The organism is Microbacterium sp. Bi98, from assembly GCF_918698045.1.
Classification (GTDB): Bacteria; Actinomycetota; Actinomycetes; order Actinomycetales; family Microbacteriaceae; genus Microbacterium.
Map to the genome: position 1 here is coordinate 57,672 of NZ_CAKKLK010000004.1, position 57,671 is coordinate 115,342.

The 57,671-nt window shown below is 67.0% G+C and carries 56 protein-coding genes, 1 tRNA gene and 2 pseudogenes (2 of these 59 cut by a window edge); 39 read left to right on the top strand and 20 right to left on the bottom strand.

Annotated elements, in window-relative coordinates; all coding sequences use genetic code 11:
- From gmk to LQZ85_RS08640, 22 genes are all read left to right on the top strand, one after another.
- On the top strand, positions 1-853 hold the 3' portion of the coding sequence (gene gmk / locus LQZ85_RS08535) for a guanylate kinase (RefSeq protein ID WP_056278768.1). Its footprint begins 56 nt before the window's first position; 853 of the gene's 909 nt are visible here — the last part of the coding sequence; its start codon lies beyond the left edge, outside the window; it ends in the stop codon at positions 851-853.
- A gap of 65 nt (positions 854-918) precedes the next feature.
- Positions 919-1,176 carry a DNA-directed RNA polymerase subunit omega gene (gene rpoZ / locus LQZ85_RS08540; protein ID WP_042536631.1) on the top strand — a complete coding sequence of 86 codons (258 nt, stop codon included), beginning with the start codon at positions 919-921 and terminating at the stop codon, positions 1,174-1,176.
- 93 nt (positions 1,177-1,269) lie between these two features.
- Entirely contained in the window at positions 1,270-2,463 is a 1,194-nt protein-coding gene (gene metK, locus LQZ85_RS08545) for a methionine adenosyltransferase (protein ID WP_053096114.1), read from the top strand.
- Positions 2,464-2,470: 7 nt separating this feature from the next.
- Positions 2,471-4,453: a hypothetical protein gene (locus LQZ85_RS08550; RefSeq protein WP_056278767.1), complete on the top strand. Its 1,983-nt coding sequence runs from the start codon at positions 2,471-2,473 to the stop codon at positions 4,451-4,453.
- A gap of 66 nt (positions 4,454-4,519) precedes the next feature.
- Entirely contained in the window at positions 4,520-5,440 is a 921-nt protein-coding gene (gene fmt, locus LQZ85_RS08555; RefSeq protein WP_056278766.1) for a methionyl-tRNA formyltransferase, read from the top strand.
- Positions 5,437-6,984: a transcription antitermination factor NusB gene (locus tag LQZ85_RS08560; RefSeq protein ID WP_230100792.1), complete on the top strand. Its 1,548-nt coding sequence runs from the start codon at positions 5,437-5,439 to the stop codon at positions 6,982-6,984. The genes fmt and LQZ85_RS08560 overlap by 4 nt, the downstream gene beginning before the upstream one ends.
- Before the next feature lie 3 nt (positions 6,985-6,987).
- On the top strand, positions 6,988-7,668 hold the full coding sequence (gene rpe, locus LQZ85_RS08565; RefSeq protein WP_053096108.1) for a ribulose-phosphate 3-epimerase: 681 nt from the start codon (positions 6,988-6,990) through the stop codon (positions 7,666-7,668).
- On the top strand, positions 7,665-7,928 hold the full coding sequence (locus LQZ85_RS08570; protein WP_017202142.1) for a phosphoribosyl-ATP diphosphatase: 264 nt from the start codon (positions 7,665-7,667) through the stop codon (positions 7,926-7,928). Before rpe ends, LQZ85_RS08570 begins: the two co-directional genes overlap by 4 nt.
- Before the next feature lie 38 nt (positions 7,929-7,966).
- The gene (hisG, locus tag LQZ85_RS08575) at positions 7,967-8,809 is read left to right on the top strand and encodes an ATP phosphoribosyltransferase (protein WP_053096106.1); all 843 of its coding nucleotides are present in this window, start codon (positions 7,967-7,969) and stop codon (positions 8,807-8,809) included.
- Positions 8,809-9,570: an imidazole glycerol phosphate synthase subunit HisF gene (gene hisF, locus LQZ85_RS08580; RefSeq protein WP_053096104.1), complete on the top strand. Its 762-nt coding sequence runs from the start codon at positions 8,809-8,811 to the stop codon at positions 9,568-9,570. The genes hisG and hisF overlap by 1 nt, the downstream gene beginning before the upstream one ends.
- Entirely contained in the window at positions 9,567-9,926 is a 360-nt protein-coding gene (gene hisI / locus LQZ85_RS08585) for a phosphoribosyl-AMP cyclohydrolase (RefSeq protein WP_056278765.1), read from the top strand. The genes hisF and hisI overlap by 4 nt, the downstream gene beginning before the upstream one ends.
- Positions 9,923-10,513, top strand: a complete 591-nt coding sequence (locus LQZ85_RS08590; protein ID WP_053096100.1) for a Trp biosynthesis-associated membrane protein — start codon at positions 9,923-9,925, stop codon at positions 10,511-10,513. The genes hisI and LQZ85_RS08590 overlap by 4 nt, the downstream gene beginning before the upstream one ends.
- Positions 10,514-10,561: 48 nt before the next feature.
- Positions 10,562-10,807 carry an HGxxPAAW family protein gene (locus tag LQZ85_RS08595; protein ID WP_053096098.1) on the top strand — a complete coding sequence of 82 codons (246 nt, stop codon included), beginning with the start codon at positions 10,562-10,564 and terminating at the stop codon, positions 10,805-10,807.
- 2 nt (positions 10,808-10,809) lie between these two features.
- On the top strand, positions 10,810-11,580 hold the full coding sequence (trpC, locus tag LQZ85_RS08600) for an indole-3-glycerol phosphate synthase TrpC (protein WP_053099114.1): 771 nt from the start codon (positions 10,810-10,812) through the stop codon (positions 11,578-11,580).
- Positions 11,580-12,848: a tryptophan synthase subunit beta gene (gene trpB / locus LQZ85_RS08605; protein ID WP_053096096.1), complete on the top strand. Its 1,269-nt coding sequence runs from the start codon at positions 11,580-11,582 to the stop codon at positions 12,846-12,848. The genes trpC and trpB overlap by 1 nt, the downstream gene beginning before the upstream one ends.
- On the top strand, positions 12,845-13,648 hold the full coding sequence (trpA, locus tag LQZ85_RS08610; protein ID WP_056278764.1) for a tryptophan synthase subunit alpha: 804 nt from the start codon (positions 12,845-12,847) through the stop codon (positions 13,646-13,648). Before trpB ends, trpA begins: the two co-directional genes overlap by 4 nt.
- A gap of 10 nt (positions 13,649-13,658) precedes the next feature.
- Positions 13,659-14,687 (top strand): prolipoprotein diacylglyceryl transferase, encoded by a 1,029-nt coding sequence (lgt, locus tag LQZ85_RS08615; RefSeq protein ID WP_053096092.1) that lies wholly within the window; start codon positions 13,659-13,661, stop codon positions 14,685-14,687.
- A gap of 135 nt (positions 14,688-14,822) precedes the next feature.
- Entirely contained in the window at positions 14,823-19,346 is a 4,524-nt protein-coding gene (gene gltB, locus LQZ85_RS08620) for a glutamate synthase large subunit (protein ID WP_157538235.1), read from the top strand.
- Positions 19,339-20,805 carry a glutamate synthase subunit beta gene (locus LQZ85_RS08625; RefSeq protein ID WP_053096090.1) on the top strand — a complete coding sequence of 489 codons (1,467 nt, stop codon included), beginning with the start codon at positions 19,339-19,341 and terminating at the stop codon, positions 20,803-20,805. The genes gltB and LQZ85_RS08625 overlap by 8 nt, the downstream gene beginning before the upstream one ends.
- Before the next feature lie 55 nt (positions 20,806-20,860).
- A complete protein-coding gene (gene pyk / locus LQZ85_RS08630; RefSeq protein ID WP_053096089.1) occupies positions 20,861-22,312 on the top strand; it encodes a pyruvate kinase in 1,452 nt (483 codons plus the stop codon).
- A gap of 136 nt (positions 22,313-22,448) precedes the next feature.
- On the top strand, positions 22,449-23,108 hold the full coding sequence (locus tag LQZ85_RS08635) for an alpha/beta hydrolase (protein WP_230100793.1): 660 nt from the start codon (positions 22,449-22,451) through the stop codon (positions 23,106-23,108).
- A gap of 73 nt (positions 23,109-23,181) precedes the next feature.
- Positions 23,182-23,724, top strand: coding sequence for a hypothetical protein (locus LQZ85_RS08640; RefSeq protein ID WP_157538189.1), 543 nt, complete (start codon positions 23,182-23,184; stop codon positions 23,722-23,724).
- Between the two features lie 16 nt (positions 23,725-23,740).
- On the opposite strand, the gene LQZ85_RS08645 is transcribed toward LQZ85_RS08640, so the two are convergent.
- Positions 23,741-23,823 (bottom strand) — tRNA-Leu (locus LQZ85_RS08645).
- 101 nt (positions 23,824-23,924) lie between these two features.
- Between LQZ85_RS08645 and LQZ85_RS08650 the strand changes: the two genes are divergently transcribed.
- A complete protein-coding gene (locus LQZ85_RS08650) occupies positions 23,925-24,545 on the top strand; it encodes a response regulator (RefSeq protein WP_042536652.1) in 621 nt (206 codons plus the stop codon).
- A 3-nt stretch (positions 24,546-24,548) separates the two neighbouring features.
- On the top strand, positions 24,549-25,112 hold the full coding sequence (locus LQZ85_RS08655) for a GNAT family N-acetyltransferase (protein ID WP_056278761.1): 564 nt from the start codon (positions 24,549-24,551) through the stop codon (positions 25,110-25,112).
- On the opposite strand, the gene LQZ85_RS08660 is transcribed toward LQZ85_RS08655, so the two are convergent.
- On the bottom strand, positions 25,087-25,515 hold the full coding sequence (locus LQZ85_RS08660; protein ID WP_056278760.1) for a hotdog fold thioesterase: 429 nt from the start codon (positions 25,513-25,515) through the stop codon (positions 25,087-25,089). The two genes, LQZ85_RS08655 and LQZ85_RS08660, sit on opposite strands and share 26 nt — an antisense overlap.
- Positions 25,516-25,560: 45 nt before the next feature.
- On the opposite strand from LQZ85_RS08660, the gene polA reads away from it, so the two are divergent.
- The 6 genes from polA (at position 25,561) to LQZ85_RS08690 (ending at position 34,004) form a co-directional block, all read left to right on the top strand.
- A complete protein-coding gene (gene polA, locus LQZ85_RS08665) occupies positions 25,561-28,194 on the top strand; it encodes a DNA polymerase I (RefSeq protein ID WP_056278759.1) in 2,634 nt (877 codons plus the stop codon).
- Between the two features lie 102 nt (positions 28,195-28,296).
- Positions 28,297-29,973 carry a DUF885 domain-containing protein gene (locus LQZ85_RS08670; protein ID WP_053096084.1) on the top strand — a complete coding sequence of 559 codons (1,677 nt, stop codon included), beginning with the start codon at positions 28,297-28,299 and terminating at the stop codon, positions 29,971-29,973.
- A gap of 53 nt (positions 29,974-30,026) precedes the next feature.
- Complete coding sequence (locus tag LQZ85_RS08675; protein ID WP_056278758.1) at positions 30,027-31,061, top strand: LLM class flavin-dependent oxidoreductase; 1,035 nt, start codon at positions 30,027-30,029, stop codon at positions 31,059-31,061.
- Positions 31,062-31,103: 42 nt separating this feature from the next.
- Positions 31,104-32,456, top strand: a complete 1,353-nt coding sequence (locus LQZ85_RS08680) for an MFS transporter (RefSeq protein ID WP_056278757.1) — start codon at positions 31,104-31,106, stop codon at positions 32,454-32,456.
- 37 nt (positions 32,457-32,493) lie between these two features.
- Positions 32,494-33,252 (top strand): SGNH/GDSL hydrolase family protein, encoded by a 759-nt coding sequence (locus LQZ85_RS08685; protein WP_056278756.1) that lies wholly within the window; start codon positions 32,494-32,496, stop codon positions 33,250-33,252.
- A complete protein-coding gene (locus LQZ85_RS08690; RefSeq protein ID WP_230100794.1) occupies positions 33,249-34,004 on the top strand; it encodes a formylglycine-generating enzyme family protein in 756 nt (251 codons plus the stop codon). Before LQZ85_RS08685 ends, LQZ85_RS08690 begins: the two co-directional genes overlap by 4 nt.
- A 16-nt stretch (positions 34,005-34,020) precedes the next feature.
- On the opposite strand, the gene LQZ85_RS08695 is transcribed toward LQZ85_RS08690, so the two are convergent.
- Positions 34,021-34,170, bottom strand: a complete 150-nt coding sequence (locus LQZ85_RS08695; protein ID WP_157538187.1) for a hypothetical protein — start codon at positions 34,168-34,170, stop codon at positions 34,021-34,023.
- A gap of 79 nt (positions 34,171-34,249) precedes the next feature.
- Positions 34,250-35,575 carry an MFS transporter gene (locus LQZ85_RS08700; RefSeq protein ID WP_053096080.1) on the bottom strand — a complete coding sequence of 442 codons (1,326 nt, stop codon included), beginning with the start codon at positions 35,573-35,575 and terminating at the stop codon, positions 34,250-34,252.
- 96 nt (positions 35,576-35,671) lie between these two features.
- Between LQZ85_RS08700 and LQZ85_RS08705 the strand changes: the two genes are divergently transcribed.
- The 5 genes from LQZ85_RS08705 to LQZ85_RS08725 all read left to right on the top strand — a co-directional run bounded on the left by LQZ85_RS08705 (position 35,672) and on the right by LQZ85_RS08725 (position 39,358).
- Entirely contained in the window at positions 35,672-36,040 is a 369-nt protein-coding gene (locus LQZ85_RS08705; RefSeq protein WP_056278755.1) for a VOC family protein, read from the top strand.
- Positions 36,041-36,055: 15 nt separating this feature from the next.
- Positions 36,056-36,601, top strand: a complete 546-nt coding sequence (locus tag LQZ85_RS08710) for a GNAT family N-acetyltransferase (RefSeq protein ID WP_230100795.1) — start codon at positions 36,056-36,058, stop codon at positions 36,599-36,601.
- A gap of 27 nt (positions 36,602-36,628) precedes the next feature.
- Positions 36,629-36,961 carry a metalloregulator ArsR/SmtB family transcription factor gene (locus LQZ85_RS08715; protein WP_056278754.1) on the top strand — a complete coding sequence of 111 codons (333 nt, stop codon included), beginning with the start codon at positions 36,629-36,631 and terminating at the stop codon, positions 36,959-36,961.
- 34 nt (positions 36,962-36,995) lie between these two features.
- Positions 36,996-38,105 carry a GNAT family N-acetyltransferase gene (locus tag LQZ85_RS08720; protein WP_230100796.1) on the top strand — a complete coding sequence of 370 codons (1,110 nt, stop codon included), beginning with the start codon at positions 36,996-36,998 and terminating at the stop codon, positions 38,103-38,105.
- Positions 38,106-38,488: 383 nt separating this feature from the next.
- Entirely contained in the window at positions 38,489-39,358 is an 870-nt protein-coding gene (locus tag LQZ85_RS08725) for an HNH endonuclease (RefSeq protein WP_157538185.1), read from the top strand.
- Between the two features lie 839 nt (positions 39,359-40,197).
- Here the strand turns inward: LQZ85_RS08725 and LQZ85_RS08730 are convergent.
- From LQZ85_RS08730 to LQZ85_RS08740, 3 genes and pseudogenes are all read right to left on the bottom strand, one after another.
- Positions 40,198-41,068: pseudogene (locus LQZ85_RS08730) on the bottom strand (bile acid:sodium symporter); the annotation flags it as partial.
- A gap of 52 nt (positions 41,069-41,120) precedes the next feature.
- The gene (locus LQZ85_RS08735; protein WP_056278753.1) at positions 41,121-41,516 is read right to left on the bottom strand and encodes a protein-tyrosine-phosphatase; all 396 of its coding nucleotides are present in this window, start codon (positions 41,514-41,516) and stop codon (positions 41,121-41,123) included.
- A 20-nt stretch (positions 41,517-41,536) separates the two neighbouring features.
- Entirely contained in the window at positions 41,537-42,211 is a 675-nt protein-coding gene (locus LQZ85_RS08740) for a helix-turn-helix domain-containing protein (RefSeq protein WP_056278752.1), read from the bottom strand.
- 48 nt (positions 42,212-42,259) lie between these two features.
- Between LQZ85_RS08740 and LQZ85_RS08745 the strand changes: the two genes are divergently transcribed.
- Both LQZ85_RS08745 and LQZ85_RS08750 read left to right on the top strand, forming a co-directional pair.
- Entirely contained in the window at positions 42,260-43,012 is a 753-nt protein-coding gene (locus tag LQZ85_RS08745; protein WP_056278751.1) for an MIP/aquaporin family protein, read from the top strand.
- 11 nt (positions 43,013-43,023) lie between these two features.
- Complete coding sequence (locus LQZ85_RS08750; RefSeq protein ID WP_056278750.1) at positions 43,024-44,406, top strand: FAD-dependent oxidoreductase; 1,383 nt, start codon at positions 43,024-43,026, stop codon at positions 44,404-44,406.
- A gap of 193 nt (positions 44,407-44,599) precedes the next feature.
- Here the strand turns inward: LQZ85_RS08750 and LQZ85_RS08755 are convergent, their stop codons facing one another.
- From LQZ85_RS08755 to LQZ85_RS08785, 7 genes and pseudogenes are all read right to left on the bottom strand, one after another.
- Positions 44,600-44,911, bottom strand: a complete 312-nt coding sequence (locus LQZ85_RS08755) for a hypothetical protein (protein WP_056278749.1) — start codon at positions 44,909-44,911, stop codon at positions 44,600-44,602.
- Positions 44,912-44,938: 27 nt separating this feature from the next.
- Positions 44,939-45,742 (bottom strand): F510_1955 family glycosylhydrolase, encoded by an 804-nt coding sequence (locus LQZ85_RS08760; RefSeq protein ID WP_230100797.1) that lies wholly within the window; start codon positions 45,740-45,742, stop codon positions 44,939-44,941.
- A gap of 158 nt (positions 45,743-45,900) precedes the next feature.
- On the bottom strand, positions 45,901-46,500 hold the full coding sequence (locus LQZ85_RS08765) for a DUF305 domain-containing protein (protein WP_056278748.1): 600 nt from the start codon (positions 46,498-46,500) through the stop codon (positions 45,901-45,903).
- Positions 46,501-46,585: 85 nt separating this feature from the next.
- Positions 46,586-46,987, bottom strand: coding sequence for a DUF6153 family protein (locus LQZ85_RS08770; protein WP_157538183.1), 402 nt, complete (start codon positions 46,985-46,987; stop codon positions 46,586-46,588).
- 116 nt (positions 46,988-47,103) lie between these two features.
- A complete protein-coding gene (locus LQZ85_RS08775) occupies positions 47,104-49,131 on the bottom strand; it encodes a heavy metal translocating P-type ATPase (protein WP_230100828.1) in 2,028 nt (675 codons plus the stop codon).
- A gap of 139 nt (positions 49,132-49,270) precedes the next feature.
- On the bottom strand, positions 49,271-49,477 hold the full coding sequence (locus LQZ85_RS08780) for a heavy metal-associated domain-containing protein (protein WP_268778166.1): 207 nt from the start codon (positions 49,475-49,477) through the stop codon (positions 49,271-49,273).
- Between the two features lie 3 nt (positions 49,478-49,480).
- Positions 49,481-49,690, bottom strand: a pseudogene (locus LQZ85_RS08785) (metal-sensitive transcriptional regulator); the annotation flags it as partial.
- Between the two features lie 161 nt (positions 49,691-49,851).
- Here LQZ85_RS08785 and LQZ85_RS08790 point away from each other — a divergent pair.
- Both LQZ85_RS08790 and LQZ85_RS08795 read left to right on the top strand, forming a co-directional pair.
- A complete protein-coding gene (locus tag LQZ85_RS08790; protein ID WP_082586587.1) occupies positions 49,852-50,418 on the top strand; it encodes a TlpA disulfide reductase family protein in 567 nt (188 codons plus the stop codon).
- A complete protein-coding gene (locus LQZ85_RS08795) occupies positions 50,415-51,176 on the top strand; it encodes a cytochrome c biogenesis protein CcdA (protein ID WP_017201929.1) in 762 nt (253 codons plus the stop codon). The genes LQZ85_RS08790 and LQZ85_RS08795 overlap by 4 nt, the downstream gene beginning before the upstream one ends.
- Before the next feature lie 98 nt (positions 51,177-51,274).
- Here LQZ85_RS08795 and LQZ85_RS08800 read toward each other — a convergent pair whose 3' ends face one another.
- The 6 genes from LQZ85_RS08800 to LQZ85_RS08825 all read right to left on the bottom strand — a co-directional run.
- Positions 51,275-52,630 (bottom strand): M23 family metallopeptidase, encoded by a 1,356-nt coding sequence (locus LQZ85_RS08800; RefSeq protein ID WP_026049678.1) that lies wholly within the window; start codon positions 52,628-52,630, stop codon positions 51,275-51,277.
- 193 nt (positions 52,631-52,823) lie between these two features.
- Positions 52,824-53,507 carry a copper resistance CopC family protein gene (locus LQZ85_RS08805; RefSeq protein WP_026049677.1) on the bottom strand — a complete coding sequence of 228 codons (684 nt, stop codon included), beginning with the start codon at positions 53,505-53,507 and terminating at the stop codon, positions 52,824-52,826.
- Entirely contained in the window at positions 53,504-55,273 is a 1,770-nt protein-coding gene (locus tag LQZ85_RS08810; protein WP_052492866.1) for a cytochrome c oxidase assembly protein, read from the bottom strand. Before LQZ85_RS08810 ends, LQZ85_RS08805 begins: the two co-directional genes overlap by 4 nt.
- A gap of 125 nt (positions 55,274-55,398) precedes the next feature.
- Complete coding sequence (locus tag LQZ85_RS08815) at positions 55,399-55,914, bottom strand: DUF3515 family protein (RefSeq protein ID WP_042538292.1); 516 nt, start codon at positions 55,912-55,914, stop codon at positions 55,399-55,401.
- Complete coding sequence (gene lnt, locus LQZ85_RS08820) at positions 55,899-57,362, bottom strand: apolipoprotein N-acyltransferase (protein WP_230100798.1); 1,464 nt, start codon at positions 57,360-57,362, stop codon at positions 55,899-55,901. Before lnt ends, LQZ85_RS08815 begins: the two co-directional genes overlap by 16 nt.
- A 124-nt stretch (positions 57,363-57,486) precedes the next feature.
- Positions 57,487-57,671: the 3' end of a cytochrome c oxidase assembly protein gene (locus tag LQZ85_RS08825; protein WP_042538291.1), read on the bottom strand. The gene runs 766 nt beyond the window's last position; the window shows 185 of its 951 coding nt (coding positions 767-951); its start codon lies beyond the right edge, outside the window; its stop codon occupies positions 57,487-57,489.

A 57,671-nucleotide genomic window follows, 5' to 3' on the forward strand; every position in this document is an offset into this window, starting at 1 on the left:
GGTCGAACGGCGCCGCGCCCGCGCATCGCTCAAACGCGATCTGACCACGCGTGTCGTCACACCGCAGGCCGTGCTCGAGCGGGCGACCGCAGACCCGGACTCGGTCGAGGGGTCCATGCGCATCACGGACTTCCTGCTCGCTCTCCCCGCGATCGGCGCGGGCAAGCGCGACCGCATCCTGGCAGAGCTGCACATCTCGCCGGTCAAGCGACTGGGAGGGCTCGGCGTCCGCCAGCGGGTGGCGCTCTCGCAGTGGCTCGACGTGCGCTTCCCGCTGCTCGAGCCGCGTGGCGCACGAAGCCGTCTGCTCGTGCTCGCCGGGCCCACGGCAGTCGGCAAGGGCACCGTCGCCGCCCACATCCGTGAGCACAACCCCGAGATCCATCTGTCGGTCTCGGCGACGACGCGCGCACCGCGACCTGGCGAGATCGATGGCGTGCACTACTACTTCGTCGACGATGCGGAGTTCGACCGTCTGATCGCGGACGACGAACTCCTGGAGTACGCCGTCGTCCACAACAAGTCGCGCTACGGCACGCCGCGGGCTCCGATCGACGCCGCTCTCGCTGCAGGCAAGACCGTGCTGCTCGAGATCGACCTGCAGGGCGCACGCCAGGTGCGCAAGGCGGAGCCTGCTGCCACGCTCATCTTCCTGCTGCCTCCGACCTGGGACGAACTCGTCCAGCGGCTGGTCGGACGAGGCACGGAGGGCGCGGAGGAACGCGCTCGCAGACTGCGCACCGCGAAGGTCGAATTGGCGGCGCAGAACGAGTTCGACCACCTCATCGTGAACGAGGACGTCGCCGCTGCGGCCGCGGAGGTCGTAGAATTGTCTTCGAGCTCTGCGCGCTGAGCGTCTTCGCGCGCCCGCATCACCGTCTTCGCGACGATCCCGTCGCCTGATCAGGAGGTCCCACCATGGCCGGACACCACACCAACGGAATCATCGATCCCCCCATCGACAACCTGCTCGACCGGGTCGACTCGAAGTACGAGCTCGTGATCTACGCCGCCAAGCGCGCCCGTCAGATCAACGACTACTACTCCGACCTCCACGAGGGCAACCTGTTCGACAACGTCGGGCCGCTCGTCGACTCGTCCGTCGAGGACAAGCCGCTGACCATCGCTCTGCACGAGATCAACGAGGACAAGCTCCGCCTCCGTCACGCCGAGTGACGTCCGATGACCGCACCGCCGACTGATGTCGGCGGTGCGGTCCATCATGGGAGCCACCCCCTTCCTGCTGTCCGATTCCGTTCTGGAGCCCTGATGAGCGCGCTGCGTCTGTTCACGTCCGAGTCCGTCACCGAGGGGCACCCCGACAAGATCTGCGACCAGATCTCGGACAGCATCCTCGACGGACTCATCGCGAAAGACCCCGGCTCCCGGGTGGCCGTCGAGACGCTGGTGACCACCGGTCTCGTCCACGTCGCCGGCGAGATCCGCACCGAGGCGTACGTCGACATCCCGACGATCGTCCGCCAGGTGGTCAACGGCATCGGCTACACCTCGAGCGAGACCGGCTTCGACGGAGACTCCTGCGGTGTGAGCATCTCGGTGGGAGAGCAGTCGACCGACATCGCCCACGGCGTCGACAACGCTCAGGAGCACCGCGACGGCGGCTCCATCGATCCTCTCGACGGCCTCGGCGCTGGCGACCAGGGCATCATGTTCGGCTTCGCGACGAACGAGACCCCGCAGCTCATGCCCATGGCTGCGTGGACCGCGCATCGCATCGCGGAGCGGCTCAGCGAGGTCCGACGATCGGGTGCGCTGCCGTTCCTGCGCCCGGACGGCAAGACCCAGGTCACTCTCGGATATGAGGGCTTCACCCCCAAGACCGTGGATGCCGTCGTGCTGTCGACCCAGCACCACCCCGACATCTCGCAGGACGACCTCAAGGCTCAGGTGCGCGAGCACGTGATCGATCCGATCCTGGCCTCCACGGGGCTCGATCTCGGCGACCTCACGTACTACATCAACCCCGCCGGTCCGTTCGTGACGGGCGGCCCCAAGGGCGATGCCGGACTCACCGGACGCAAGATCATCATCGACACCTACGGCGGAGCGGCGCGACATGGTGGCGGTGCCTTCAGCGGCAAGGATCCGTCGAAGGTCGACCGCTCCGGCGCCTATGCCACGCGCTGGGTGGCCAAGAACGCGGTCGCCGCAGGACTCGCCGACCGTCTCGAGGTCCAGGTCGCCTACGCGATCGGGGTCGCTCGTCCGGTCGGGCTCTACGTCGAGACATTCGGCACGGGCAAGGTGTCCGACGAGGTGATCACGCGCGCCATCGACGAGGTCTTCGATCTGCGTCCCCAGGCGATCATCGAGCAGCTCGACCTCCTGCGCCCGATCTACGCGCAGACCGCCGCCTACGGGCACTTCGGACGGGAGCTGCCGGAGTTCACGTGGGAGCGCACCGACCGCGCGGAAGAGCTGCGGCGCGCTGCAGGACTCTGAGGGCCGCATGCCTGATGGCGTCCCTTCTCCTCTGACATCGCAGAGTCGGAGGATCGCGCGCGTGCTCTTGGACTCGCCGCTTCCACAGTTGGATCGTCTCTTCGACTACGCCGTGCCTGCGGAGCTCGGAGACGTCCCTCTGGGCGTGCGCGTGCGTGTGCCCCTGCGTACCGCCGGTCGTGTCATCGACGGCTACGTCGTCGAACTCGACACCGAACACGATGGCGACAGGCCACTGTCCGAGGTCGACAGCGTCGTATCCCCTGTGGCGGTGCTTCCGGAGCGTCTCTACCGCCTCGCGCGCCGCGCCGCCGATCGCGCTGCGGGCTCCGCCTCCGACGTCCTGCGGCTCGTCATCCCGAAGCGCCAGGTGCGGGTGGAGAAGGCCTGGAGCGACGACTCCCCGGAGCTCGCCCCATCAGACGAAGCACTCTCCGCCGCATCCGAGCTGATCGCGTCCTACGACTCGCTCGCCGATGTGCTCGATGCGGGCGGCCGGGCCGCGGTCGAGGCGATCCCCGTGCGCCATCATGACGATCCCGGGTGGGCGGCTCTTCTCGCGTCCGCAGCGGCGCGGACGCTGGCAGCGGGCCGCTCCAGTGTTCTCGTCGTGCCTGACCACCGCGACCTCGATCAGCTGCTCGCCGCTCTCGGCTCGTATGTCCCTGACCAGGCCGTCGTGCGCTTCGACTCGCGCCAGACGAACCCCGATCGGTACCGCGCGTTCCTCCGCTCGCTCGAGGACGCGCCGTGCATCGTGGTGGGCAATCGTTCTGCGGTGTACGCGCCGGTTCGTGCGGGCGTCGTCGCTGTGTGGGACGACGGCGATCCTCTCCTCGGCGAGCCGCTCGCGCCGTACATCAACGCACGGGACGCTGCTCTCCTCCGTCAGGAGCAGGAGCGATCCGCACTGCTGTTCGTCGGCCACACCCGCACCACCGACGTCGAACGCCTCGTCGCCCACGGATGGCTGCAGGATGTCCGGGCCGCGCGTCGGGTGCTGCCGCGCGTGATCCTCAGCACACCCCAGGAGATGGATGCTCCGACTGCACAGCGGATGCCGTCGTCCGCGTTCCTCTCCGCACGCAATGCCGCAGCCGAGGGACCGGTGCTGGTGCAGGTGTCTCGACCGGGGTTCGCCCCGTCGCTGGTCTGCGCCGAATGCCGGGCGCCTGCACGGTGCGCCCACTGCGGCGGACCGCTCGGAGCCAAGCACCGTGGTGCCGTGCCGGTGTGCGCCTGGTGCGGCAGGGGAGCCCGAGCGTGGGCGTGCCCGACGTGCGCGTCGACCAAGCTGCGCCTCGCGTCCTCGGGCAGCGAGCGGACGGCGGATGAGCTGGGCAAGGCGTTCCCCGGAATCCGGGTCATCGTGGCAGACAGCGCTCATCCGGTCGAGCGCGTCGCCGACAAGCCGGCCCTCGTCGTCGCGACACGGGGGGCCGAGCCGCTGGCGGAGGGCGGATACCGTGCCGTGGTCCTGCTCGACGGACCGAGGATGCTCCAGGCTCCCGACCTGCGGATCGGCGAGTCCTGTCTGCGCTGGTGGTCGAACGCGGCTGCACTCGCGGCTCCCGGTGCTCCCATCCATCTGGTCGGCGTCGACGGAGCGATCGCGCGAGCGCTTGCCACCTGGAGCCAGTCCGCCTATGCGAGGACCGAGCTCTCCGAACGTGCGCCGTTGCACATGCCGCCGGCTGCGAGGGTCGCGCTGGTCGAGGGGTCGACGGCATCCGTGGCGAGAGCGCTGGCGTCGCTGCAGGAGCTCGCTCTGCCCTCCGACGCGGTACTCGGCCCGGTGCCGATCGAGTCTGATGACTACCCGCCGCGTGTCAGGGCCCTGATCCGGTTCGACTACAGCGCGGGTGCCAGGGTCGCCACCACGTTGCGGGCCGCGGTCGTCGCCGAAGCGGTCAGCAACCGGCGGGGCAAGGGCAAGTCGACTCGGAGCGCCCTCACGGTTCGACTCGATATCCTCGATCCGGAACTCTGAACGCGAAGAACCACCTCGCGCTCCGATTTCACCCGATCCACCCCCGCATCCCTCCGGAGCACCTTCATGCGTCTCGTCTTCGCCGGCACACCGTCGGCAGCCGTCCCCACACTCCGCCGCCTCGCGGCCGAGCACGACATCGCTGCGGTCGTCACCCGCCCGGACGCGCCGCTGGGCCGCAAGCGGGTGCTCACGCCGTCGCCTGTCGCTCACGCCGCCGACGAGCTCGGACTGCCGGTCATCAAGGCGGCTCGCCTCGACGACGACGCGACGGCCGCCATCACCGCGCTCGATGTCGAGCTCGGTGTGATCGTGGCGTACGGCGGACTCGTTCGCGAGCCGCTGCTCTCCACACCGTCGAAGGGCTGGATCAATCTGCATTTCTCGCTCCTCCCGCAGTGGCGCGGTGCCGCACCCGTGCAGCGCGCACTGATCAACGGCGATGCGCAGATGGGTGCCAGTGTGTTCCAGCTCGTTCCCGCGCTCGATGCCGGTGATGTCTTCGCGACGCGGGTCGTCGCGGTCGCTCCCGAGGCGACGGCGGATGCCGCACTCGACGCACTCGCTCTCGATGGCGCCGAACTGACGGCGGAAGTGGTCGCGGCCATCGCCGACGGCACTGCGCGCGCTGTGCCCCAGGAGGGGGAGGCGTCGCTGGCCCCGAAGCTGACTCTCGACGATGGTCTGCTCGATTGGACCCGCCCGCTCAGCGAGGTGTTCGCGCGGTTCCGTGGAGTCACCCCCGAACCGGGCGCCCACACGACCGTCGACGGGATCCGCCTCAAGGTGCTGGAGGCCACTCCCTCGGAAAGCGACATCGCCCTCGCGCCGGGCGCGTTCACCGCGACCAAGTCCGCTCTCCTCATCGGAACGGCCTCGGCCCCGCTCGCGGTCACGCGTGTGCAGCCCTCGGGCAAGGGCGCGATGAGCGCGGTCGACTGGTGGCGCGGGCAGCGCGACACCGAGAACCTGCGAGCCGGCGCATGAGCGGGCGGCAGGACGACGGCGCACGTCGCGAGCCGCGTCGCGGCGAGTCCGGCCGCGGATCCCGTTCGGGACCGAGCACGCCGCGCGATCAGCGTCCACGTGACGGCCAGGCTCGGGGCGGGAAGCGCGACGGACAGTCCCGCGGCGCGCAGCGCACGGTGCAGCCTGCGCGGCGCGTGGCCTACGACGTGCTGCGGGCGGTGTCGGAATCGGATGCCTACGCGAACCTGATCCTTCCGGCCGCGATCGCGGACGCAGGACTCACTCCACAGGACGCCGCTCTCGCCACAGAACTCGCCTACGGCACACTGCGACGCCGCGGAACGTATGACGCGATCATCGCCGCGGCCGCCGACAGGCCTGTCGAGCAGATCGACGCCGGTGTGCTCGACGCGCTGAGACTCGCGACCCATCAGCTGCTCGCGACCCGCGTCGCGTCGCACGCGGCCGTCAACGAGTCGGTGAACATCGTCGCCGCCACCCAGGGCCGCGGTGCATCCAGCTTCGCGAACGCCGTGCTGAGGCGAATCTCCCGCGAGACGCCGGGGGAGTGGGAGCAGCGCATCGAGTCCTCCGCGCGGTCGGACGACGAACGGCTGGCGCTGCGCTCCGCTCACCCCGTCTGGATCATCCGTGCCCTGCGTCGCGCGTTGGCCGCTGAAGGTCGCGTCGAGGAGCTCGACGACCTCCTCGACGCCGACAACGCCTCGCCGGAGGTCACTCTCGTCGCTCTGCCCGGCCTCGCCGAGCCCGGGGAGCCACGTCGACCGTATGCGCCGACGGCCTACGGATCTCCGGGCGGCGACCCGCACCACGTGATCGCCTCCTCGGGCGGCACGGTGCGTGTGCAGGATGAAGGGTCGCAGCTCGTCGCACTGGCTCTCGCCGAAGCTGCGCCGATCCGTTCCGGCGAACGCTGGCTCGACCTGTGCGCAGGCCCCGGCGGCAAGACGGCGCTGCTCGCGGCGGTCGCGCGACAGCACGATGTGTCGCTGGAGGCGAACGAGGTGGTGCCCACCCGTGCGCGACTCGTCCGCAACGCCCTGCGCACCGTGCCCGCCGATGTCGTGGTTCATGAAGAGGACGGCCGCACGTTCGGCACCTCCCACGCGGGCCAGTTCGATCGCATCCTCGTCGATGCGCCGTGCACGGGACTCGGGGCTCTGCGGCGGCGGCCCGAGGCGAGATGGCGCAAGACCCCCGGTGATGTCGCCGAGCTGGTGCCGCTGCAGGTCGAACTGCTCTCGGCGGCCCTCGACGCGCTGGCGCCCGGCGGCATCGTCGCGTACGCGACCTGCTCGCCGCATCTCGCCGAGACGACGGGCGTCGTCCAGGAGGTGCTCCGTGGCCGCACCGACATCACCGAGCTCGATGCGCGTGCGGTCCTCGAGGGTGTCGTGACCTCACCGATCGATCTCGGCAGCGACGGCACCGGGCGGGTCCAGCTGTGGCCACACCGGCACGGGACCGATGCGATGTTCCTCGCGCTCCTCCGACGAGCCGACACCGATCAGCGCGACGCCAGCGCCGAGCAAGGAGACTAGAGAGTGGACCTGCCCCGCGCACCGCGCATCAACCCCAGCATCCTGGCCGCCGACTTCGTGAACATGCAGCGTGATCTCGCCAAGATCGCCACTGCCGACTTCGCGCATGTCGACGTCATGGACAACCACTTCGTCCCGAACCTCACGTTCGGGCCGCAGATGGTCGAGCGGATCCAGGCGACCAGCCCGATCCCGCTCGACGTGCACCTGATGATCACCGACCCCGAGCGGTGGGCTCCCGCGTATGCGGAGCTCGGTGCCGCGAGCGTCACGTTCCACCTCGAGGCCGCCGCCGATCCGATCTCGCTGGCCCGCACTCTGCGCAGCATCGGGGCGAGGGCCGGAGTGGCGATCAAGCCGGACACCCCCGCGGACGGTCTCTACAGCGTGCTCGAGGAGTTCGACCAGATCCTCGTGATGACCGTCGAACCAGGGTTCGGCGGGCAGGGATTCATGCCCGAGACGATGCCGAAGCTGCGCGCTCTCGCCGACGAGGCGAAGCGGCGAGGGTCGAACGTCTGGCTGCAGGTCGACGGCGGGATCTCCGATGCGACGATCGAGGCGGCGGCCGCCGCCGGCGCAGACACCTTCGTCGCAGGATCCGCGGTCTACGGCGCCGACGACGTCGAGGCGGCCGTCACCCGGCTCAGAGACCGCGCCAGAGCCGCTAGCCTGGAATCGTGAAGACTTTCGACGAGCTGTTCGCCGAGCTCAGCGTCAAGGCCGAGACCCGCCCCGAGGGATCAGGCACGGTTGCAGAGCTCGACGGCGGCGTGCACACGATCGGCAAGAAGATCGTCGAGGAGGCTGCCGAGGTCTGGATGGCGTCCGAGTACGAGTCCGACGAGGCCGCTGCAGAGGAGATCTCGCAGCTGCTGTACCACGTGCAGGTGATGATGCTCGCGAAGGGCCTGAGCCTGCAGGACGTCTACCGACATCTGTGAAGCGCTCCGCCCCACTCGCTTCGATCTGAAGGCATCCCATGCTGCGCATTGCTGTTCCCAACAAGGGCTCTCTCTCCGAGACGGCCGCCGACATGCTTGCGGAGGCCGGCTACGCCGGTCGCCGTGACCCCAAGACGCTCCACGTCGTCGACAGCGACAACGACGTCGAGTTCTTCTACCTCCGTCCGAAGGACATCGCGACGTACGTCGGCTCCGGCGCCATCGATGTCGGCATCACGGGTCGCGACCTGCTTCTCGACGCCCGCATGCCCGGCGCGCGCGAGATCGAGGCGCTCGGCTTCGCCGGCTCGACCTTCCGCTTCGCCGCGCCCTCGGGGCGCTACACCGAGGTGTCCGAGCTCGACGGTCTGCGCATCGCGACGTCGTATCCGGGTCTCGTCGACGCGTTCCTCGATGAGCGCGGAATCGCGGTCGACCTCGTGCCGCTCGACGGTGCGGTGGAGTCCGCCGTGCGCCTCGGTGTGGCCGACGCCGTGGCTGACGTCGTCGAGACGGGCACGACACTGCGTCAAGCGGGGCTCGACGTCTTCGGTCCCGTGATCCTGCAGTCCGAGGCCGTGCTGATCGCCGGTCCGCAGGATGCCGAGGGATCCGAGACGCTTCTCCGCCGTCTCCGCGGCGTCATGGTGGCCCGCCGGTTCGTGATGATCGATTACGACCTGCCGCTCGCTCTGCTCGACGACGCCGTGAAGATCGCCGGCGGCATCGAGTCTCCCACCGTCTCGCCCCTGCGCGACCCCGAGTGGGTCGCGGTGCGGGTCATGGTGGCCCGCGCGCGGGTCAACCCCGTGATGGATGCGCTCTACGCTCTCGGTGCCCGAGCGATCCTCGTCACGGCGATCCACAACGCGAGGCTCTGATGGCGCTCGCGAGTCGCGTCATCCCCTGCCTCGACGTCGCCGCCGGCCGCGTCGTCAAGGGAGTCAACTTCGAGAACCTGCGCGACATGGGCGACCCGGTCGAACTTGCCCGCCACTACGCGGCGCAGGGCGCCGATGAGATCACCTTCCTCGACGTGACCGCGACGGTCGATGCACGCGCGACGACCTACGACGTCGTCCAGCGCACCGCCGAGCAGGTGTTCGTGCCGCTGACGGTCGGCGGGGGAGTCCGCAGCGTCGACGACGTGTCCCGCCTGCTGTCCGTCGGAGCCGACAAGGTCGGTGTGAACTCCGCTGCGATCGCGCGCCCCGAGCTGATCGGCGAGATCGCCGACCGCTTCGGGGCGCAGGTGCTCGTGCTGTCGCTCGATGTCAAGCGGGCCGACACGACCGCATCCGGCTTCGTGGTCACCACCCACGGCGGACGCACGCAGACCACCCTCGACGCACTCGACTGGGCGCGAGAGGCCGCTGAACGCGGCGCGGGCGAGCTGCTCGTCAACTCGATCGATGCCGACGGCACGCGAGACGGCTTCGATCTCGAGCTGGTGAAGCTGATGCGCGAGGCCGCCTCGGTGCCCGTGATCGCGTCGGGCGGAGCAGGCAAGGCCGCAGACTTCGCTCCGGCGATCAAGGCCGGGGCGGATGCGGTTCTGGCAGCCAGCGTGTTCCACACCGGCGCGCTCACGGTCGGCGACGTGAAGGATGCACTGCGTGCGGAAGGAGTGCTCGTCCGATGAGCGACGTCGAAGAGCGCATCGCGCAGGTCGCCTTCAATGACGACGGTCTCGCACCGGTGATCGTGCAGCAGTGGGACACTGCAGAGGTCCTGATGCTCGCCTGGGTGGATGCCGAGGCGCTGCGACGTACTCTCACCACCGGACGTGCGGTCTACTGGTCTCGATCCCGCCGGGAGTACTGGCGCAAGGGCGACACCTCGGGCAACATCCAGGTGGTGCACGAGGCGCGGCTCGACTGCGACGGCGATGCGATCCTGCTTCGTGTCGACCAGACGGGACCGGCCTGTCACACGGGCACGCGCACCTGCTTCGACACGACCGACCTGCAGGCCGTCGAGGGGGGCTCCGCAGAATGACGCTCGCACGCAGAGGCCGGTCGATCGCCGTCTCGGGGTTCCTCCTCTCCGGTGCGATCGGCATCATCTCGTCGACGCAGACCTGGCTGACCGTCGCGCGCACCGATGCGGGAGAGGCGATCCTCGTGCCGGGGGCGTCCGCGCTGCCCTTGCTCGCGCCTCTCAGCCTCGCCGTGCTGGCGCTCGGCATCGCGCTCTCGATCGTCGGTCCCGTGCTCCGGCTGATCTTCGGCGTGCTCGCCACCGCTGCCGCGCTCTTCCTCGGGTGGACGACGCTCCAGTTGGTGCTGACCGAGCCGCTGAGCGCCGTGGGCCCCACCGTCACCGAGACGACCGGTCTCGCCGGGAGCTCGGCGATCACGGACGTGGTCGCCGGCATCGAGCTCTCCGCCTGGCCCGTCATGACGCTCATCGGCTGGGTCATCCTGCTCGCGGCATCCCTCGTCGTGCTCGTCACGTGGCGCCGCTGGAAGCGCGGCGGCCGCCGCTACCGCACCGATGCCGCACATGTGGACGCGACCGCCGGCCCCGTGGACGCGATCGATTCGTGGGACGACCTGTCTCGCGGAACCGACCCGACGCGATGACCCCGATAGACTTGACCCGAACCAGCACGTCGTCCCCCGGAGGAGACCATGACCAACCCGATCGCTGACCCCGGCCACGGACACTCGCCTGCCGCATGGACGGGCGTCATCATCATGCTCGCCGGCTTCACGATCGGCACGCTGGCGTTCTGCCTCGCCGAGTTCAGCCCCGTCTGGGTCGCCCTGATCTGGGTCGGCGCGGCCATCATCCCGATCGGCGCGCTCGTGGGCTGGCTGCTCGCGAGGGCCGGCTACGGCGTGAAGGGCCCCAAGTACTCGCCGAAGGCGCACTAATGGTGCTCGCCGACCTCACGGCCGGCGCAGTCGCAGACGCTGAGCGTCGCGCTCTCACCAGGCCACTGGCCGAGGTGGAACGCGATGCTCTCGCACGCCCCGCCGCCAAGGACGCCCTGGCGTTCCTCGCTCCCGCCGAGCGCGTGAAGATCATCGCCGAGGTGAAGCGCGCGAGCCCGTCGCGTGGCGCCCTGGCCGAGATCCCGGATCCCGCTTTCCAGGCGTCGCTGTACGAGACGGGCGGCGCGTCGGCGATCAGCGTCCTGACCGAGGAACGCCGGTTCGGCGGCAGCCTCGCCGATCTCGAAGCCGTCACCGCGCGCGTGTCCCTTCCCGTGCTGCGCAAGGACTTCATCGCGAATCGATATCAGGTCCTCGAAGCACGAGCCGCCGGTGCCGATCTCGTGCTGCTGATCGTCGCGGGGCTCGAGCCGCATGTGCTCCGTGAGCTCTTCGGCTTCATCACCGAGCTCGGCATGACGCCGCTCGTCGAGACGCACTCGGCCGACGAGCTCGAGGTCGCGATCGATCTCGGGGCATCGCTGATCGGCGTCAATGCGCGCGACCTGAAGACCCTCGAGCTCGACCGCGATCTCTTCGGCCGTCTCGTCGACCGGATCCCTGAGACCGCGGTCAAGATCGCGGAATCCGCGGTCCTCACACCTGAAGACGTCAGGCACTACCGCTCAGCGGGCGCTGACGTCGTCCTGATCGGGGAGGCGCTCGTCACGGGCGACCCGGTCGCCACACTCAAGAGCTTCCTGGAGGCGTGATGAGCCTGCGAGACCAGCACGGTCCACTGTTCGGCGACTACGGCGGACGCTACATGCCCGAGTCGCTGATCGCCGCGATCGACGAGCTCTCGGCGGCATACGCCGACGCGATCGTCGATCCGGTCTTCCGCGACGAGCTGGCGTCTCTGCTCAGCTCCTACGCCGGGCGCCCGTCGCCGCTCACCGAGGTCGCCCGGTTCGCCGAGCACGCCGGCGGAGCGCGAGTGTTCCTCAAGCGCGAGGACCTCAACCACACCGGCTCGCACAAGATCAACAACGTGCTGGGGCAGGCGCTGCTGACGAAGCGCCTCGGCAAGACCCGCGTGATCGCCGAGACGGGGGCAGGCCAGCACGGCGTCGCCACGGCTACCGCTGCCGCTCTCTTCGGCCTCGACTGCACCATCTACATGGGCGAGGTCGACACCGAGCGCCAGGCGCTCAACGTCGCGCGGATGCGACTGCTCGGCGCCGAGGTGATCGCGGTCACCTCCGGATCGCGCACGCTGAAGGACGCGATCAACGACGCGTACCGCGACTGGGTGGCGAGCGTCGAGACGACCAACTACATCTTCGGCACCGCGGCGGGGCCGCACCCGTTCCCCGCGATGGTTCGGGACTTCCAGAAGATCATCGGCGAAGAGGCTCGCCAGCAGCTGCTCGACGAGGTCGGCCGACTGCCTGACGCGGTCATCGCGTGCGTCGGAGGCGGCTCGAACGCGATCGGAATGTTCGATGCGTTCCTCGACGACGCCGGCGTGAAGCTCTACGGAGTCGAGGCGGCCGGCGACGGCGTCGACACACCTCGCCACGCGGCCTCCATCGAGCGTGGGCGTCCCGGCATCCTGCACGGCGCGAAGACCTACGTCCTCCAGGACGAAGACGGCCAGACGGTCGAGTCGCACTCGATCTCCGCAGGTCTCGACTACCCGGGCGTGGGCCCGGAGCACTCCTGGCTCGCCGACATCGGTCGCGCCGAGTACATCCCGGCGACCGACGACGAGGCCATGCAGGCGCTGCGCCTGCTGAGCCGCACCGAAGGCATCATCCCCGCCATCGAGTCCGCCCACGCCCTCGCGGGCGCCCTGCGCCTCGGACGTGAGATGGGTCCGGACGCCGTGCTCGCGATCTGCCTGTCGGGTCGCGGCGACAAGGACATGGACACCGCAGCCCGCTACTTCGACCTCTACGACGCCGAGGCGCTCGCGCACGATGTCGCCGACGAGAGCGACGCCGAAGCAGCCGCGTCGAAGGGGGAGCCGGAGCTGTGAGCCGCGTCGAACAGGCGATCGCCGCCGCCCATGACGCGGGCCGCAGCGCCTTCGTCGGATACCTCCCCGTCGGCTACCCCGACCTCGAGACGAGCATCCGCGCCGCCATCGCCCTCGCCGAGAACGGCGTCGACATCATCGAGCTCGGACCGCCCTACAGCGACCCGGTGATGGACGGCGCCGTGATCCAGGAGGCGACCACCGCGGCTCTCGCGAACGGCTTCAAGATGAAGGACCTCTTCACGGCCGTGCGCGCGATCACCGACGCCACCGATGTGCCCGTCCTGGTCATGACGTACTGGAATCCGGTGTTCCAGTACGGCGTCGATCGCTATGCGGACGACCTGCTGGCCGCGGGGGGAGCGGGCCTGATCACGCCCGACATCACCCCTGACGTGGCAGGGGAGTGGATCGCAGCGAGCAAGCGCACGGGCCTCGACCGCGTCTTCCTCGCCGCGCCCACCTCGACCGACGAGCGCCTCGACCTCGTCGTGAAGTCGTCCACCGGCTTCGTCTACACCGTCTCGACCATGGGCATCACCGGTGAGCGCACCGAGCTCGACCGCGCTGCGCGCACCCTGGTCGGACGCCTTCGCGAGCACGGCGACATCCGCGCCTGCGTCGGGATCGGCATCTCGACCGCCGAGCAGATCGCCGGAGTCTCCGAATACGCGGACGGCGCCATCGTCGGCACCGCACTCGTCCGCGCCCTCCGCGACGGCGGCATCCCCGCCCTCGCAGAGGTCACCCGAAACCTGGCGGTCGGCACGTCGTCGGCACGCCCCGTACACGAGAACTAGAATCGCACTCATGTCCCTCGCGCTCCACAGCACCTTCAGCGGCGTGCTCGCCAGCATCCCGAGCCCCACGGTCTCCTACATCGACCTCGGCCCGCTCCGGATCCACTTCTACGCGCTCTGCATCATCGCCGGCATCATCGCGGCGGTACTGCTCACCAACCACCGCCTCACCAAGCGCGGTGCAGAGCCGTGGGTCGTGATCGACATCTCGATCCTCGCCGTTCCGCTGGCCATCATCGGCGCGCGCATCTTCCACGTCCTGACCCACCCGAACTTCTACTTCGGCGAGGGCAGGAACACCTGGAATCCCTTCGAACCCGGATCCGTCTGGGCCATCTGGGAGGGCGGCATCGCCATCTTCGGCGCCCTCATCGGCGGCGCAGTGGGCGCGTACCTCGGATGCCGGTGGACCGGCATCCGCTTCTGGACCTTCGCCGACGCACTGGCACCCGGGCTCCTGCTCGCACAGGCCATGGGCCGTTTCGGCAACTGGTTCAACAACGAGCTCTACGGTCTGCCCACCGACCTGCCGTGGGGCCTCGAGATCCCCTCCGACAACTCCGCGTTCCCTCCCGGCCTTCCCGAGGGCACGCTCTTCCACCCCACGTTCCTGTACGAGGTGATCTGGAACGGTCTCGGCGTGATCGTGCTGCTCTGGCTGAGCCGCAAGGCGACCGCGTTCCAGTGGGGAAAGCTCTTCGCCATCTACCTCATCTGGTACAGCGCCGGACGTGTGGTCTGGGAGTCGATCCGCATCGATCCGAGCGAGATCATCCTGGGTCTCCGCAGCAACGTGTGGGCCGCCATCATCGGCATCATCGTGGGCATCGCGATCCTCATCGTCCAGTCTCGCCGCCACCCCGGTCTCGAGCCGTCGCCGTACCAGCCCGGCCGCGGCCGGAAGGACCTCGACGCTGATGTAGAATCGCAGAACAATCCCTCCGATTTCGTGGACGTGAGTGAGCCTCCGTCCGAAGAAGTCGCCGCAGGAGCCAGCGCCACAAGCACCGCTCCCACGGACTCGGAAGGCGCTCGATAGCCCACCGGTCCGTGCGGACCCCATCGCATCCACCCGGCCAATGACGCCCCCGGGTCATCCGAAGATCTGAGGACGGTACTGGTGTATTTTCAGCCTCCCTACGGCGCTTCCGGCGCTTACCCCCCGAAGCAGGGCATGTACAACCCGGCGTTCGAGAAGGACGCCTGCGGCCTCGCCATGGTCGCGACCCTCCGCGGCGAGGCGGGCCACGACATCATCGCGCTCGCGCTCGAAGCGCTGCGCAACCTGGAGCACCGCGGGGCGATCGGCTCGGATGCCGGCACCGGAGACGGCGCGGGCATCCTTACGCAGATGCCGGACGCGTTCCTGCGCGCCGTCACCGACTTCGAACTGCCCCCGGTCGGCGAGTACGCCGCGGGCCTGGCATTCCTGCCGCGCGATTCCAGCGAGCGCCGCCAGCAGAAGGCCGGCATCGAGAAGATCGCCCGCTCGGAGGGACTCCGCGTCCTCGGCTGGCGCGAGGTTCCGACGGTCAACGACAACCTCGGAAAGCTCGCCGACGAGGCGCGTCCCGCCTTCGAGCAGCTCTTCGTGAGCGCCGGGGGAGCGACGCACTCGGACGCCCCGCTCACCGGCATCGCCCTCGACCGCGTCGCATACCGACTGCGCAAGCGCGCCGGTCACGAGCTCGGCGCCTACTTCGTGACGCTGTCCGCCCGCACTCTCGGCTACAAGGGCATGGTCACGACGCTGCAGCTCGAGCCGTTCTACCCCGACCTGCAGGACGAGCGCTTCATGTCCGAGCTCGCGGTCGTGCACTCCCGCTACTCCACGAACACGTTCCCCTCCTGGCCGCTCGCTCAGCCGTTGCGCATGCTCGCGCACAACGGCGAGATCAACACGGTCGGCGGCAACCGCAACTGGATGCGGGCTCGCCAGTCGCAGCTCGAATCCGAGCTGCTGGGCGACGTCGCGCCGCTGCTGCCGATCTGCACCGACGGTGCCAGCGACTCCGCGTCGTTCGACGAGGTGCTCGAGCTGCTCACCCTCACCGGTCGCAGCCTGCCGCACGCCATCATGATGATGGTCCCCGAGGCATACGAGAAGCAGTCCGACATCTCTCCGGAGCTTCGTTCGTTCTACGAGTACCACTCGAACCAGATGGAGCCCTGGGACGGCCCCGCGGCGCTCATCTTCACCGACGGCACCGTCGTCGGCGCGACCCTCGACCGCAACGGGCTCCGCCCCGGGCGCTGGACCGAGACGACCGACGGCCTCATCGTCATCGGCTCGGAGACCGGTGTGCTCACCTTCGAACCCGAGCGGATCAAGCGTCGCGGACGCCTGCAGCCCGGCAAGATGTTCCTCGTCGACACGTCGCAGCGACGCATCATCGAAGACGAGGAGATCAAGCACGATCTCGCGACCATGCACCCGTGGCAGGAATGGCTGGATGCCGGTTCCGTGCGGCTCGCGGACCTCCCCGAGCGTGAGCACATCGTGCACCCGCCCGCATCGATCACCCGCCGTCAACGCACCTTCGGCTACACGGAGGAGGAGGTGCGCATCCTGCTGACCCCGATGGGCCAGAACGGTGTCGAGCCTCTCGGCGCGATGGGATCCGACACTCCGATCGCGGTCCTCAGCAAGCGTCCCCGCCTGCTCTTCGACTACTTCACTCAGCAGTTCGCGCAGGTGACCAACCCGCCGCTCGACTCGATCCGCGAAGAGGTCGTGACGAGTCTGAAGCTCGGTCTCGGCCCCGAGAGCAATCTGCTCACCTGGGGTCCCGACCACACCCGCACGGTGTCGCTCGACTTCCCGGTGATCGACAACGACGAGCTCGCGAAGATCCGTCACATCGACAAGGCTCTTCCCGATCGCTCCAGCGTGACGATCAGGGGCCTGTACCACTTCGACGCCGGCTCTAACACGCTCGAGAAGCGTCTGACCGAGATGTGCGACGAGGTCGATGAGGCCATCGAGAGCGGTGCCGAGTTCATCATCCTGTCGGATCGCGACTCGAACAAGGATCTGACCCCGATCCCTTCGCTCCTCATGGTCTCGGCCATCCATCACCACCTGATCCGTCGTGAGAACCGCATGAAGGTCGGTCTGATCGTGGAGGCGGGTGACGTCCGCGAGGTGCATCACGTCGCGACGCTGATCGGATACGGCGCGTCGGCCGTGAACCCGTACCTCGCGATGGAGACCGTGGAGCACCTGGTGCGCACCGGCTACATCACCGGCATCAGCCCCGAGAAGGCCGTCCGCAACCTGATCTACGCGCTCGGCAAGGGCGTGCTGAAGATCATGTCGAAGATGGGCATCTCGACCGTCTCGTCGTACGCCGGCGCACAGGTCTTCGAGGCCGTCGGTCTGAGCGAGGAGTTCATCGACAAGTACTTCACGCGCACCGAGTCGAAGCTCGGCGGCATCGGGATCCAAGAGATCTTCATCGAGAATCAGGCTCGTCACGACTACGCCTACCCGGAGGATGAGGCTGCTCGCGCTCACGAGCGCCTCTGGACCGGTGGCGAGTACCAGTGGCGTCGCGACGGTTCCCCGCACCTCTTCAACCCGGAGACGGTGTTCAAGCTGCAGCACGCCACACGCGAGCGCCGCTACGACATCTTCCGCGAGTACACCAGGATGGTCGACGATCAGGCGGCGGAGCTCAAGACTCTGCGCGGTCTGTTCTCGCTGCGGACCGGTACGCGCAAGCCGGTGCCGCTCGACGAGGTCGAGCCGGTCTCGGCGATCGTCAAGCGGTTCTCGACCGGCGCGATGAGCTACGGATCGATCTCGAAAGAGGCCCACGAGACTCTCGCGATCGCCATGAACAGGCTCGGCGGCAAGTCCAACACGGGTGAGGGCGGGGAGGATGCCGACCGTCTGCTCGATCCCGAGCGCCGCAGCGCGATCAAGCAGGTCGCCTCGGGACGCTTCGGTGTCACCAGCCTGTACCTCACCGAGGCCGACGACATCCAGATCAAGCTCGCCCAGGGCGCGAAGCCCGGCGAGGGCGGTCAGCTGCCTCCGCAGAAGGTGTATCCGTGGGTCGCGCGCACGCGCGGCGGAACACCCGGTGTGGGACTCATCTCGCCCCCACCGCACCACGACATCTATTCGATCGAAGACCTGAAGCAGCTCATCTTCGACCTGAAGCGGGCCAACCCCGAGGCGCGGATCCACACGAAGCTCGTCAGCCAGTCGGGCATCGGCGCGGTCTCGGCGGGTGTCGCGAAGGCTCTGAGCGACGTCATCCTGGTCTCAGGTCACGACGGCGGCACGGGTGCGAGCCCGATGAACTCGCTCAAGCACGCGGGAACGCCGTGGGAGCTCGGCCTCGCCGAGACCCAGCAGACGCTGATGCTCAACGGCATGCGCGATCGCGTGGTCGTGCAGGTCGACGGCCAGCTCAAGACGGGACGCGATGTCATCATCGGCGCTCTGCTGGGCGCGGAGGAGTTCGGGTTCGCGACGGCTCCGCTCGTCGTCAGCGGCTGCATCATGATGCGCGTCTGCCACCTCGACACCTGCCCGGTGGGCGTCGCGACGCAGAACCCCGTGCTGCGCGAGCGCTTCACCGGCAAGCCGGAGTTCGTCGTGAACTTCATGGAGTTCATCGCCGAAGAGGTGCGCGAGATCCTGGCCGAGCTCGGCTACCGCTCGATCGATGAGATCGTCGGCCGCACCGAGCTGATCGAGGCGAACGCCGCACTCCAGCACTGGAAGGCGGAGGGCCTCGACCTGAGCCCCGTGCTCGAGGGGCCGGCATTCCCGGCGAGCGAGCCGCGTCGCAGCCGCCGCACGCAGGATCACGAGCTCGAGAAGCACTTCGACGTGCAGCTCATCGACATCGCCAAGCCGGCGCTCCTCAACGGCGAACCGGTGGTGGTCGAGCTGCCGATCGCGAACACCGAACGCGCCGTCGGGACGATGCTGGGTCACCAGGTCACCTCCCGACACGGCGCCGCGGGGCTTCCCAGCGGCACCATCGACGTCACGCTGCACGGCACCGCCGGTCAGTCGCTCGGCGCTTTCCTGCCTTCTGGAATCGTGCTTCGACTCGAGGGCGACGCGAACGACTACGTCGGCAAGGGGCTCTCGGGCGGTGACATCTCGATCCGTCCCGCTCGCGGGGCTGCCATCGCTCCGCACGAGAACGTGATCGCCGGCAACGTGATCGGCTACGGCGCGACGTCCGGGACCATGTATCTCTCCGGCGTGGTCGGCGAGCGATTCCTCGTGCGCAACTCCGGCGCGACCGCCGTCGTCGAGGGAGTGGGCGACCACGCGCTCGAGTACATGACGGGCGGCGTCGCGGTGATCCTCGGCTCGACGGGTCGCAACCTCGGCGCCGGCATGTCCGGGGGAGTGGCCTACATCCACTCGCTCGACAGCGGCAAGATCAACGCCCAGTCGCTCGGCAGCGGCGAGCTCCGGCTCGAACCGCTCGACCGAGCCGACCTCGAAGTGCTGCGGAGCCTGATCGTGGCACACGTGGAGCGCACGGCCTCGCCGCTCGGCTCCGACATCCTGGCCCGGTTCGATGAGACCGCAGGCCAGTTCACGAAGGTGCTTCCTCGCGACTACGCGGCAGTCCGCAGCATGCGCGAAGAAGCAGTCGCCGAGGGCATCGACCCCGACGGCGACATCGTCTGGAACCGCATCCTGGAGGTGACCGGTGGCTGATCCCAAAGGTTTTCTGAAGGTCACAGAACGTGAGCTTCCCCCGCGTCGCCCTGTGCCCGTGCGCATCATGGACTGGAAAGAGGTCTACGAGCCCGGCGACCAGGCCGTCCTGAAGCGGCAGGCAGGTCGCTGCATGGACTGCGGCGTGCCGTTCTGCCATCAGGGCTGCCCGCTGGGCAACCTGATCCCCGAGTGGAACGACCTGACCTGGCGCGGCGAGGGCCGTGCGGCGATCGATCGCCTGCACGCGACCAACAACTTCCCGGAGTTCACCGGTCGCCTGTGCCCGGCCCCGTGCGAGAGCTCCTGCGTGCTCGGCATCAACCAGCCTCCTGTCACGATCAAGCAGATCGAGGTCTCGATCATCGACGAGGCGTTCGCCAAGGGCTGGGTCGAACCGCAGCCACCGGCCCGCCTGACGGGCAAGACCGTCGCGGTCGTCGGGTCCGGCCCTGCCGGTCTCGCCGCTGCTCAGCAGCTCACGCGCGCCGGTCACACGGTCGCGGTGTTCGAGCGCGACGACCGCATCGGCGGCCTGCTGCGTTACGGGATCCCCGACTTCAAGATGGAGAAGGGGCAGCTCGAGTCGCGCCTTCGCCAGATGCAGGAAGAGGGAACACGCTTCCGCGCCGGAGTAGAGATCGGCAAGGACATCTCGTGGGCCGACCTGCGCGCCCGCTACGACGCCATCGTGATCGCCACCGGATCCACGGTTCCGCGCGACCTGTCTATCCCTGGTCGCGACCTCGACGGAGTGCACTTCGCGATGGAGTACCTGGTCGAGTCGAACCATGCGGTCGCCGGTGACAAGGTGCCGGAGCAGATCACCGCCGAGGGCAAGCACGTCATCGTGATCGGCGGCGGTGACACCGGTGCGGACTGCATCGGCACCGCACACCGTCAGGGCGCGATCAGCGTGACGAACCTCGCGATCGGCAAGCAGCCAGGCACCGAGCGGCCGGGCCACCAGCCCTGGCCGATGATGCCGACGCTGTTCGAGATCTCCTCGGCACATGAAGAGGGCGGCGAGCGGGTCTTCCTCGCCTCGACCGTCGAATTCCTCTCGAACGATGTCGGCGAGGTGCGCGCGCTCCGCGTCGCCGAGACCGAGTTCATCGACGGCCGCCGGGTTCCCAAGAGCGGGACGGAGCGCGAGATCCCCGCAGATCTGGTACTGATCGCGATGGGCTTCACCGGTCCGGAGCAGGACGGCTACTCCGAGGACACCCTCCCGCAGGTGACAGACCGCGGTGCCTTCCGACGTGATGACAGCTACGAGTCCACGGTTCCCGGCGTCTTCGTCGCCGGCGATGCCGGTCGCGGACAGTCGCTGATCGTCTGGGCGATCGCCGAGGGCCGCGCGGCTGCGGCGAACGTCGACCGATTCCTCATGGGGACCACCGTGCTGCCCGAGCCGGTGCGACCACATGAAGTCGCTATCGGTCTCCAGCCCGCGTAGGCTGAGCGGCGGCACCGTCGCCTGATTTCCATCCCCCACTACCCTGGAGCAATCTTTGAGACGCGCGAAAATCGTCGCCACCCTGGGCCCCGCCACCTCCACGTACGAGACCGTGCGTGCACTCATCGACGCCGGAGTGGACGTCGCCCGTCTGAACCTCAGCCACGGTGACTACTCCGTGCACGAGAACAACTACGCCAACGTCCGTCGCGCTGCCGACGATGCGGGCCGCGCCGTCGCCATCCTCGTCGACCTTCAGGGGCCGAAGATCCGTCTCGGCAAGTTCGAGAACGGTCCCTACGAGCTCGCCGAAGGCGACATCTTCAAGATCACGACCGAAGACATCATCGGCAACAAGGAGATCTCGGGCACGACGTTCAAGGGCCTGCCCAACGACGTCAAGCCGGGCGACTTCCTGCTTATCGACGACGGCAAGGTCCGCGTCGAGGTCGTCGAGACCGACGGAGTCACCGTCACGACGCGCGTGATCGTCGCGGGCGCCGTCTCGAACAACAAGGGCATCAACCTGCCCGGCGTCGCCGTCAACGTCCCCGCGCTCAGCGAGAAGGACGAGGACGACCTCCGTTGGGGCCTGCGCATCGGCGCCGACCTCATCGCCCTGTCGTTCGTCCGCAACGCCGAAGACGTCAGCCGCGTGCACGAGATCATGGCAGAGGAGGGCGTCAAGGTCCCCGTCATCGCCAAGGTCGAGAAGCCGCAGGCCGTCGACGCTCTCGAGGAGATCGTCGACGCGTTCGACGCGATCATGGTCGCCCGTGGCGACCTCGGGGTCGAGCTGCCTCTGGAGGCCGTGCCGATCGTCCAGAAGCGCGCTGTCGAACTGGCACGCCGCAACGCGAAGCCCGTCATCGTCGCCACTCAGATGCTCGAGTCGATGATCAACAGCCCGGTGCCGACGCGCGCCGAGACCTCCGACGTCGCCAACGCCGTGCTCGACGGCGCGGATGCCGTGATGCTCTCGGGCGAGACCAGCGTGGGTGACTACCCGGTCGTCGTCGTCGAGACGATGGCTCGCATCATCGAGTCCACCGAAGAGCACGGACTCGAGCGCATCGCCCCGCTGACGAACAAGCCGCGCACGCAGGGTGGTGCGATCACTCTCGCCGCTCTCGAGGTGGCCGAGTTCGTCGACGCGAAGTTCCTCTGCGTGTTCACCCAGTCCGGTGACTCGGCGCGTCGTCTCTCGCGTCTGCGCTCGCGTATCCCGATGATCGCGTTCACACCCGAGCCGAGCATCCGCCGTCGCATGGCGCTCACCTGGGGCATCCGCTCGAAGCTCGTCGACATGGTCCAGCACACGGACCTGATGTATCTGCAGGTCGACGACTATCTGCTCAGCAGCGGACTCGCCGTCGAGGGTGACAAGGTCGTCGTGATCTCCGGTTCCCCTCCCGGAATCGTCGGCTCGACCAACGACATCCGCGTGCACAAGGTCGGAGACGCCGTGAACGGCGCGGCTCCGATCTACAAGGAAGCCACGGTCTGATCCAGGCAAGAGGCGAAGGGGCGGAGCCACGGTTCCGCCCCTTCGTCGTATCCGTCGCCGGGGAGTCCTGGCGGTTGGTATCGTCTGGCGTGACGGATGCGGCGCGGCCACCAGGGGAGGGGACATCATCGATCTCGTGAGACGGGCCCGCTGGTGGATCGCGGACTACGCCTATGCCGCCTACTGGCAGGTGCGCTCGGCCTTCGACCGCCGCGATCCGTCTTCGTTCGCCGGGGGCCATGCTGCTCCGATCGTCATCCTTCCCGGGGTCTACGAGACATGGCGCTTCATGCAACCGCTGATCACGGCCCTGCATGATCGCGGCCATCCGATCTACGTGGTCGATGCCCTGAGACGCAATCAGCGTCCCGTGCGGGATGCAGCGCGGGTCGTGACGGCCTTCCTCGAGCGCGCGGACCTGTCCGACGTGCTGCTCGTCGCGCACAGCAAGGGCGGACTCGCGGGGAAGCTCGCGATGGCCGGCCCGGCGGGGACTCGAGTACGCGCCATGTTGGCGGTCGCGACTCCCTTCGGCGGTTCCCGGTACGCACGGATACTCCCTGTCCCGTCCCTGTGGGCCTTCGCCCCCTCGCATCCCTCGATCGTGGAGCTCGCTCGGCATCAGGACGTGAACGAACGGATCGTATCGGTGTACGCCACCTTCGATCCGCATATCCCCGAGGGCAGCGAACTGCCGGGTGCGCGCCGGAACGTCCGGCTCGACACAGGCGGGCACTTCCGGATCCTCGCGGATCCTCGCGTCCTCGGCGAGGTCGCGTCTCTCTCCGAACCCTGAGCCGCTCGGCCTCGGCGCCCGCGGGCACCGTCTCGGGACCGGTCGGCGCCGCGACATGACGGATTCTCAGCGCATGACGGATACTCTGGTGCTGGCGCACGCCGTGACAGACCACGCGGGCGCCGTGCCCATGGATGAAGCGACCATCGAACCCGCCACGGACGCGCGCCTCGACAGCGCCCGGCCGCCGTGCGGCGTGCCCGGTGCGGGTCGTTCCGAGGCCCCGGCCGACCCTGCTGCGGTGATGGCTGATCCGATGACGTCGTCGAAGCCCGGCAGCATCGGGGTCCGATACCGCCTCAAGCGTCGATTCCGAACGTGCGACGCGATCGCGTGCGTGCCGGTGCCGCTCGCGCAGACGCGCATCGCCGAGACGATCGCGGCGGACGACGGAGCCCGCATCTACGGTGGCGGCACCTACATGCCCGTGCTGCGTGACGGAGCCCCGGTGGACGCCTCCGACGAGAACCTCGACGTGATCATCCGTGCGGCGGTGCCGACACGGGTCGTGCTCGCAGAGCATCCTGCCGTCGCGGAGCGCGAACTGCACGCGGCCATGCGGCCCGTACTGGATCGCTACCTCCTCATCGACGATGAGATCTGGTCACTCGTCTGAGGGCTGTTCTCTGATGTGCCGGCGGTGGGACTCGAACCCACACGCCCTTTCGGACAAAGCATTTTGAGTGCTCCGCGTCTGCCATTCCGCCACGCCGGCTCGTGTGTCGCGTCTTCGACTTTAGCGCAGCGGATCAGTGTCGATCCTCACGCGCCGCGGCATCGGGGGACCTCAGAGGCGCTCTCCACTAGGATGGATCTGTGACCGAGCAAGAACAGGCAGCCGAGCAGCCCACGTCATCCGCACCCCGACGCGTCGTCGTCGCCGAGGACGAGTCGCTGATCCGTCTCGACATCGTCGAGATCCTCCGCGACAACGGCTTCGATGTCGTCGGCGAGGCCGGCGACGGAGAGACCGCCGTGGCGCTGGCGACCGAGCTGCGCCCCGATCTCGTCATCATGGACGTCAAGATGCCGCAGCTCGATGGCATCAGCGCCGCCGAGAAGCTGCACAAGGGCAACATCGCACCCGTCGTCCTCCTCACGGCATTCAGCCAGAAGGAACTCGTCGAACGGGCCAGCGAGGCCGGCGCCCTGGCCTATGTGGTCAAGCCGTTCACGCCGAACGACCTGCTGCCCGCCATCGAGATCGCTCTCGCTCGCCACGAGCAGATCATCACGCTCGAGGCCGAGGTCGCCGACATGGTCGAGCGCTTCGAGACCCGCAAGCTCGTCGACCGCGCCAAGGGACTGCTCAACGAGAAGATGGGCCTTTCCGAGCCCGAGGCGTTCCGCTGGATCCAGAAGGCATCGATGGACCGCCGTCTGACGATGCAGGACGTGGCGAAGGCGATCATCGAGCAGCTCGCTCCGAAGAAGTAGCCTTTGCTTCCACTCGACGCAGAGCATGTTCTGCGTCCGGTCCGGACCGGCGACGGCGCGGCCCTCGCGAGAGCGTACTCCGCGAATCGCGACCATCTCGCGCCGTGGGAACCGCTCAGGGCTCCGGAGTTCTTCACTCCGGAGTGGCAGGAGTTCCATGCGGAGCAGTGCGTCATCGAAGCGTCGGCCGGTCGGAACATCCGGTTCGTGATCGAGTCGTCCGATGGTGAGATCCGCGGAAGGATCAACCTCAACAACATCGTCCGCGGGGCTTTCTGGAATGCGGACCTGGGCTACTGGGTCGACAGGACGCGTCTGCGGCGGGGACTCGCTTCCCGCGGCGTCCACCGGGTCGCCGAGTACGCCCGCGAGGAGGTGCAGCTGCACAGGCTGCAGGCAGCGACCCTCCTGCACAACTCTGGTTCACAGCGTGTGCTCGCCGACAACGGCTTCGAGCGCATCGGCATCGCGCCGCAGTACCTGCGCATCGCGGGGGAGTGGCAGGATCACCTGCTGTTCCAGTTGCTGCTGGTCGAGCCGCTCAGCCTGCCGCGGGAGCGTCCTTGATCATGTTGGTGATCCGGATGGTCGAGCAACGACGCCCCTGATCGTCGGTCACGACGATCTCGTGCACGGTGATGCTGCGGCCGAGATGGACGGGTGTGCAGACGCCCGTCACGACACCCGACGTGGCGGAGCGCGTGTGGGTGGCGTTGATGTCCACCCCGACCGCGAGTCGGCCCGGGCCCGCGTGCAGGTTCGCCGCCATCGAGCCGAGCGACTCGCCGAGAACCACGTAGGCACCGCCGTGCATGAGGCCGACGGGCTGTGTGTTCCCCTCGACCGGGAGCGTCGCGACGCATCGCTCGGTGGTGAACTCGAGGAACTCCATGCCCATCTTCTGAGCGAGAGCACCCATTCCGCGGGCTGTCGCCCAGTCGAGTCCTGCACTGGTGGCAGTGTCGCTCATGGTTCCTCCTCAGCGGGTGTCTGTCGTCCTCGTTAGGCTGACAGGGTGACGGACTCCGCAAAGCCTACCCTCATGGTCGTCGACGGCCATTCGCTCGCCTATCGTGCCTTCTTCGCCCTCCCGGTCGAGAACTTCACGACGAAGGACAATCAGCACACGAACGCCATCTACGGCTTCCTGTCGATGCTGGTGAACCTCATCAAGGCCGAGCAGCCGACGCACATGGCGATCGCGTTCGACACCTCCCGTCATTCGTTCCGCACCGATCAGTATCCCGAATACAAGGCGACGCGGTCGGAGTCCCCGCAGGAGTTCCGGGGTCAGATCCCGCTGCTGCAGGACTGCCTCGCGGCGATGTCGATCCCCGTGCTCACCAAAGAGGGCTTCGAGGCCGACGACATCCTCGCGACGCTCTCGACGCAGGGCGCGGAGCAGGGATACGACGTCCTGGTGGTCTCCGGAGACCGTGACACGATCCAGCTGGTCACCGACGACGTCACGCTGCTGTACCCGTCCGTGCAGGGCGTCTCGCAGCTCAAGCGCTACGACCCGGTGACCGTGCAGGAACGCTACGGAGTGCGGCCCGAGCAGTATCCCGACATCGCGGCTCTCGTGGGCGAGACGAGCGACAATCTCCCCGGCGTGCCCAAGGTGGGGGAGAAGACCGCCGTCAAGTGGCTGACGCAGTTCGGTTCGCTCGACGACCTGCTCGAGCGAGCCGGTGAGATCAAGGGGGTCGTGGGCGGCAACCTGCGCGATCACATCGAGGACGTGCGCCGTAACCGTCGGCTCAACCGACTGCTGCGCGACGTCGAGCTTCCCGTCGCTCCCGACGACCTCGCGGTCGCCCCGATCGACGCTCAGGCCGTGCGCGACATCTTCGCCCGCCTCGAGTTCCGCACCCTGCTGCCCCGTGTCTTCGAAGCAGTCGGCGCCGGCGAGGTCGCCGACGATCCGGCCGCGACGGTGGTGCTGCCCGAACCGACTCAGGTCACCGCAGCCGAGTTCGTCAGCTGGGCCGACGCGCAGACGGACGACGTCGCACTGCGTATCGTCGTGCAGGGCGGGGCACCGACGCGTCTCGGCGCCGCGACCGCGAGCGAGCTCCGCGAACTCGACTGGAACGATGACGACATCGAGGTGCTGAGACCGTGGCTCGAGTCGACGCGCCCCAAGGTGCTGCATGATGCGAAGCCCCAGGTGAAGGCGCTGCTGCGCCTCGGCATCCGGCTCCAGGGACTCGCTTACGACACCAGTCTCGCCGGCTGGCTGCTGCGACCGAGCTTCCCCGACAAGACCCTGTCCGACCTCGTCGAACGCTATCTCGGAGAGAAGCTCCCCGAAGCGGATCCCTCGCAGCTCGTGCCGGAGACCGAGGGCGCCACCCCATCGCAGGAGGCCTGGTTCGCGCTCCGCGTCGCCACGGCTCTGCGTGACGACATCCCCGAGTCGGTCGCCGCTGTGCTCACCGACATCGAGCTTCCGACCCTGCTCACCCTGGCCGACATGGAGGTCGCGGGAGTCGCGGTGTCGCACGACGTCCTCTCGACGTTCTCGGGCGAGCTGGCGACGCGCGCCGACCGCCTCGCACAGGAGGCGTTCGGGATCGTCGGTCGCGAATTCAATCTCGGATCTCCGAAGCAGCTCCAGGAGGTGCTGTTCGACGACCTGCAGCTGCCCAAGACCCGCAAGACGAAGACCGGATACTCCACGGATGCTGCGGTGCTCGCCGATCTCCAGGAGTCGCATCCGCATCCGTTCCTCGGTCTGCTGCTGCAGCACCGTGAGGCCACGAAGCTCCGTCAGATCATCGAGTCGCTCGACACCGCGATCGGAACCGATCACCGTGTGCACACGACGTATGTGCAGACCGGAAGCCAGACCGGGCGCCTGTCGAGCACAGACCCGAACCTGCAGAACATCCCGGTGCGCACCGAGGAGTCGCGTCGCATCCGCAGCGCGTTCCAGGTGGGAGAGGGGTACGAGTCGCTGCTCACCGCCGACTACTCGCAGATCGAGATGCGCATCATGGCCCATCTGTCCGGCGACGAAGGCCTCATCGAGGCGTTCAACAGCGGTGAGGACCTCCACCGCTTCGTCGGCGCGCGAGTGTTCGGGGTCGAACCGAGCGAGGTGACGTCCGCGATGCGCACGAAGGTGAAGGCGATGTCCTACGGCCTCGTCTACGGTCTCTCCGCGTTCGGCCTGTCGAAGCAGCTCCGCATCGAGCAGTCCGAGGCGAAGCAGCTGATGGTCGAGTACTTCGCGCGGTTCGGAGCGGTACGCGACTACCTCCGGGCATCTGTCATGAAGGCCAAAGAGGTCGGCTACACCGAGACCATCTTCGGGCGGCGGCGACCCTTCCCCGACCTCGCGAGCCCCAACCGCGTGCTGCGCGAGAACGCCGAGCGCGCGGCGCTCAACGCACCGATCCAGGGCAGCGCGGCCGACATCATGAAGATCGCGCTGCTGCACATCCACGAAGACCTCAGGTCGGAGGGACTCGCCTCGCGTGCGCTGCTGCAGATCCACGACGAACTCGTCGTCGAGGTCGCACCGGGGGAGTGGGACGCGGCCGAGCGGATCGTTCGGACTCGCATGGGCGATGCGGCGGATCTCACCGTGCCGCTCGACGTGCAGGTCGGGCGCGGGCAGGACTGGAACGAGGCGGCGCACTGATTCCGACCGCGCGTCCGTGACGACGGATGCGACCGCGAGGGCCGGCAGCGCCGGCGACGGGTACCAATATCCTGCGCCGGGGCGCAGGGCTACGCTGGAGGGATGACCTCTTCCTCTCGCACACCGTCTGCCATCGACAGAGTCGCCGATGAGTGGGTCGACACCATCGCGGTGCTCGCTCCGACGCTCGGCACTTACATCGGCCGGGACGACGTCAACGACCGTTTCGGCGACCTGAGCCCCGAGGGGCACGAGGAGATCGTGCGAGCGACTCGTTCGACCCTCGCCGCGCTCGAAGCGCTCGAACCCGTGGACGCGATCGATGAGGTCACCAAGACCGATCTGGCTGCCGAGCTGAGTCTCGACCTCGAACTGCACGATGCCGACTGGCACCTGCGCGACCTGAACGTCATCGCGTCGGCGGCGCAGGACGTACGGTCGGCCTTCGACCTGATGCCCACCGCGACGGCGGACGACTGGAGCGTCATCGCCACCCGCCTCGCCGCGGTCCCTGATGCGCTCCGGGGCTACACCGAGACCCTTCGTGCAGGCATCGCCGCCGGAGTGACCCCCGCACGCCGTCAGGTCGTGGAAGTCGCGACGCAGATCGATCGCTATACCGCCGACGACGGATTCTTCGCTGCATTCGTCGCCGAGGCAGCGCCTCAGGAAGGCAATCTCCCCGCATCGCTCGCCCGTACTCTGGCCGACAACTCGGCCGCCGCTCGGGTCGCCTACGACGAGCTCCGCAGCTTCCTCGCTGACGAGCTGGCACCGGCAGCGACTGAGACGGACGCCGTCGGCCGAGAACTCTACGCGCTCAACTCGCGACGTTTCCTCGGCGCGACGATCGACCTCGACGAGACCTATGAATGGGGCCGCGAAGAACTCGCCCGCATGGTCGCGGAGCAGACCGCGATCGCGAACGAGATCCTGCCCGGAGCCACCGTCGAAGAGGCTGTCGCCCATCTCGAGGCCGACCCGTCCCGCAAGCTCGTGGGCACCGATGCTCTACAGCGCTGGATGCAGGAGACGAGCGACCGTGCCGTCGCAGAGCTCGGCGCGACGCACTTCGACATCCCGGAGGCGATCCGGACCCTCGAGTGCATGATCGCTCCGACGCAGGAGGGCGGCATCTACTACACCGGCCCCACCGACGACTTCTCACGCCCCGGCCGGATGTGGTGGTCGGTGCCCGAAGGCGTCACCGAGTTCGACACCTGGCGGGAACTGACGACCGTCTACCACGAGGGCGTCCCGGGGCACCACCTGCAGATCGCCCAGGCGGTCTACAACCGCGCGGAGCTCAACTCCTGGCGCCGTCTGCTCGCAGGGACGTCGGGACATGCCGAGGGATGGGCGCTGTACGCCGAACGTCTGATGCAGCAGCTCGGCTACCTCGACGACCCGGCGGACAGGCTCGGCATGCTCGACGGTCAGCGGATGCGCGCAGCCCGCGTCGTGCTCGACATCGGCGTACACCTCGGCAAACCTCGTCTCGACGGTCAGGGCACGTGGGATGCCGACTACGCCCTGGACTTCATGCGCAAGAACGTGAACATGTCCGATCAGTTCGTGCAGTTCGAGGTCAACCGGTATCTGGGCTGGCCGGGGCAGGCTCCGTCGTACAAGGTCGGGCAGCGCATCTGGGAGCAGGTGCGCGATGCGTATCAGGCGGAGCGTGGCGCGGACTTCGATGTGAAGGAGTTCCACAAGCGCGCGCTCGACATGGGCGGGGTCGGACTCGACACGCTCCGCACGGCACTTCTGAATCGCTGAGGGAATGCCGCGCCGGTGTGCGCTGTTCATTCAGCTGAATAGAAAGGGCTGACATGAGCATCGAGTTCGGACTGGACACCTTCGGAGACATCACGAGAGGCGACGACGGCGAGCTCCTGACCGGCGCGCAGACGATCCGCAACATCGTCGAGCAGGCGGAGCGAGCCGACAGCGTCGGTGTCGACTTCTTCGGTGTGGGGGAGCACCACCGCGAGGAGTTCGCGGTGTCGTCCCCGGAGATGGTGCTCGCCACCATCGCAGGGCGCACAGAGAACATCCGCCTCGGCACCGCCGTCACCGTGCTCTCCTCCGACGACCCGGTGCGCGTCTTCGAACGGTTCTCGACACTCGACGCGCTCTCCAACGGACGCGCCGAGGTCGTGCTCGGGCGCGGATCGTTTATCGAGTCCTTCCCGCTCTTCGGATACGACCTCCGCGACTACGACGCGCTCTTCGAGCAGAAGCTCGACCTCTTCGTCGAGCTCCTCAAGGAGGAGCCGGTGACCTGGTCCGGCTCGATGCGCGCATCGCTCGAGAACGCGAATGTCTTCCCGAAGACGGAGAACGGTCTGCGCACCTGGGTGGGTGTCGGCGGCAGCCCCGAATCCGTCGTGCGGGTCGCCCGCCACGGACTGGGCCTGATGCTCGCGATCATCGGAGGTCCTGCGGGGCGATTCCGTCAGTTCGTCGACCTCTACCACCGCTCGATCGCATCCTTCGGCACGACGTCGCATCCGATCGCGGTGCACTCGCCTGGTCACATCGCCGACACCGACGAGGAAGCGTGGGAGGCCGCGTACTCCGGTTTCGAGGCGATGAACAACACCATCGGTCGCGAGCGCGGGTGGCCTCCCTACAGCCGGGCGCGGTTCCAGAACGACGTCGGTCCCGCGGGTGCCCTCTACGTCGGTTCTCCCGACCGGGTCGCGGCCAAGATCGCCGACACCGTCACCACGCTCGGACTCGGGCGATTCGACATGAAGTACGCCACCGGCACGCTGTCGCACGACTCGATGATGCGCAGCATCGAGCTCTACGGGTCCGAGGTCATCCCTCGGGTGCGCAAGCTGCTGGCCGCCCAGGACTGACGCGGGACTCGGCAGCGCGGCGCTCCCCTCTACGATGAGGGGATGGCCAACACCGCGCTGCCGAGCCGGGCGTCCATCGCCGGGCGTCTCGATGAGCTTCCGTTCACGCGCCGCCACCTTCGTCTGCTCACAGGATCAGGCGTGGGGTGGGCTCTGGATGCGATGGACGTGGGACTCATCTCGTTCATCCTCGCCGCACTCACCCAGCAGTGGGGCCTGACGAAGGCGGATGCCGGGTGGATCGCCTCCGTCGGCTTCATCGGAATGGCGATCGGCGCAACGCTGGGCGGACTTCTCGCCGACCGGCTCGGACGGCGCCAGGTCTTCGCTCTGACGTTGCTCATCTACGGCATCGCCACCGGAGCGAGTGCGCTCGTGAGCGGCCTCGCCGCGCTTCTCGTGCTGCGCTTCCTGGTGGGGCTGGGGCTCGGCGCCGAGCTTCCCGTGGCGTCGACGTACGTGAGCGAGTTCGCGCCGGCGCGCATCAGAGGCCGACTGATCGTCATACTCGAGGCGTTCTGGGCGGTGGGATGGACGGCGGCCGCACTGATCGGCTTCTTCGTGATCCCCGCGTCCGACGCCGGCTGGCGCTGGGCGTTCGCCCTCGGCGCGATCCCCGCGGTCTACGCACTGATCGTGCGCTGGGGACTGCCGGAATCGCCTCGGTGGCTCGCGTCGCGCGGGCGCATCGCCGAGGCCGATCGCATCGTCTCGGCGTTCGAGGCCGACGCCGGTGTCGAGCCGGGGCCTGCGATCAGACGCGAGCCGATGTCGCGGGCGATCGCCGTGACGACGCGAGCTCGTCTGACGACACTGTGGAACGGCGAGTTCCGCGTGCGCACCCTGTGTCTATGGGTCGTCTGGCTGTGCGTGAATTTCGCGTACTACGGCGCCTTCATCTGGATCCCCAGCATCCTGGTCGATGCAGGCTTCGATCTCGTCCGCTCGTTCGGTTTCACTCTCATCATCACGCTCGCGCAGCTTCCGGGTTACGCCGTCGCCGCGTGGCTCATCGAGGTGTGGGGTCGACGCACGACGCTGTCGGTCTTCCTGATCGGCTCGGCGGTCTCGGCCGTCTTCTTCGGCACGTCGACGACCGAAGCCGCGATCATCGCCTCGGGCATGGCTCTCTCGTTCTTCAACCTGGGCGCATGGGGTGCGCTGTACGCGGTCACCCCGGAGATCTACCCGACCTCGCTTCGCGGCACCGGCGCGGGATGGGCCGCCGGAGTGGGGCGTATCGCGTCCATCATCGCTCCGCTCGCGGTGCCGGTCGTTCTCGTCGCCGGGGGCGCGCCGGTGCTGTTCGCGGCGTTCGGCGCGTGCTTCGTGGTCGCGGCCGCGGCGGCGTGGGGCCTGGTCGATCGCGGCGGGATGGCGCTCGACGACCGCTGATGCGCCTGGTGTCGGCGAGCGGGAATAGGCTGTCGAGGTGACAGACGTTCGCTATGTGGCCATCGGAGATTCCTTCACCGAGGGAGTGGGTGATGTGCTGCCCGACGGCCGCGAGCGAGGCTGGGCTGATCTCGTGGCTCAGGGGTGGGCCGATGCCGCCGGCCATTCGATCAGCTATGCCAACCTCGCCATCCGCGGCAAGCTGGCTTGGCCGATCGTCGAGCAGCAGCTGGAGCCGGCGCTCGCGCTGCGCCCGACCCACCTGTCGTTCAACGGCGGAGGCAACGACATGCTGCGGCCGCGGACCGACCTCGAGCACATCGCTGACGCGTTCAGCCGGGTCCTGCGCCGCTGCGACGAAGAAGGCGTCACCCTGATCCTCCTCTCCGGAGCGAATCCGAGCGGCCAGCTCCCGATGGGATCGCTCGTGCAGCGGCGAGGCGACCAGCTCTCGGATGCCGTGCTTCGCCGCGTCGAGGGGCGCGACGATGTCGTGCGCGCATTGAACTGGCCCGACCGCGAGTTGGCAGATGCGAAGTACTGGTCCGAGGACCGCCTGCACATGAACGCCGCCGGTCACCACCGAGTCGCCGCACGGGTGCTGCAGGGGCTGGGCTACGAGCCTCCGTCGACCTGGTGGTCACCGACAGCCCTCACCGCGGGTGGCCCCGCGGGGCTCGCCTACTATCGAGAGTTCGTCGGCCCGTGGGTCAGGCGACGCGTCACGCGCACCTCGTCCGGTGACGGACGTGCCGCGAAGTACCCCGACTGGGTCGAGAGGGTGCCGCAGGCGTGACCGATATCGAGATGCGACCGATCCGGGGCGGGTCGGTCACACTGCATGATGCGCGCCGAAAGGTGGAACGCACCGTCAGTCTCGAGGATTTCGAGATCGGCGTCTTCCCGATCACCGAGGAGCAGCTGGCGGAGATCCTTCCGATCTCCTCACGCCATCCCCGTCGACCGGCCGCGGACCTGAGCTGGTTGCGCGCGATCCACTTCTGCAACGCCGCATCGGAGTGGGAGGGATTCGACCCGGTCTACCGATTCGACGGCGAGGACGTCACCTGGGACGTGACCGGAGAGGGCTATCGTCTCCCGACTGAAGCCGAATGGGAGTACGCGTGCCGGGCAGGGTCGACGGGGCCGCACTATGCACCTCTCGCCGAGGCCGCGTGGACGAGTGCCGACGGTGTGTCGGCTCCCCAGGAGGTCGGCGGCAAGCTGCCCAACCTCAACGGGCTGTTCGACATGCTCGGCAACGTGTGGGAGTGGTGCTGGGATCTGCTGGATCCCGCGCGATACGACGACTATCGCGTGTTCCGCGGGGGCGGCTTCGCAGACGATTCGTGGAGCGTCCGCGCCTCGGTGCGTCGCGGGGGAGGACCCCGCATGCACCATGAGGACGTCGGGCTTCGAGTCGCGCGCGGCGCGTATGAGACTCCGGGAGAAGCTCAGGGGTGGTCGACGCGCGCCGACCAGGAGAGAGCAGCGTTCGACGGCCCGGTGCCGTTCGGCTGGACGCCGTTGCGGCGCCCAGGGCGCTGAATCGCTCGAGGCCGTCTCATCGCGACATGGGCCTGATCATGTACCGGCTCGGTCCCTCCGGCTCGGAGAAGCCGAACTTCGCGTAGAGGCCGTCCGCATCGCTGGTGGCGAGCATGATGCGCCGCACGGTCGAGGTCTCCTGCAGATCATCGACGATGCCCTGCACGAGCATCCTTCCGATTCCGATTCCGAGTCCTCGTTCGAGAAGGTGAAGCTCGGGGGCATGAGCACCATCCGCGGATTCCTCAGCGTCGCCGCTCAGGATCCAGCCCCATCCGGATGCGGGTGCGCTTGCGTTCGATCACGATGAAGGTGACACCGAGGATCCACAGCGGGATGGGCATGAGGAACGCCACTCGGAACGCCTCCAGCGAGTAGGTCTCCGGCGTCCCCGCGCCCTGTAGGTCGAGTGCGAGACCGATGAGGAAGATCGCGATGAGAGCGGCGATGAAGCCACCGGCATTCGTCACTCCTGTGGCCGTGCTGAGACGATGCGAGGGGTTGTGCGTGCGCGCGTGGTCGAAGGCGATCATGCTCGCCGGGCCTCCCGTCGCGAGCGCCACGGCGAGGACGTAGAGCAGCCAGAGCGGAGCCGGTTCGGGCAGGGCGAGGACGGCGACCCATGCGACGACCTGCACCCCGACGGCCGGAAGGACGAGTGCGAGCGAACGCTGATTCGGCAGCCGACGCGAGAGGTCTCCGATGATGGGGCCCAGTGCCATTCCGGCGATCACATACACCGAGATGATGCCCGCAGCATGCGCCGTGTCGAGCCCCTGCGCTGCGGTCAGGAAGGGCATTCCCCAGAGGAGGATGAACGCCGTGCCCGCGAAAGGTGTCGTGAAGTGCGACCAGAACGCGAGGCGGGTGCCGGGGTGCGCCCACGCGGCGCGGATGCCGACACCGGTGTCGATCGCCGACGTGACGACGCGGATGACACCCGTGTCGGTGTTGACCGTCACGTCGGCCCCACGCTCCGCCGGGTGATTGCGGATGACGAGCGCGACGAGAATGGTGAACAGCACGCCGAGCCCCGCAATGCTGCCGAAGGTGATCGTCCACGTCGTCGCGTGCAGGAGTGCGGCGAGGGGCACGAGTGCGATCAACTGTCCCGCCTGCCCGATGATGCCGGTGAACTGGACCATGATCGGCCCGCGCTGCGCAGGGAACCACGTCGCCACGAGCCGCAGCACGGCCGGGAAGATCGCCGCGTCGCCGGCGCCGAGCAGGATGCGCGCGAAGATCGCGATGCCGATGCCGGGGGAGAGGGCCATGGTGAGCTGACCTGCAGCCATGAGCAGCATGCCGATCGTCATGATCGGGCGCGAGCCGAAACGGTCGAGCAGGATGCCGATCGGAATCTGCATTCCGCCGTAGACGGCGAGTTGGACCACGGCGAACAGCGCGAGGGTCGACGCGTCGGCCTGGAATCGATCCGCGGCCTCCACCCCGACGGCGCCGAGGGAGGTGCGGTTCGTGATCGCCAGGACGTACGCCGCGACGCCGACACCCCAGATGAGCCAGGCTCTCCATCCCGGGGCGGTCACGGGGGAGCGGGGAACCTGATGCACTCCTCCCACGGTACTCCTGGTCGCGACCTCCCCTGTCGCGCAGCCCGCCCTCTCGGTTGTCTGGCGCATGTCGGATGCTGTCGCTAGCGTGGCCGCATGACACCCGCACCCGTGCACCACGCCATCAACTACGTCGAACTCGTCGTCAATGATCTCGAGACGGCGAAGCGGTTCTACCGCGACGCCTTCGGCTGGGTCTTCGTCGACTACGGTCCCGCCTATGCAGGCATCGCGTCACTCACAGGCGACGGATCCGAGGTCGGCGGGCTGCTCCTCTCCGATCAGGGACGCCCGCCCGGTGGCCCTCTCGTGCTGTTGTACTCCGACGATCTGGATGCCACCCAGGCGGCGATCACCGAGGCCGGCGGTGCGGTCGTGCAAGGTCCGTACGAGTTCCCGGGCGGCCGCCGCCTGCACTTCCTCGACCCCAGCGGCAACGAGCTCGGCGTCTGGTCCTCACGCTGAGGGCAGAATGAACCTGTGACCGAACAGCCTGATCTCGACACACTCATACGCCCCGAGCGCGCCTCTGTCCGCATCCGGCGGACGAACCTGCACGGTTCCGACGCGGTTGCGGTGACCCATCTCGTGCGGACGTACCTCCTCCAGACCGAGGACGAGAAGCGGGAGCACGGGCTCGCAGTGCCATCCCCGCCCGGCACGCTGCCGCCGCATTACAGGCAGGAGGCTGATGACCCCGCTCTGGCGTACGCCGGGTGCGTTGTGCTCATCGCAGAGCTGGACGATCAGCCCGTGGGAGTGGTCGTCATCCGGCCGGTCGCCGGAGAAGCAGAGGTCAAGAGGTTCTGGACGGATCCGAGCGTGCGGGGACGAGGCGTCGGCGGTGCTCTGCTCGATGCCGCCCTGGAGGTCGCGGGTTCCCCTGTCCGGCTGTCCGTCTGGCATTGGCGTGATGCGGCGATCCGTCTGTATGAATCCCGGGACTTCCTGCGTGTCGAATCCTGGGAGGATCGCGAGGCCCTCGTGTGCATGGTGCGACACCGCGACACTTTGCCCTTGCGCTAACCGTCCAGGTGCAGAATACTTTGCTCTATGGCTAACCATGACGACGTGAACGGAGTGTTCCTCGCGCTCGCGGACCCGACGCGGCGGGAAGTGATCCGGATTCTCGGATCGGGTCCGGCGAGCGTGGGGGAGTTGGCGAAGTCGTTCGCGATCACGCTGCCCTCTTTCCTGAAGCACGTGCGCACACTGGAGGGGAATGGTCTCATCCGCACGACCAAACGCGGACGCGTGCGCACCTGCAGCCTCGACCGCGATCGACTCGCCACAGTGGGGGACTGGCTCGACGCTCAGCGCCGAATCTGGGATTCCCGTACCGATCGACTCGAAGTGGTCGCTGCAGGACTGGAGGAGCCCCGATGATCGACACGCTGGCGGCCGAGAACCCCGAGGCCCCGTGACGAACACATCCGGCCGAGCGGGCGCAAGACCCCTTTCTGGTCGCCTGCGGACGGCGCGCCTGATCCTTCGGCCGCAGACCGCCACCGATGCGACCGTCTTCCACACGCTCTGGACCGAGCGGGATGAGCGCGTGCCGGCGCACCGGAAGCTGGACGCAGCCGGACACCCGACGGCGTCCGACATCGCCGCGCACATCACCGATCCGGCCTCGGAGCGATCGAGCCTGCTCACAGTGGAGGACGCGGTGTCAGGGGAGGTTTACGGATACTGCGGGCTCGTCTTCGACGCGAACGGCAACGATGAGGAGCCCGAGGTAGCGTTCGAGCTCCTCCAGGCCGTGCACAATCGCGGATATGCCACGGAGGCCGCGACGGCGGTCCTGCGGTGGGCTGCCGAAGTGGGCTATCGCCGTGCGTGGGCGGGAGTCTGGGAGTGGAACGTGAGTTCGCGTCGCGTGCTCGACAAGCTGGGGTTCGTGGATTCGGGCCGATCGGGCCGCGTCAGCGAGCACGGTCGCACCCTCATCACGGTCCGCGACCTCGGGACCGAGCACACCCCGATCGAACGCACCGAGCTCGTCGAGCATCAGGATCTTTCCACATCGCAGTTGTCAGCGCTCGGCAAACTCTTCGACTCCGAGTACCGCGTGACGCACGGCGCCTGGAATCCTGACCGCCCGTACGGGTATTCGCCGGCGCATGTTCATGTGATGCTGTCGATCGGCCGGATCGTGATCGCGCATGTCGGCTTTCAGCGACGCACGATCAGTGCAGGCGGCCACGAGATCGTCGTCGCCGGAACCGGGGGAGTCCTCGTGCATTCCGACTGGCGCGGCAGTGGGGTCGGGCGACGGGTGATGGCGCGTGCCCAGCAGGCGATGCGGGACGACGCGCTGGTCGACTTCGGGTACCTCGGATGCCGTGAGGCGGTCGTGCCTTTCTATGAGAGCACCGGCTGGAGGCGGATCCGCGCGCAAGAACGTCACATATCGATCGCCGACGGTTCCGACACGACCGAGCCCTTCGGAGCTCCCATACTCATCTACGACGCATCTGACTCGCGATGGCCGCCGGGGGACGTCGATCTGAGGGGTACGCCCTGGTGACGCTCAGGCCTCCGGGAGAGGGCGCTTCTCCCTCTACTGGGGAGGAGCATTATCAGGCTCGCTATTATGCGGGCGGCATCAGACCGGGGGACGGTAAGCGGAGCTGACGAGCGCACACTCGCCATGTGACGTCGCGGGTATCGACGAAAGGAACGATGATGCTTCGCGGACATCACGCAACTCAGCGCGACCTGTTGCGCGGCATCAGAGGGTGAGGCTCAGCTGCTGTATACCCGTCATCGGCTCTGCATACGGAGCGCCCAGGTGGGTGCGCCGGAGCTGTCTCGTGGATAGTTGAGCTGCGGTGTTGACGAAGCTTGAGACTGGTCCGGCGAGTCGGTGACGGGCCCCTGATGTCGAGGGCGACGAGTACAGTCTGACCCGTGAGCGATTCCTCCGGCAAACGTCGCGTACGCGGTGTGATTGAGAGCGTCAACGGGCGCGCAAATGGTCGCGGTGTCCCCGAACTCAGTCAGGCCGTTCTTCGACTTGAAGACGGGTCAACCCTCGAGGTGCGTATGCCACAACCGCTGGGAGCGGAGCGTAATTTTCGAGCGCTTCCCGTCGCCTTCGACTTCATCGACTTCGGTGTGTGTCCGATCTGCCTAGAGCCAAAACCCCGCAGCCGGGAGCATGTCCCACCCCACTCCGTCGGCGGAAGCGTCATCACGATGACGTGCGAGACGTGTAACAACGAGTTCGGAAGCAAGTACGAGCCGCACCTGCGTAATTGGTACGAGAACGCGATAGGAAAGGTGCGACTCTCGGGTAAAAACCTACCCGGACTCCGAAACGCGGGAGAGTACCTCCTGCGCGAGAACACATCCGGCGGGTTCGTTCTCTTCCAACACGGAAGGCACGACCCGGCGGTCAACCAGATCATTCGAGAACATGAGTTCGAGATGAGCTACGTGCCTATCGACGCAACGCGCTCACATATTGCAGCAGTGAAGACCGCGTACTTAGCCGGATGCGTCGCGCTACGGCAGATCCCGAGAACACCGCACGCTGATGCACTGCGAACTGCACTCCTTTCTGCTCGAGACGTGCCCCGTACCCAAGATCTCACGGTCGACGACACGGTGACATCAATCAAGGTCGCGCGCTCCGCACATCAACCAAACCCGGGTGAAATCGTTCTGATGGCGTTCTCAGACGGATCGGAACCGGCGATGATTATCAGCTTCAATCGCGTCTTCGCCGTGAATTGGCCGCTCGACCCGATTACTGGATTCACTAGGCGTGTGGACTGATGATGGCACGTAACGATCGCCGGGGCGAGAACAAGGGAGCGCCAGTGATGCAGCCCACGGAAATCGTGGAACGCTTCGTGCTGCGTGCGCGGCGGGTTGCCGCGCACTCGCTCTCGCAGTCGAGGGAACGCCTCCAGGCGTTCGCCCACACCATGATCCGCGGCACCATCGATCTAGCGGGCCGCTTTACCGTCGTAGAGGATCTGCCCGATGAGGATCGCAGAGCCTGGCGTGATGAAACACCACGACGCAGCCGCCCGCGAATGACGAGGCGGAGGCATACATGCGTGAACGGATCGGCGTCCTCCAGAACCCGCCTGAGGCACAGTCAGAGACCTATCTGGCCTCGACGATGGTTCGGACTTCGACGCCCACAGGTTCTCCTGAAAACGCAGCTCGCCCCGTAGAGCGTGATCGGGGCTGGTCCCGACAGGTCTGGGGTACCCGCGGGACCACCTGCCGGCTTCGCTGGGGACTCCACCGGCCCAAGGATCGCGATCTTCTGCGATCTCGGCTCAACATATCTTCGGAACAGTCGGGCTCGTCGGCCCCTTGAGCGGTTCTTCGTCGGGGTCTATCATTCCGGCTTCTGCTGCTCGCTCTACGGTGCGGACTGGTCCGCCTGGGAGGATCGAAGAATGCCCGAACCTGTCGATGTCACCAATGCTGATCACTACGTGTGGGGCGAGGTCTCCGACGGGTGGCGACTACTCGACAGCCCCGGGCTGTCGGTGATCGAGGAGCGAGTCCCGGCCGGAGCCGGCGAAGAGTGGCACGTGCACCACACCGCGACCCAGTTCTTCTACGTGCTCGAAGGAACCGCCCAGATGTAGACCGCCGAGGGCGAGGGCGAGCGGGAGAACCACTAGGGAGTTGCGGGTCGCGCCGGAGAATACGACAGCGCGAGTGCTGGAGACGTCGAGTCGTGCCGCACGCCCCGCGAATATCCCTACCGGGATCATGACCGCCGCGAAGGCGGCATAGATCGGAACTGTGGCGAGCAGTGCAGGAAGTTGCCGGCTGACGCCGTAGACCTGGGAAGCGACGACGACGGCGAGCGTGAGCATCATCAGCGGCACCATGGCGGCTAGAGCGGTGTCTCGGAGAGTGCGACCCCAGCGCGTGCGGGAGGCGACGTACTGGGTGAGGCCGGCCGCCATGAGCGGGAGCACGATGAGCAGGAGGAAAGCGTCGACGAAGGGCGCGAGGTCGACCGCGGCGATGAGTTCAGGGCCGACGAACAGCCAGAGGTATGCCGGCAGGAGCAGCATCTGTCCCAGCATGAGGATCGGCGCGGCCGCAAGTAGCCGTTCCTTCGCCCCTCCGGCGAGCCCCGTGAAGACGATCACATAGTCGATGCAGGGCGTCAGCAAGACGAACAGCACACCAACCAACAGCGCCTGATCGTGAGCGACGAACCGAGACAGGCAGAACACGATGACCGGCACGATCACGAAGTTCACGACCAGCACCACGAACAGGAACCGCATCGCGGAAGGCGCGTCCGATCATCGAGAAAGGGACACCGAGGAATGTCGCGTACAGCAACAGCCCGAGAACGGGGTTGATCGCGAGCTCGAGCGGGTGCGCGGCTCCTGGTACCAACAAGCCCAGCACGACGCCCGCAGCGATCGCTGCGAGATAGAGGGCGATCTGATGACGTTCCCACCAGGCGACGAGGTTGCTCACGTTCCCAGCATGTCGACTCATCCGGTCCTGCACGAATCACCCACGCCAGGGCCGGGTTCGTGACAAGGGAAACTCAGGCAAGAAGCGTCGTACGAATCTTCTCGGCCACCGCTTCCCGTAGCGGGCGCACTGCTTCGGCGTCCCAGGACTCGGGGTTGGGGAACGACCACTCCAGAACCTTTCCGCGAGGGGTGGAAGGCAATGTGAGCCCGGGCTTCATCAGGACGATGACGTCGGCGGCATCCAGATCTTCGACCGTGACGGCGCGCGGTACGCGCCCCGTGATGTCCACCCCGAGCTCCGCGACAGTGGCGGCCACAGCCGGGTTCACTTCGTTCGCCGGGGAGAGGCCCGCAGACGTGGCACGAAACCGGTCCCCGGCCAGGTGCTCTAGGAGAGCCGCGCCGAGCTGCGACCGGCCGGCGTTGTGCTGGCAGATGAATAGGACGGTCGGAGTGGTGTCAGTCACGGGTTCTCTTTCAGGGTGAGTCAGCTGGCGGCGAGCCGGGGTGCGAGTTCCGCGATACGGCGCTCCAGCTCGTCGTAGGCGGTGTCGAAGGCGTCATCGGTGCCGATCCGAACAGGGTCGGGGATCGACCAGTGCAGGTGTCCGATGGCGCCGAGTTCTTCGTGGGCGCTGTCGCACACCGTCACCACGAAATCTGAATCGGTCAGGACCGAAGTCAGAGCGCGGGGTGCCTCATCGTGCAGCGCGAGAGTGTGGCGATCGGCAGCGGCGACTGCGCCCGGATCTATCCGCCCCGTCGGGTGCGTTCCTCCCGACGTCGCGGGGATACTGCTGCGGGTCGACCACAACGCCGCGGCGAGCTGCGACCGGGCGGAGTTCGCCGTACAAACGAACACGACGCGATCTGCGCGCTCGACCCGGCCGGGTGTGAGCCCGCGGAGTGCGTTATCTGAGAGGTGAACGTAGCTGCGCCGTCTATCGGCCTCCGAGCGGGACCGCGAGACCATCCCCACCGACTCCAGCACGTTCAGATGATGGGTGACGAGGTTGGAGGGAAGGCCCAACGCCATTCCGATTTCGGTGGGCGAGAGGTCGCCCAGCGTGAGACGATCGACGATCCGCAGGCGAGATGGGTCGCTCAGCGCAGCGTGCTTCGCGGCGCGCGCCTCCACCTGGTCAGTTCGTTCAGTGTTCATTGTCTCAATCTTGACTGAAGTACCCCGTTCGGGTCAAGATGAGCCGACATGAAAACACCTCACCCCGCCCTCGCACGGCCACACCTTCTGCGCCGAGCAGCCGCCGAGTTCCTTGGAACTGGTCTGCTCGTCACTATCGTGGTGGGTTCCGGTATCGCCGCGCAGCGGTTGTCCCCGGATGATGTCGGTCTCCAGCTGTTGGAGAACAGCCTGACCACTGCCCTCGGTCTGACGGTGCTGATCCTGATGCTCGGGCCAGTGTCCGGCGCGCACTTCAACCCCGTGGTGACGGTCGCGGATTGGCTGCTTGGCCGCAGCGCCAGCACCGGGCTTCCGTTGCGCGACGTCGCTGCGTACGTGCTCGCGCAGATCTTCGGCGGCATCGCCGGCACCCTGCTAGCGGGGGTCATGTTCGACACCGGTCCCGGGTTCTCGTCCAACGACCGGGTCACAGGCGGACATCTGGTCGGGGAAATGGTCGCCACTGCAGGGCTCGTGCTGCTGATCTTCGCTCTCGCCCGCACCGGAAAGGGGTCGGTCACGGCCGCCGCGGTCGGTGCGTACATCGGCGCGGCCTACTGGTTCACCAGTTCCACATCGTTCGCAAATCCCGCCGTCACGATCGCCCGAATGTTCACCGACACGTTCGCCGGTATCGCACCGTCGTCTGTTGCGCCGTTCATCGCTGCACAGCTCTTCGGGGCTGCCATCGGCCTCGCGCTGCTGCTCGCCCTCTATCCAATCGCCGCCCGCACGGCCGGCGACGTCGTGGTTCCTCAAAAACTCGAAACCCAGCCCTGAAAGGCATCCTCATGCATCTTGTAGCGATCGGCGGAAGCGACGCCGGAATCTCCACCGCCCTCCGGGCCCGCGAACTTGACCCGTCTGTTGATGTCACTGTCGTGGTGGCCGATGCCTACCCGAACTTCTCGATCTGCGGCATCCCGTACTACTTCTCCCGCGAGGTACAGCCCTGGCAGTCGCTCGCCCACCGCACCCACGCTGACCTCGAAGCCACCGGCATGAACCTCCGTCTGGACACCCTCGCTACAGGTATCGACGTCGACGGCCGCCGACTCACGGTCCGCGACGCGAACGGCAGCGAATCAACGATCGCCTACGACGAGCTCATGGTCGGCACCGGGGCCTCCCCGTCAACCGCGGGCATCGCGGGTCTTGACCGGCTCGGCCCCGATGACGGCGTGCACCTGTTGCACTCGATGGGCGACACGTTCGCGCTCGAGAAGTACCTCGACGAACATCAGCCCGAGACGGCGATCATCGTCGGAGCTGGCTACGTCGGCCTCGAAATGGCCGAAGCGCTCACTGTGCGGGGCCTCCAGGTCACCCAGCTGCAGCGCGGCCCCGAAGTCCTCTCGACCCTCGATCCCGAACTCGGTTCACTTGTCCGCGACGAACTCACCCGACACGGGGTCGACGTCCTCACCGGTACGCGTGTCGAAGCCGTCGCCCGTGACGGCGGCAGGATCACCGTCACCGGCATCCACGACGGAGAGGCGTTCTCCCGTACCGCTGACGTGGTGCTCGTCGTCGTCGGCGTGCGGCCCAACACCAGCCTTCTCACCGCAGCCGGCGCAACCACGGGCGCGGGCGGCGCTGTCGTCGTCGACGAACAGATGCGCACTGGCCTGCCGCACGTGTGGGCGGCCGGCGACGGAGTGGTCACCCACCACCGCCTCCTCGGGATCACCTACCTCCCCCTCGGCACGACCGCCCACAAGCAGGGACGTGTCGCGGGCGAGAACGCGATCGGGGGCGATACGCGGTTCGCCGGGAGCCTCGGCACACAGGTCGTGAAGGTCTTCGACGTCGTCGCCGCACGCACAGGCCTCCGCGACCACGAAGCCACAGCCGCCGGCCTCGCCCCGCACAGTCACACCGCCATCGCGGACGACCACAAGCGCTACTACCCGGGCGCCACGCCCGTCAGCATCCGCATCACCGGCGACACCAATGACGGTCGTCTGCTCGGCGCGCAGCTCGTCGGCAGCCGAGGTGCCGAGATTTCGAAGCGCGTCGACACCTACGCCACGTCTCTGCACCACAGGATGACCGTCGCCGCGATGAGCGACCTTGACCTCTCCTACACGCCCCCGCTCGGCTCCCCGTGGGATGCCGTGCAGATAGCGACCCAGGCATGGGAGCGCGAGGCGCGCTCCCTCTCGCGTGTCTGAAAGAAATGGTGACCACGGCCGGGCACGATGAGTGCCTGGCCGTGGTCATCGTCATCCCGACGTATTGTCCGGGCGTAGCCGCAGGGCCACCCACCAGGCGCAGCGACGACAGATGAACACCCCATCGTCCCCGAGGGCATGCACCTTCTTACGGGGTAAGGATCGCCCGCAGCATGTGCACACCTGGTCGGAGTCAGTTGCCATGAGTGAGGATGGCCTCTCGGATCTGCTCGACCGTCGGGAGACCAGCCAGACCCGCCGGGGTTGCGTAGATGCGGCAGGCTAGGTCGACACTGGGCTCCGCACCAGGGAAGAGGTCTTCCCCGTTCAGGGTGACTGTGGGGGACCCCGAGAAGGGAACCTCCGCTGCGTCCTCCTCAGAGCGGATGAGTCGATAACGCAGTTCTGTTGCCGCGTGGCTCGTTTCTCGGAGGGCCTCGGTGACACGGCGACCGGCTTCGATCCAGCTAGGGCATTCAGCGATGTGTAACAGCTCGATCTTCACGTTTCCAGCATCCTCCTTTTTGGGCGCTCACTCCTGGGGTACATGGGTGATCCCGCTGTCGTCGACGATGAGCATGTCGCCGGTATTGGTGATCGCGATGGCTTGCGCGGTCCCGTGAACGGTTCCGGCCTCTGTCCACTGGGTAGCTCCCGCGGTGGTGACCCAGATCTTCCCACCGTTTCCGACGCCGACGAGCCGTTGATGGTCAGGGGATGCGTTCAGCATGAACAACAAGGGTGCGTTCGGCCAGAGGGCGAACGTGGCCGCGTCGTCGGTGCTGACCTGGAGGCCATCGGGGGTCGCGGCGACGATCCGGCCCGCGGTGTCAACCGCGAAGGAGACGGCGACAAGTGCCGCACCTGTCGCGTTCCAGGTGGATCCTTGGTCGGTGCTGATCTGCAACTGTGTGCTGTCCGAGGAGAGCCCGTATATGGTGCCATCGGGTCCAGCGGTGAGGGCGTGGAAGTCCTTCTCACCGGTGAAGGCGACCGGTTCCCAGGTTTCGGCCCGGTCGGCGCTGCGGATGATGCCGAGGTTGGGGGTGCCAAGTTCGACGGGGGTGTCCGGTCCGGGATGTCCGGACGCGAGCAGTGTGTCGTCGACGACAGTGAGCCCCATGGCGTCGAAGTCCGACCCGGTGACTCGTTGACCGAGTTCGCCGGTCTGGGTCGCGGGGAAGATACCCTCGTGTGTTCCGAGAAGGAATCCATCTCCTTCGGGGTCTGCGACGATGCCGTGAACGTGGGAGAGCGCCTGATCAGTGTGGCCGTCGCCCGTGGTCGCGGTGGTGGCTGCGCAGCCGGCGAGGGCGAGCAGAGCAGCTGTGCCCAATCCGATCAGGTGCACTGACCGCCGACGAGTGGGGGATTTCGAAAGAGTCGCGAGGATGCGCGTGGGAGCGCTGGAAGTGGTGTGCTGACGCATGGCTTGTCCGCATCGTCTGACCGATCGTGTGGCGCGGCTGTGGGGCCGCGCCACACGATGCGGGGTCAGAGAGTTGCGAGAATCTCCTCCATCGTGGTGATCTCGGCCGTCTGGGTGTCGATGATCTTCTGGGCGAGCGAGACGGCGTCACTGTTCTGCCCGTCGTCGACTTCGTCCTGTGCCATGTCGATCGCGCCACGGTGGTGCTCGATCATCTGCTCAAGGAACAACCGGGATGCTTCGGTGCCGGTGGCCGCATCGAGGGCTTGCATGTCCTCTTCGGTCATCATGCCGCTGCCGTGATCCATGCCTTCCATGTCGGAGGTATCGGCACCCCAGTCTTTGAGCCAGGATTCGAGTTTGTCGATCTCGGGCTGTTGGGCCGCTTTGATCTCTTCGGCAAGGGCGGTCACCCGCTCGTCGATGTCGGCCTTTCCGAGGATGGTGTCGGACATGTCCACGGCTTGCGTGTGGTGCTCGATCATCATGCTCGCGAACATGATGTCTGCGTCGTTCGCGTCCGCTGTTTCTGCCGGTGCGGACGAGCTGTTGCTGTGGTCCATGCCGGGCATGTCACCGCCGGAGCCGGCGCTGCCGGCGCAGCCCGTGAGGGCGAGCAGTGTGGTGAGGGTGATTGCGGCGATTGCCGCGGGTCGGATCTTCATGAGTGTTCTCCAAGGGTCGGTGATGACACCCGACGAAAGCCGGGTATTCAGGGTGCGTTGCCCGCGTGGGCGGGCTAAAGCGTCATCACGTGCGACTGATGCAGAGAACCGTGAGGGAAGGGGGAGGGGGAAGGGAGTACGCGCGCGCCGGCCACTGTGCCATCACGACCGCGAGCAGCATGGCCGGTGGGGTGCGCCGCCAGCTGAGGCCGACCCGACCAAGAAGAATGATGGCGACAAGGAGAGCGAGCACACACGCCATCCAGGTCATCGCATCCTGGTCACCACCGCACGTTGCGCACCCCGCCTCCTGCGAAGCAGTACCAGGGGTCACGGCGACGGTGGACGGGGCGGGATGCTGCTCTGACATGTCGCCGGTGTGCGCGCTCACGGTGACGGAGTCGTGGTGCCCGACAGATGTCGCATGCGAGTTGAAGGAATGCATCGCCAGCAGCCCGGCGATGACGCCCACGGCGACGATCAGCACGGTCAGAACGTTGCGGGTGAGCGTGCGCGAACCCCACACACGTTGTGCGACAGCAATCAGCGACATACTCACCTCCCGTTCTCCTAGGGTACGTCCGGGGTCGACGGTTCCCTGGTCTAGTTGCCTGTGACGGCCTCGGGGCGCAGGTCCAGCCGCCGCAGCAGCTGCGCGTTGAGCGCAACGACGATAGTGGACAGCGACATCAGTACCGCTCCCACCGACATGGGCAGCACGAACCCGATCGGGGCGAGCACGCCGGCCGCGAGGGGGACCGAGAGCAGGTTGTACCCGGCGGCCCACCAGAGGTTCTGCTTCATCTTCCGGTAGCTCGCTCGCGACAAGTCGATCACGGACAGCACCGACCGGGGGTCGTCGCTGGCGAGGATGACCCCCGCAGACGCGATTGCGACATCGGTTCCCGCCCCGATCGCAATACCGACGTCCGCCTGCGCCAGCGCGGGGGCATCGTTCACCCCGTCACCAACCATGGCGACCTTTCGACCTTCGCCCTGAAGCTCTTTCACCTTCGACGCTTTGTCCTCGGGGCGTACCCCGGCGAAGTACCGGTCGATGCCGAGTTCGCCCGCCACGGAGGCGGCGACCGCGTCCGCATCACCGGTGATCATGACCACCTGCACACTGCGCTCATGGAGCGCGTCGACCGCATGGCGCGACTCCGAGCGGATCTCATCCGCCAGACGCAGCGCGCCCACAACCTGACCGTGGACGAGCACGTGAAGGATGATCGCACCCTCGTTCCGCCACTCGTCAGCAACGGGCAGCTCCTGCGCATTCTCCTGCTCGAGCATGTACGGGCCACCGACCTGCACGACACGTCCGTCAACGCGGGCACGCACCCCGACAGCGGGGGATGACTCGAAGTCGGTTGAGCGTGGAACGGTGAGCGTCTTCTCTTTTGCCGCGTTGACGATCGCGCGGGCGAGGGGGTGCTCGGAGTCTGCTTCCGCCGCGGCCGCCCACGCCAACAGCTGATCGGCGTCGGTCCCCGTGACGGGGTTGATGGCGGTCACCGCGGGGGTGCCCTTGGTGAGCGTGCCCGTCTTGTCGAACAGAACAGTGTCGACGGTGCGCATGCTCTCCAGCGCGAGACGATCCTTGATGAGCACGCCCCCGCGGGCGGCGCGCTCGGTCGCGATCGACACGACCAGCGGGATCGCCAGGCCCAGCGCGTGCGGGCAGGCGATCACCAGCACCGTGATGGTGCGGATGACGGCGGCGTCGGGTAGGCCAACAACCGTCCAGACGATCGCGGTGATCGCTGCGGCGCCGAGCGCGAACCAGAACAGCCACCCTGCGGCCTTGTCCGCGAGCCGCTGCGCCCGAGACGACGAACTCTGCGCCTCGGTGACCAGCTTCTGAATCCCCGCGAGAGCGGTGTCCTCACCGATGGCCGTGATCTCCACCCGCACTCCGGAATCCGTGGCGACGGTACCGGCAATGACCGGGTCGCCATCGCTGCGGCGCACCGGCCGGGATTCTCCGGTGATCATCGACTCGTCCATGCTGGCCGATCCCTGAACGATGCGCCCATCGGCGGGGACCCGCCCGCCCGGACGCACGACCACGACATCGCCTACCTGCAAGTCCGAGGGCGCGACCGTTACGGTCGTATCGCCGTCGACCTTTTCTGCCTCGTCAGGCAGCAACGCCGCTAAGGAATCCAAGGCCGATGTCGTCTGCGCGAGCGAGCGCATCTCGATCCAGTGACCAAGCAGCATGATCACGATCAGCAGCGCCAGCTCCCACCAGAAATCCAACTCGTGGTGCAGCATGCCGAGGCTCGCACCCCAGGACGCCAGGAATGCCACGGTGATCGCAAGGGCGATCAGCAGCATCATCCCGGGCTTGCGTGCACGGAGCTCGCTCACGGCACCCGTGAGGAACGGGGCCCCGCCCCACACATACATCACGGTCCCGAGAACCGGGGACACCCAACCCACCCACGCGGCGTCGGGCAATGGGTACCCGAGCAGCATCGAGAACATCATCGAGAACCCAACCACAGGGGCCGCGAGGACCAGCATGATCCAGAACAACCGCCGGAACTGACCGACATGATCGCCGTGACCGCCGTGGCTCGTGTGACCAGCGTGCTCTGGGGGAGCACCGTGGTCGTGGCTCATCGCCGTGTGGTCATGCTCCGTTGTCGGCACGCTGCCGTGATCCTGATGCGCAGTGTGTTCGTGGTGCTGGTCATGCTGGCTCATCGGAAACTCCTTGCTCGGATGCACCCGGATCAGCCGGGCGCAAACGGATAGCGACTCAGATCGGGGAGGTCGCGAGGGTGTAGCCGGCCTCTTCAACCGCAGCCCGTACAGCCGTGGGATCGATAGGGGCGGCGCTGTGGACAATCACGCGGGATGCCCCGCCGGCATTCAGGTCGACCGTGACACCGTCGACACCATCGATGGCGTTCAGCTCATCGCTGACGCTGGAGGCGCAATGCGAGCATGTCATCCCCGCAACCAAGACAGCACTTGCCTGAGCGACACAATGAGCGAGATGGTCACTGAGTAGCGACAACGCCACCGTCTCGAGGGCCTTCGTCGCCGCAGACACCTGCGTCAAGATATCGATGCAGTACTTGTCCTCATCAACCATTCGTGCGATACCTCGCACCTGACCCTCTACCCGGCTCAACCGCTTACGCAGATCAGCCTTGTTGCTCTCGTAGCCGTTCACTCCCAAAAAGATACCCCCTAGGGGTACATAACACAATGCATGCGAGTCTATTCCCGGTCGGGAAGTGTCCGAGGCAAAGGTGACGCATAGGTGATCTGTGTAAGGTTCGAAATATGCGTCGAAGACCCCGCTTTCGTGCCGTTCGTGGCGCGGTCGGGGCCATGCTCGCTGTGTCCGTGATCGGGCTGACCGGGTGCGCGCCGGATCCGGTCAGCGATTCCTTCCTCAAGGGTGAGAACACCGGGTATGTGGCCGCTGGCGGCGCGATCGTCGAGATCCCGATCGACGAGCGGAGCGAACCGGTCGACTTCAGCGGCATCACTGAAACTGGTGATGATTTCGACAGCGCAGACAACGCCGGCAAGGTCACGGTGGTGAACTTCTGGTACGCCGGGTGCGCGCCGTGCCGCATCGAGGCGAAGGATCTCGAAAGCGTCTGGCAAGAATACGGCGGCGAGGATGTAGCTTTCATCGGCATCAATACCCGCGACCAGGCCGACACTGCCCAGGCTTTCTCTCACGAGTTCGGCATCACCTACCCGAGCCTGATCGACGTGAACACGGCCGAGGCGAAACTCGCTTTCTCCGAGGTCGTGCCGATCCAGGCGACACCGACGACTCTCGTGCTCGACAGGCAGGGCCGTGTCGCCGCCCGCATCATCGGACCCATCGACGGCACCTCGATCCTCTCGACGCTCGTCAAGGACGCTCTGGCGGAGACACCGTGAACGCCGACACCATCATCGGGTCCGGTGCGCTCTGGCTCGCAGTCCCCGTCGCGATGCTCGCTGGCCTCGTGTCGTTCTTGTCGCCCTGCGTGCTCCCGCTGGTCCCCGGCTACCTCGGCTTCCTTGGCGGGGTGGTCGCGCCGGACTCGAAGGGTCGCGCGACGAACGCAGTCGCGCCCCAGCGCCGTCAGCTCGTAGTCGGCGTACTGCTGTTCATCCTCGGCTTCAGCGTCGTCTTCGTTCTCATCACCGCGCTGGGCGGCACGGCCGGCGTGTTCTTCCTACGCTGGGGCGACCTGGTCACACGCATCCTCGGAGTCGTCATCATCCTGATGGGGCTCGTCTTTCTCGGGTTGTTCAATTTCGCCCAGCGGGAGGTCCGCTTCCACGTCGGCTCCCGGGCCGGAATCGCAGGGGCGCCGCTACTTGGAGTGGCACTTGGTATCGGCTGGGCACCGTGCATGGGTCCGACGCTTGCCGCGATCATCGCGCTTTCGTTCAATGCTGGCGACCCTGTCCGTGCCGGCTTCCTCGGCCTCGCGTATTCGCTCGGCCTCGGCATCCCGTTCCTGTTGGTCGCATTCGGGTTCGGTTGGGCGGCGAAGACGGTCGAGTTCCTCCGTCGTCACATCCGGGTGGTGAACGTATGCGGAGGCATACTGCTGATCGTCCTCGGAATCCTGATGGTGACAGGGCTGTGGACCGACATCATGTCGCGGCTGACGGCGGTGATGGGTAGCGTCATTCTCCCTCTCTGAGATCCCTAGCAAGGATGTCGCGAGTGACGACTGGAGCAGCCCTCTCTACCCAACTGGTCATTGTGGGTGGCGCCACTTCGTGCTCCCATGTCGGAGCCTTAGATATAGACGCCGCGGTCTTCCATGAATCGGACGGGGTTGGTGTAACCACCATTGATGTAGACCTCGAAATGCAGATGGCAACCGAAGGAGCGTCCAGTGTCACCCGCGTAAGCGATGACCTGGCCCGAATTGACCCATTGCCCCCTGCCAACGAGGATGCCACTGGGTTTGATGTGCGCGTACCCGGTGCTGACGCCCCCGCCGTGTTGGATGCGGACGTAATTGCCGTAGTTGCCGTTCGCGCCGGCGTAGTCCACTGTTCCGGAGTTGGCGGCGTAGATCGCCGCTCCGCAGCCATTGGCCATGTCCGCGCCGTAGTGGTAGCTCGAGGAGCAGCCCTGCGAACCGCAGATCGGGGTCCGCGGGCCGTAGCTTGAACTTCGGCCGCCCCCGTGGGGCCGGACCCAACCGCCGCTACCGGCAGAGCCTCCGCCGCCGCCGTTGCCGCCACCGTTGGCTGCCGCTTCCGCGGCTTCGCGTTCGCGACGGGCGCGCTCTTCGGCCTCGCGCGCGGCCACACCCGACTGGTAACCAGCGACAGTCTGCGTGGTGGTGTCTTTCAGCGCGGCGAGCTGCGCCTGCATCGTCTCGAGGTTCGCGGCTTGCTCGTCGAGCGCGGCCTGTGCGGCGTCGGCCGCTTCTTGTGCCGCAATCATCTTCTGCTCTGCGACCTGCTGCAGGCGGTCTCGTTCGTCGCGGGCAACCTTCGCCTGATCGGTCAGCGATTGGGCGGTGTTGCGCGCCGAGATTGCGCCATCGTAGACCGACCGGTTGTACTCGAGAAGCTTGTCCATGGTGCCCAGGCGTGACAGGAGCTCATCGGCGTTGGCCGCGGAACCGGAGAAGAACAGTTGCAGTGCTGAATCATCTCCACCGTTGCGATACAGCTGTGCCGCAACTTGACCGGCCCTGCGCGCAGAGGTTTCGGCAATCGCTGATTGTTCGTCCGCCTGCGCCTGCAGGCTCTGAGCTTCCGTGATCGCAGCGAAGTACTCCTGCTGCGCTGCATAGAACTCGTCGGAGGCTGTATCGGCAGCAACCTGAGTCTCAGCGACCTTCCGCGTCAAGGACTGGATCAGCCCTTCGATTCGGGTGATCTCGGCAGCCTTGGCAGCTTCGTTGTTCTTGGCGCGTTGCACATCGTCCCAACTCGGGTACGACGCAGCGTACGCCGCTGAGTCGCCGGAGCCGATGCCGAGTGCAGCGAATGCAGCGACACCGAGCGCGCCGAGCCCGAAAGCGCCACGTCGAGTAACACTCAGCTTCCAGAACGAGTCGCGTTCGGCGGGCGTGGGTGCACAACCGCATTCTTCAGCCGCCTCCGTAGCCGCAGAGACGAGTCGTCCGTTCACTGTGCCCTCTCCTCGAGCTCGGCTTCGTGGATTCTGCTGCCATGGGCGCGCAGATTGGCCACGCTTGCATTGCCCGCCGTCTGGTCCATCGGCCGTACGTGGCCGCCGAAGTCGCGCCGACTCGCTCGTGATCTCTGATCAGTGGCCCATATCTGTCGCATCGAATTCGAGTTCGACTGTCCTGACACGAAGTTCACGCTTTCGGGTCCGTGTGGATGTCGGGGCTCACCTTGTTGTGTTTGTTCTTTTTCACTTGCCGTACGACAACGGTGGTGGCGATCACCGCGGCACCTATGACAGCCACGGCGATGATGAGCGGGATCGCGATCGAAGCCACCTCGTTCTCGCCTGCGGATGCCGCCGGGGCAGGGGTGTCCGCTGCGGGAGGTTCGGTAGTTGGCACAGCAGAGGGCGACGCCTTTGCCGGTTGCATCCGTGATTGTTCGTTCCCGCATGCTGGTTGGTCCCATCCCAGCCCTGGCTCGATGCCGGTGGGAGCGTACGTGAACGTGAAGCTCTCGGATATGGGGTGACCGTCGCTGGAGACGGCGTTCCAAAGCACGGTGTAGACGCCGGGTTCTCCGAGTGCGACCGGGGTGGTGAGGATGTTGCGGTCGATGGTGGAGCAGCTGGATTCGTAGAAGAGGCCGTCGGGTCCTTGCACTTGGGCGAAGCTTGCCTGGCTGAAGTCAATGAGTTCCCCGCTGAACGTGAGAGCGACGTCGTCGAGTTGGGTGACGGTTTCGTCTGCCCCGGGCACGGTGTCCAGGAGGTTGTCGTGCGCGAGAGCTGCGGGGGCCGGTGCGGCCACGATTCCCAGTGCGATGAGGGCAAGAAGTGTGCTGGCGAGCCAGCGGGTGCGGTGGGTGGAGGTCACGGGCGTGGGTCCTTTCGTCCGGCGGGCACGGGGGTGCTGTCGGTAGGTCTGTTGTTGCGTTTCGTGTGGAGGACGGAGAAGCCGGTGAGGATTGCGAGCATTCCCGCGATCATCAAGGTGGCGGCTCCGGCGAGGGCCTGGTCCTGCAGGGGGGTGGGTCCCCACGTCCGCCCCATGGCGCCAAACCACTCCGCGACGATGAGGTCGGAGCGAGCGATAGTGGCGATGCCGAAGAAAGTGGCCACGCCTGTGAGCGCAGTGAGTGAGGCCACACGCCACCGCCCCTCGGGAGTCGTGGACGCGTTCGGGGAAAGCGATCGTACGAAGAGGCACCCGGTGACGAGGAGCTGGCTGATCATCCATTCCGCTCCGAGCTGGTCGTAGAGCGACCATCGGAACAGGTCGGAGTAGTGGAACAACCACAGCGACGTGGCGAACAGGGACGCGGCGACGACGGGGCGACGAGTAAACCGGGCCAGGGGGCTGTGGGCGGCCCAGAGAAGCCATTCGCGCGGTCCTCGGCTTCCATCGTCCCGTGGGTGGATGACCAAGGTTGCGAGGGTGATCGGCGCCGCGAAGACAAGGAGCAAGGGGATCGCGAGACTGAGGAGAGCGAAGGCGAGGAATCGCATACTGATGAGCGAATCGTCATAGGCTGCGATCGGCCCACTGGTCGTCCACAGAAGCGCCCCCATCCCCGCAATCCAGCTGATCGTGCGCCTGGCTGGCCACGGATACCCGCGGCGCCGTGCGCGTCGGACGCCGACGAGGTAGAAGACGATTCCGAAACCCGCGACGAGCACCCAAAGGAGGTCGGGACTCCACGCCGTGAACCATCTCTGCAGGGTGAGTGCGACCGGGACGGGTGCGTCGGTGAGGATCTCCGCGGCGGTGGTCTGCGGCAGGGTGATCGCATCGGCGGGGGCGGCGGTGCGGGCGAGGGCGGCGGCGACCCCGCTCGCGACACCCATGAAACCGAGTTCGACGCACACGATCATCCAGAAGGCGCCACGGCCCTCGCTGGTCTTTGCGATGAGTCGGCGGCGGTAGGCGGCACCCAGGACGCCCATGACCAAAAGCGCGCCGATCTTTGTGAGAAGGAGGATGCCGTACGGTGAGGCCAAATCCTCCCACCGGCCGAGGGCTGTGAGCGTCCGCGCGTATCCCGAGACGGCGACGCCGATGAACGCGATGAGCGCCACCGTCGAGTACCGGCGGAGCAGGTTCTCGAGTTCGCGCGGCGAGCTGATCGGTCGCGCGACGACGAGCAGGATGAGCCCCCCGAGCCATACTGCTGCTGAAATGACATGCAGGACGAGGGACATGACAGCGGGATCGTGATTGGCGAGCTCACCCGAATGACCTTGGGTGGCCATGGGAATCAGACTGATGATCGCAAGCACGGTTGTGATCATCACCGCACCATAGCTGCGCACAGCGAATGCGAGGACTGTCACGACCGAAGCGAGGATCGCGGTGATGAGCCATGATCGTCCCAGCTCCGTGTCGAGGAGGAAGCGACCGAGCTGCGTGCCGAACTCGGCACTCAGGTTAACTTGCGGATTGAATGAGGACAGGAAGGTGAGGTAAGCCACCACCCCGCTTGTGAGGGTGAGGGTCGCGGCGCCGGCGGAGGCAATATCGAGCGCGACGGTGAAGGGCTTCCCTGCCGAGGGGAGAGCGAACACCGCCAGCACCAGGGGCCCGAGCATCGCCGCACCGGACAGATTGACGAACAGTTTCGCGGCCGGGAGTCCCCATCGCACGAGCGCTCCAGGGTCACTCGCGAGTCTTGGTGCAGCTCCTCCACCAATCACGAGCCCGATGACCACAGCGATGAGTGCGGCGGCAACGAGAATCGTCGGTCCAACGATCCGGAGAACAACGGGATTCATGGAGTGGTATCCCCTGTCTGAGCGCCAGCAGCGTCCGGGTCTTCCGTCACAGGTGCCGTGCATTCACCGGTCTTGGGGAGCTGCTGGATCGCCCCGGCAAGAGATTCGAGAACCGCGTCCGCCGACAGGGTGGTCGTGTCCACGTACACCTGGGCAGCTGGATCTCGGCCGTAGGTTGTGAGCCGCAGATTCGGGGTCTCCTCCTCGTCGACGATCCAATCGACGCCCCCCAAGCTGACACATTGCAGCGTGGTGGGGGCCGGGGGCTCCAACCCGCAGGTGAGGAGCACGCTACTGGGGGTGCCCCATCCTGCGGTGGCCTGAGCGTCCGTCCAGACGCGAGCCTGGTCGCCAATCGAGTCCGGTAATCGTACGGTGACCTCTGCGCACAGCGGGTCATTCGCGTTCGCTGCGGGCTCGAGGTGGACGGTGGGTGCGCAGCTGGTGAGCACAAGCAGTGCGCACAGCGCCGCGCCAGAGGTCAGAATCTTGAGCTTCACAACGTCATCCATCCGTCTTCCTGGGAGTCAGCATGCGTCCGTCGCTGTCGGATCGACATGACGAGCAGCGCTAGTACCGTTCCGATACTGAGCATCCAGCCGAGCCACGGCATCAGCACGACAGCGAGAGTCGTGCCGGCGCGGAGGGGGACCTCGGTGATCTTCGCCGCGGTCGTGTCCACCGCAACCTGAGCCAACACTTTTCCATCGCGGCCGATGACTTGACTGGTCCCGGTGGTGGAGACGTTCACCGCAGTTCTCCCTGTTTCGAGCGCGCGTATGCGGGCGATGGTCAGCTGTTGGAGGTTCTCGTCCGTGCCTCTGAAATCCGCATTGTTGGTTTGAAACACGAACATCTGCGCGCCAGAGGACGCGCTCTGGTGGATGACGTCGTCGTAGATGACGTCGAAACAGATCGCCAGACCGATGGGCACATCGCCAACGTTCATGAGGGGCGTGTTGGAGCCGGGCGTGTACTCGCGTTGTATCAACCCGATGAGATCGGGGGCGATGGCTTCGTAGAACCAACGGTCCGGCACGTATTCGCCGAAAGGGACGGGGTTGGCCTTGTCGTGGAGCTGCTGCGGCCCGGCGCTGGTCCACAGCATCGAGGTGTTGAACGTGTCAGCTCCGCGGGTGGTTGCCGCATTCACCAGTGCCGGAGCGCCAGCACCCTGCACGAGTCGATCAAGGCGGCCTGCGACGGCGGCATCGCGCAGGGGATCGGCGTCGACGGCCCCTTCTGGCCAGACGAGAAGGTCCATTTCACGCCCCAGGAGCGGAGCGGTCGCTTCTTCCTGTGCGCGCAGGATGTCACCTGTTGTCCTGGTGTCGAAGTAGCCGCTGGGACCGTTGCCCTGCACCCATCCGACGCGCATCATTCCCGCTTGCTCAGTCGGGAACAGAGGGACGGCCATCGCGGCAACGACGATGACCGCCGCTGCTGCTCCCGGCTCCCACCGGCGGAGGGTGAGGGCTTCCACGACGCTTGCGCAGACGAGGATTGTCAGGAAGGTCAGCCCGGTTGTCCCCACCCAGGAAGCGGCTTCCGCGAGCGGGCTCTCGGCAAGAGTGAAGCCGATTCGCGCCCACGGGAACCCGGTGTACGGCGCATTCCCCATCAGCGTTTCCCGCAGCACCCACACCCCGGCGACGAGCACAGGAGTGATCGCGTGATACCCGAATCCCGCCCGCGTGGTGGCGACACGATAGGCGAGTGCGATCAGCGCACCGCCGGCACCGAACAGCAGGGATTCCAAGCCAGCCAGCGCGACCCATGGGATGGGCCCCAGAAACCGGGTCACCCATACCAAGTGAGTGAAGTAGAAGGCCGTCCCGTAGACGAGGGAGATCAGGAACGCCCCGGGAACAGAGCGTCCGCGAAGCGTCCACAGCCCGATGGTTGCGCTCACGAACGTCGCGGGCCACCACCCGGACGCGGGGTAGGCGAGATCCAGCATGCCTCCTGCGATGGCGGACGCGACGATCGCTACGGGAAATGGCACCGCAGCTGCCAGGAGCGCATCGTGCGCACTGGCGTTGCCGCGCCGTGGTCGAACGGAGAGGGCGTGTCCCACCAACGGGTCAGCGGTCACGGTCATGAGTGCCCAGGTTTTTCAGGTAAGCGTTGTACGAGTCGAGGTCGGCGTTCCCGTGCACGTCGGCATACCGATCCGCCGCGGCAGCACGAGCGGTGTCGCTTCGGAACCAACGATGCATCACGTAGATCAACATCAGTACGGTCGGGGCTTCACCGTAGGACCATGCCA

What these genes read in the sequence shown, in the direction of transcription:
- LQZ85_RS08640 (WP_157538189.1), top strand. Translation starts at nt 23,182, where the DNA reads ATGACGGATACTCTGGTGCTGGCGCACGCCGTGACAGACCACGCGGGC.
- LQZ85_RS08680 (WP_056278757.1), top strand. Translation starts at nt 31,104, where the DNA reads ATGGCCAACACCGCGCTGCCGAGCCGGGCGTCCATCGCCGGGCGTCTC.
- LQZ85_RS08815 (WP_042538292.1), bottom strand. Translation starts at nt 55,914, where the DNA reads ATGGATGACGTTGTGAAGCTCAAGATTCTGACCTCTGGCGCGGCGCTG.
- LQZ85_RS08775 (WP_230100828.1), bottom strand. Translation starts at nt 49,131, where the DNA reads ATGAGCCACGACCACGGTGCTCCCCCAGAGCACGCTGGTCACACGAGC.
- LQZ85_RS08670 (WP_053096084.1), top strand. Translation starts at nt 28,297, where the DNA reads ATGACCTCTTCCTCTCGCACACCGTCTGCCATCGACAGAGTCGCCGAT.
- LQZ85_RS08715 (WP_056278754.1), top strand. Translation starts at nt 36,629, where the DNA reads ATGGCTAACCATGACGACGTGAACGGAGTGTTCCTCGCGCTCGCGGAC.
- LQZ85_RS08740 (WP_056278752.1), bottom strand. Translation starts at nt 42,211, where the DNA reads ATGAACACTGAACGAACTGACCAGGTGGAGGCGCGCGCCGCGAAGCAC.
- LQZ85_RS08790 (WP_082586587.1), top strand. Translation starts at nt 49,852, where the DNA reads ATGCTCGCTGTGTCCGTGATCGGGCTGACCGGGTGCGCGCCGGATCCG.
- LQZ85_RS08675 (WP_056278758.1), top strand. Translation starts at nt 30,027, where the DNA reads ATGAGCATCGAGTTCGGACTGGACACCTTCGGAGACATCACGAGAGGC.
- LQZ85_RS08750 (WP_056278750.1), top strand. Translation starts at nt 43,024, where the DNA reads ATGCATCTTGTAGCGATCGGCGGAAGCGACGCCGGAATCTCCACCGCC.
- hisG (WP_053096106.1), top strand. Translation starts at nt 7,967, where the DNA reads ATGCTGCGCATTGCTGTTCCCAACAAGGGCTCTCTCTCCGAGACGGCC.
- hisI (WP_056278765.1), top strand. Translation starts at nt 9,567, where the DNA reads ATGAGCGACGTCGAAGAGCGCATCGCGCAGGTCGCCTTCAATGACGAC.
- lgt (WP_053096092.1), top strand. Translation starts at nt 13,659, where the DNA reads ATGTCCCTCGCGCTCCACAGCACCTTCAGCGGCGTGCTCGCCAGCATC.
- trpB (WP_053096096.1), top strand. Translation starts at nt 11,580, where the DNA reads ATGAGCCTGCGAGACCAGCACGGTCCACTGTTCGGCGACTACGGCGGA.
- rpoZ (WP_042536631.1), top strand. Translation starts at nt 919, where the DNA reads ATGGCCGGACACCACACCAACGGAATCATCGATCCCCCCATCGACAAC.
- LQZ85_RS08765 (WP_056278748.1), bottom strand. Translation starts at nt 46,500, where the DNA reads ATGAAGATCCGACCCGCGGCAATCGCCGCAATCACCCTCACCACACTG.
- lnt (WP_230100798.1), bottom strand. Translation starts at nt 57,362, where the DNA reads ATGCTGGATCTCGCCTACCCCGCGTCCGGGTGGTGGCCCGCGACGTTC.
- LQZ85_RS08560 (WP_230100792.1), top strand. Translation starts at nt 5,437, where the DNA reads ATGAGCGGGCGGCAGGACGACGGCGCACGTCGCGAGCCGCGTCGCGGC.
- LQZ85_RS08595 (WP_053096098.1), top strand. Translation starts at nt 10,562, where the DNA reads ATGACCAACCCGATCGCTGACCCCGGCCACGGACACTCGCCTGCCGCA.
- LQZ85_RS08550 (WP_056278767.1), top strand. Translation starts at nt 2,471, where the DNA reads ATGCCTGATGGCGTCCCTTCTCCTCTGACATCGCAGAGTCGGAGGATC.
- LQZ85_RS08590 (WP_053096100.1), top strand. Translation starts at nt 9,923, where the DNA reads ATGACGCTCGCACGCAGAGGCCGGTCGATCGCCGTCTCGGGGTTCCTC.
- LQZ85_RS08705 (WP_056278755.1), top strand. Translation starts at nt 35,672, where the DNA reads ATGACACCCGCACCCGTGCACCACGCCATCAACTACGTCGAACTCGTC.
- gltB (WP_157538235.1), top strand. Translation starts at nt 14,823, where the DNA reads ATGTACAACCCGGCGTTCGAGAAGGACGCCTGCGGCCTCGCCATGGTC.
- LQZ85_RS08660 (WP_056278760.1), bottom strand. Translation starts at nt 25,515, where the DNA reads ATGAGCGACACTGCCACCAGTGCAGGACTCGACTGGGCGACAGCCCGC.
- fmt (WP_056278766.1), top strand. Translation starts at nt 4,520, where the DNA reads ATGCGTCTCGTCTTCGCCGGCACACCGTCGGCAGCCGTCCCCACACTC.
- metK (WP_053096114.1), top strand. Translation starts at nt 1,270, where the DNA reads ATGAGCGCGCTGCGTCTGTTCACGTCCGAGTCCGTCACCGAGGGGCAC.
- LQZ85_RS08745 (WP_056278751.1), top strand. Translation starts at nt 42,260, where the DNA reads ATGAAAACACCTCACCCCGCCCTCGCACGGCCACACCTTCTGCGCCGA.
- hisF (WP_053096104.1), top strand. Translation starts at nt 8,809, where the DNA reads ATGGCGCTCGCGAGTCGCGTCATCCCCTGCCTCGACGTCGCCGCCGGC.